The organism is Pseudomonas sp. RIT-562 (assembly GCF_026241895.1).
Taxonomy (GTDB): Bacteria; Pseudomonadota; Gammaproteobacteria; order Pseudomonadales; family Pseudomonadaceae; genus Aquipseudomonas; species Aquipseudomonas mandelii_F.
Map to the genome: position 1 here is coordinate 397869 of NZ_JAPJIV010000002.1, position 57671 is coordinate 455539.

The following is a 57671-nucleotide window of genomic DNA, read 5'->3' on the forward strand; positions in this document are numbered from 1 at the left end:
GCGGGATGATGAGCCGTTTTGTCATTGAAGAGCGCATCAAAGACCCGCAAGCGCTCAAGCAGTTTGACGTCCAGGGCTATCGGTTCAGTGCCGAGCAGTCCAAACCGGACAACCTGGTGTTCCTTCGCGATCACGCTCCCGAGTGATGCACCAGGGCGGCGCACAAGCTTGTGTGCGCCGCCGTTTGATCGTCTGACAATCCCCCTCCTATATCGCCGACAATCTGGCGCCAAAAATACAGCACCCATTCCCCTAACTTTTGTTTCACTCGACGTCGATGATTTTTTTCAGTAGTGGCACCAAAAATTTTTCTCTGTAGTGGCACAAAACTATCCCCGTCAATTATGCACCTATATATAAAGGGCGAAACGGCAAGTGCTATCAATATGAGAGCAGTGCCATCTTTGTCAATATTTCAAGAAATTTCAGATTTCGCGATGGGCGGACAGGAACTATGTCCAAATGCGTCGTTCATACCACCGGTAACGATTATCCGTGAGGTTGTACGAGATAACTTACGCAGATAAGCGATTCATGCAGCGAAGTTGTCACATTAACTAGCGCTAACTAATCACTCATTTGGGCAACACTGAAAGGACTGGAGATAAGCCAAACAGCTATCCCCTGAACGGCCAAGGCTGCGCCCCTATAAACGTGCTCACCTGAGCACCCAACCGCTTGATCTACGGGCCTTTTGCCCGGCATCAAGCGCGCAAGATCTTTGCACGACGGTCCTCTGAGCCGAGGATCCGCTGCATGACAGGGCAAGCCATAACAATAAAGCCTAGTTGCGCACATCTTGAGTGCACTTATTTAGTCACTCGGAACTTATATGCCTGTACGCGGCACTGCGGCGCTTGTATGCCGTACTTCCGAGTGCACTTTGACCGCTGAACACCATTAACTCCGGCCATGTAATGGCTTGATAAAACACAGAGGTAATTTGCGATGCGCATCAGCATATTTGGTTTGGGTTACGTGGGCGCTGTCTGTGCCGGTTGCCTGTCTGCACGGGGCCACGACGTGGTTGGCGTCGATGTTGCCAAAGACAAGATCGATATGATCAACGCCGGTAAATCGCCGATCGTTGAACCGGGTCTGGGCGAACTACTGCGCAAGGGCATCGATACCGGCAAACTGCGCGGCACGACCAACTTCGCCGAAGCTATTCGCGACACCGACCTGTCGATGATCTGCGTCGGTACGCCGAGCAAGAAAAACGGCGACCTGGAACTGAACTACATCGAGGCCGTGTGCCGCGAAATCGGTTTTGTCCTGCGTGACAAGACCACCCGCCACACCATCGTGGTTCGCAGCACCGTGCTGCCGGGTACTGTCGCAAACGTTGTCATCCCGATCCTCGAAGACTGCTCCGGCAAGAAAGCCGGTGTCGATTTCGGCGTTGCAGTGAACCCCGAGTTCCTGCGTGAAAGCACCGCGATCGCCGACTACGACCTGCCGCCAATGACCGTCATCGGCGAGTTCGACAAAGCCTCCGGCGATGTCCTGCAATCGCTGTACGAAGAACTCGACGCGCCGATCATCCGCAAGGACATCGCCGTTGCCGAGATGATCAAGTACACCTGCAACGTATGGCACGCCACCAAGGTGACCTTCGCCAACGAGATCGGCAACATCGCCAAGGCTGTCGGTGTCGATGGTCGTGAAGTGATGGAAGTGGTCTGCCAGGACAAGACGCTGAACCTGTCCCAGTACTACATGCGCCCAGGCTTCGCCTTCGGCGGTTCGTGCCTGCCGAAAGACGTGCGCGCCCTGACTTTCCGCGCCGGTTCCCTGGACGTCGAAGCGCCGCTGCTGAACTCGCTGATGCGCAGCAACGTATCGCAGGTGCAAAACGCGTTCGACATCGTCTCCAGCCACGACAAGCGCAAAGTCGCCCTGCTGGGCCTGAGCTTCAAGGCTGGTACCGACGACCTGCGCGAAAGTCCGCTGGTCGACCTGGCCGAAATGCTGATCGGCAAGGGTTACGACCTGAGCATCTACGACAGCAACGTCGAGTACGCCCGTGTCCACGGTGCGAACAAGGATTACATCGAGTCGAAGATCCCCCACGTCTCGTCCTTGCTCAACTCCGACTTCGACGACGTGATCAACAACTCCGACGTGATCATCCTCGGCAACCGTGACGAGAAATTCCGCGCCCTGGCGCAGAACGCCCCGCACGGCAAGCAAGTGGTCGACCTGGTGGGCTTCATGTCCCAGGCCACCAGCGTCGCCGATCGTACCGAAGGTATCTGCTGGTAATACGGAATCCCGCCTCCGGGAACACCCGCAGGCGCCCGGCTTGCCGGTGATGACGAACTTCAAATCGCCATCGCCGGCAAGCCGGGCGCCTACGGGGGCAAGGAGCTTGCAACTGACTTTAGGATTCCGATTATGCACAGGCTAAAGCACGGCCTACTTCAGGCCGCCGGTTGGCTGTTTTACCTCACTATTTTGATGGGCATCGCCATGGCGTTGCCTGTGTCCACATTCGACTCCCAGTCGAAGGACTTCATTTTCCTGATCGGTATCGTCGGTATCTGGCGCTACTCGATGGGGGCCACGCACTTCCTGCGCGGCATGCTGTTTCTGTACGTGGTCTACCCGCACCTGCGCCGCAAAGTACGCAAACTGGGCAAGGCGGCAGACCCGTCCCACGTGTTCCTGATGGTCACCAGCTTTCGCATCGACGCGCTGACCACCGCCCAGGTCTACAGCTCGGTCATTCGCGAAGCGATCGACTGCGGCCTGCCGACCACCGTGGTTTGCTCCATCGTGGAAATGTCCGATGAGCTGCTGGTGAAAAGCCTCTGGTCGCGGATGAACCCGCCAGAGCGGGTCAAGCTCGACTTCGTGCGCATTCCTGGCACCGGCAAGCGTGATGGCCTGGCCTACGGCTTCCGCGCTATCTCCCGGCACATGCCGGACGACCGTGCCGTGGTCGCTGTAGTCGATGGCGACACCGTGCTCGCCGAAGGTGTCGTACTCAAGACCGTGCCGTGGTTCCAGCTGTTCGGCAACGTCGGCGGCCTGACCACCAACGAGTTCTGCGAAGTGCGCGGCGGCTACATCATGAGCGAGTGGCACAAGCTGCGTTTCGCCCAGCGCCACATCAACATGTGCTCGATGGCCCTGTCCAAGCGCGTACTGACCATGACCGGACGGATGTCGGTCTTCCGCGCCACCGTGGTCACCGACCCGGACTTCATCGCCGACGTCGAAAGCGACTCGCTGCAACACTGGCGCCTGGGCCGCTTCAAGTTCCTCACCGGTGACGACAAGTCGAGCTGGTTCAGCCTGATGCGCCTGGGTTACGACACTTTCTACGTGCCGGACGCGGCGATCCACACCGTGGAACACCCGCCGGAAAAAAGCTTCATCAAGGCCAGCCGCAAACTGATGTTCCGCTGGTACGGCAACAACTTGCGCCAGAACGCTCGCGCACTCGGCCTGGGAGTCAAACGCCTCGGCCTGTTCACCTCGGTGGTGCTGTTCGATCAGCGCGTATCGATGTGGACCTCGCTGCTGGGCCTGACCGTGGCAATCATCGCCAGCTTCAAGTACGGCACCGCGTTCATCCTGGTGTACCTGCTGTGGATCGGCATCACCCGCCTGATCCTGACGCTGTTGCTGTCCTGCTCGGGGCACAAGATCGGCCCGGCCTACCCGGCGATCCTCTATTACAACCAGATCGTCGGCGCGCTGGTGAAGATCTACGTGTTCTTCCGCCTCGACCAACAATCCTGGACTCGCCAGGACACCAAACTGACCCGTGATCTCGCCAGCTTTCAACGTTGGTTCAACACCTGGTCGTCTCGGACCATGACCTTCTCCGCCGGCAGCATTTTTGTCGCCGTGCTGCTGATGATGGTCTGACCGCCCCCTTATTGAATTAACCAGGAATCGCCTATATGAATACCGCCGTCAACGCCAACGTAGTGCACGAATCAGAAGCCCAGCGCCAACACGCCCGCGTGAAAATCCCGGCCAAGCTGCGTTTCTTCGGTCCCGACCGGACCCCAGTCGAAGCCCGGGTCCTCGACCTCTCCGCCGGCGGCCTGGCCTTCAACGCCGGCCAGCTGCCGCTGAAGATCGGCGACGTGCACAAGGCTCGCCTGCAATTCGTGATCGATAACCTCGGCCTGGCCATGGACGTCGAGCTGCAAGTGCGTTCGTTCGATCGCCAGACCGGTCGCGCCGGTTGCCAGTTCCAGAACCTGGAACCGCAGGACATCTCGACCCTGCGCCACCTGATCACTTCGCACCTGGCCGGCGACATCGTCAGCATGGGTGAAGTGCTGGCGACCCTGCAGCGCGACAACTTCACCAAGGCGCGCAAGATGAAGGACGGCGGCCACGGCATGACCCCGTTCGGGCGTTTGCGTGCGGTGACTTTCAGCCTGGCGATTTTCCTCGTCGGCCTGACGGCGTTCGGTTTCATCTTCAAGTCGGTGTACGGCATGTACTTCGTCAGCCACGCCCAGGCTGGCCTGGTCAGCGTGCCGGGCATGAACATCACCATGCCTCGCGACGGCACCGTGCAGAGCCTGATCAAGGCCGACGGCATTGCCGCCAAAGGCGCCCCGCTGGCGACCTTCAGCACCAGCATGCTCGATGTGCTCAAGGGCCATCTGGAAGAAGACCAGCTGCAACCGGCCAAGGTTGAAGAGCTGTTCGGCAAGCAAATGACCGGCACCCTGACCTCGCCGTGCGATTGCACCGTGTCGCAGCAACTGGTTGCCGACGGTCAGTACGCCAGCAAGGGTGACGTGATCTTCCAGCTGGTGCCGCGTAACAGCGAAGCCAACGTCGAAGCGCGCTTCTCCTATCGCCAGTTCAGCGACGTGCGTCCAGGCACCCAGGTCAGCTTCCAGATCGCCGGCGAAGACAAGACCCGCACCGGCAAGATCGTCAGCAGCACCAGCCTGAAAAGCGCCGACCTCTCCTCCGACATCCGCGTGCTGATCCAGCCGGACGAGCCGCTGGACAGCAAGTTTGCCGGGCGCCCGGTTGAAGTGAACAGCGACCGTGGCCCGAACCTGAACTGGCTGATCGACAAAGCCATGGCTGCTGGTCTGTAACCGGAGGACATGCCCGTGACGATTCCAACTTTCCTCAGAACACCGCAGTCCCTGTGGGAGCGAGCCTGTGTGGGAGCGAGCCTGCTCGCGAACGGATCGGCTCGGTCTACCGGTGATACCGCGTCGGCTGTATCGCGAGCAAGCTTTGCTCCCACCAAAGCCCGCTCCCACATGGGTTTTGCATTCTGCTCGCTGGCCCTGGCGGTCAGCCTCAGCGGCTGTGCCGGCCTGCCTGACCAGCGCCTGGCCAACGAAGCCCTCAAGCGCGGCGACACCGCGCTGGCCCAGCAGAACTACAAGCAACTCGCCGACCTCGGCTACAGCGAAGCCCAGGTAGGCCTCGCCGACATCCAGGTCGACAGCCGTGACCCGGCGCAGATTCGCCAGGCCGAAGCGACCTACCGCGCGGCCGCCGATGTGTCGCCGCGGGCCCAGGCCCGCCTGGGTCGCCTGCTGGTGGCCAAGCCCGGCTCCACCGAAGCCGAACAGCACGAAGCCGAAGGCCTGTTGAAAAAGGCCTCGACCGCTGGCGAAGGCAACACCCTGATTCCGCTGGCCATGCTGTACCTGCAATACCCCCACAGTTTCCCCAACAGCAACGCGCAACAGCAGATCAGCAAATGGCGCGCCGAAGGCAAGCCGGAAGCCGGCCTGGCTCAGGTGCTGCTGTATCGCACCCAAGGCACTTACGACCAGCACCTGGACGAAGTCGAGACCATCTGCAAAGCCGCGTTGAATACCACCGACATCTGCTACGTCGAACTGGCCACGGTCTACCAGAAACAGGCCAAGCCCGAGCAACAGGCCGAGCTGATCAAGCAGATGCAAGCGGCCCATGCCCGCGGCACGGTTTCCGCACAGCGAGTGGACAGCGTCGCCCGCGTGCTCGGTGATGCAAGCCTTGGCACCACCGACGAGAAAACCGCCCAGTCGTTGCTCGAAGGCATCGCCCCCGGCTACCCGGCTTCCTGGGTCAGCCTGGCGCAATTGCTCTACGACTTCCCGGAACTGGGAGACGTCGACACGATGATGAAGTACCTGGACAACGGTCGCGCCGCTGATCAACCGCGCGCCGAACTGTTGCTGGGCAAGCTCTACTACGAAGGCAAGATGGTCCCGGCAGATGCCAAGGCAGCCGAGGAACACTTCCAGAAAGCCGTCGGCCGCGAAGTCGCCGCCGACTACTACCTCGGCCAGATCTATCGCCGTGGTTACTTGGGCAAGGTCTATTCGCAAAAAGCCCTGGATCACCTGCTGACCGCTGCGCGCAATGGCCAGAACAGCGCCGACTTCGCCATCGCCCAGCTGTTTTCCCAAGGCAAGGGCACTCGGCCCAATCCGCTCAATGCCTACGTCTTCAGCCAGTTGGCCAAGGCACAAAACACCCCGCAAGCCACCGAGCTTGCGCAAACACTCGAAGCCCAACTGCCGCCTGCGCAACTCGCCGAGGCCCAACGCCTGTTGAAACAGGAACAGGCCGTGCGTGGTGCGTTGAGCCAGAACACGCTGCAACTGCACGCCCTGCAAGAACAAGACGGCGAGGAATCCCTATGAATTTCAATACTGTAGCAGCTGCCGAAGGCTGCGTTCGATCGCGCAGCGGTCGCCCTACGCTGGTAAAGAACACGCAGGCTTCACCAGCTGCTACAAAGTTCTTCACGTTGTCGAAGCTGGGCATGGCACTGGGTTTCGCGCTGGTCTGGTCTTCTCCAACGTTTGCTGCGCTCACCGACACCAAGAACTACGGTCTGGACGTGAAAATCACCGGCCAGTCCGAAGACGACCGTGACCTGGGCACCGCCAGCGGCGGCGACGTCAACGGCGTCGGCCTGGACCTGCGTCCATGGGTCTATGGCGAAAGCGGCGCGTGGAGTGCCTACGCCATGGGTCAGGCGGTGACGTCCACCGACATCATCGAAACCGACACCCTGCAACAGTCCGACAGCGATGGCACCCAGACCACCGACAACAGCGACCGCAAGACCAAGAAGAATTACCTCGCCATGCGCGAGTTCTGGGTCGGCTACAGCGGCCTCACGCCCTACCCGGGCGAGCAGTTGAAGCTGGGTCGCCAGCGCCTGCGCAACGATGACGGGCAATGGCGCGACACCAATATCGAAGCCCTGAACTGGACCTTCGATACCACCCTGTTGCGCGCCAACGTCGGCGTGGCCGAACGCTTCAGCGAATACCGCACCGACCTCAAGGAGCTCGCGCCGAAGGACAAGGACCGGATGCACGCGTACGCCGATGCGGCTTATCAGTGGACACCGGGCAACTGGGTCGGCATTCGCGGTCACCACACCCACGACGACGGCAAGCTCGACTATCCGCAACCGGGCGTGGCGGGCGATTCGCTGGACAAGCAACAGAACGGCGACATCAGCTGGCTGGGCCTCACCGCCGACAGCGATGCCTACAACTATCGCAACACCAACACCCTCAATTACTGGGGCAGCATCACCGGCATGAGCGGCGACACCGACACGGTGAACCCACTGAACGCCGATGGCACCCGTCCCGCCGAAGCCAAGCGCGGCGAAGATCTCAACGGCTGGGCCACCGATATCGGCGTGCGCCTGCGCCTCGATCAGCAATGGCAGGTCGGTGCCGCCTATGCCCGCGCCAGCGCCGATTACGAACAGAACGGCCTGGAAAGCAACCGCTCGAACTACACCGGTACCCGCTCGCGCGTGCACCGTTTCGGCGAGGCATTCCGCGGTGAAATGAACAACATGCAGACCGCCACATTGTTCGGCTCGTGGATGCTCAATGACGAGTACGACGCCAGCCTGATCTACCACAAATTCTGGCGCGTCGACGGCAACAAGCCGGTCGGCAGCAACGGCATCAATGCCGTGCAGAACGATACCGACGACGTCACCGGCGCCGTGCTCTCCAGCACTTCCCTGCCGTTGGAAGATGGCAGCAAGGACCTGGGTCAGGAGATGGACCTGGTGGTCACCAAGTACTTCAAGCAAGGCTTGCTGCCAGCGTCCCTGAGCCAGTCCATCGATGAGCCTTCGGCGCTCGTGCGCTTTCGTGGCGGCGTGTTCAAGCCGGGCGATGCCTACGGCAAAGAAGTCGACTCGTACATGCACCGCGCGTTCATCGACGTGATCTGGCGCTTCTGATGCCAACTGCGAAGGGAGTGCCCGACATGAACAATCCGAAGCGCGGTTCAATCACCTTGCTGGCCGGCGCGATGCTGCTGGCAAGTGCGGCCGCCTTCGCCAACGTGGAGCCGGCGACCAAGCCGGTGACCATGGGCAAGGAACTGCAACAGGCCAAGACCTACACCGTCACCAGTGCACCCACCGCGCCGCTGGAGCTGGAAAAACCCAAGTTGCCGGACACCTCCGGCTACACCGCCGAAGCCATTGCCGCCAAGGTCGTGCGCACCAAGGCCGGTAAAACCAGCGTGCGCCGGATGATGCAGGAAAACGCCCTGAAGGACTTCATCGGCGGTGATAACAAGATGGCCGAATGGGTAGTACGCCAGCACGGCATCCCCCAGGCGATTTTCATCGACGACGGCTACATGAACCTCAAGGACCTGGCGAAGAAGCTGCCCAAGCAGTACTTCAGCGAAACCTCGCCTGGGGTTTACCTGGCGAAGTTGCCGATCGTGGTCGGTGAAAAAGGCATCCTCGAAATCGACCGGCAGACCCAGGAGCTGCGCCTGTCCCAGGAGGCCGGCTCGTTCCTGGTCAACGACGGCCAGCTGTTCGTGCGGGATACCAAAATCACTGGCTGGAGCGAGAAAGCCAACGGCCCGGCGGCCTTCAAGTCGCCCAAGGAGTTCCGTCCCTTCCTGCTGTCCTGGGGCGGTACCGAGACCTACATCGCCAACAGCAAGATCGCCAGTTTCGGCTACGCAAACAGTAAGTCCTACGGCGTGAGTATTTCCCAATACACGCCGAACATGGCCAAGGTGCTCAAGCGCCCGGAACCGAGCGGCTGGATCGTCGGTTCCGAGTTCTCGGACATGTGGTACGGCTTCTACTGCTACGAAACCCGCGACTTCGTGGTCAAGGGCAATACCTACAAGGACAACATCGTCTACGGCATTGACCCGCATGACCGCTCCCATGGCCTGATCATCGCCGACAACACCGTATACGGCACGAAGAAGAAGCACGGGATCATTATTTCCCGTGAGGTCAACGACAGCTTCATCTTCAACAACCGCAGCTACGACAACAAGCTGTCGGGCCTGGTGATCGACCGTAACAGCGTCAACAACATCATCGCCTACAACGAGATCTACAAGAACCACACCGACGGCATCACCCTCTACGAGAGTGCCGACAACCTGCTGTGGGCTAACAAAGTGATCAGCAACCGCCGCCATGGCATCCGCATTCGTAACAGCGTGAACATCCGCCTTTACGAAAACCTGGCCATGGCCAACGGCCTGACCGGCGTCTATGGGCACATCAAGGATCTCAGCGACACCGACCGTGACATCAAGCTCGACCCGTTCGACGCCCAGGTTTCGCTGATCATCGTCGGCGGCGAACTGGCCGGCAACGGCAGCGGCCCGCTGTCCATCGACTCGCCATTGAGCGTCGAGCTGTATCGCGTATCGATGCTTGCCCCGACCAAATCCAGCGGCATCAGCTTCAACGGGATTCTTGGCGAGCGCCAGGATGAAATTCTCGACCTGCTGGTGCGCCAGCAGAAAGCCGTGCTGATCGACCCTGTCGAACGCCAGACCGAACTGCAGGACTGAGGATAATTTTATGCACCCACACTTGATCAAATTACTCAGCCTGTCGGGCCTGACCCTGGGGATTCTCGCCGCCAGCCACGGCGTGCGCGCCGACGAGCTCAAGGCGCCGGCTTTCACTGCCGAACCCTGCTGCAACCTGTGCCCAGAAGCCCATGACGCGAAGAACTACACCACGCGTTACCAGCAGAACTTCACCACGCTGGTACAGGCCCAGGGCGACTGGCTGTTCCGTACCCAGGAAGACTTGCGCACCGAATTCGACACCACGCCAGCCGGCTACAAGCGCATGCAACAACTGCACGATGCGTTCAAGAGCAAAGGCGTCGAGCTGGTAGTTGTGTACCAGCCGACCCGTGGCCTGGTGAACCGCAACAAGCTCAACCCGCAGGAAAAAGCCCAGTTCGATTTCGACAAGGCGCTGAAGAACTACAAGACCATGCTCGGCCGATTTGCGCAGATGGGCTACGTGGTGCCGGACCTGTCGCCACTGACCAACGAGTCGCTGCCCGACACCCTGCCCGCCCACGATTTCTACTTCCGCGGCGACCAGCACTGGACGCCGTATGGCGCCCAACGCACGGCAAAAATCGTGGCCGAGAAGGTCAAGCAGATTCCGGCCTTTGCCGACATTCCCAAGCGTGAATTCGAGACCCATAAGTCGGGTCGCATGGGTAAGACCGGAACATTACACAATATGGCCGGTCAACTCTGCGGCACCAGCTACGCCATCCAGTACATGGATCAATTCACCACGGAGCCCAAAGGCGAAGCCGCCGATGGCGATCTGTTCAGCGACTCCGGCAACCCGGAGATCACCCTGGTCGGCACCAGTCACAGTGGCAAGAACTACAACTTCGCCGGTTTCCTCCAGGAGGCCATCGGCGCCGACATCCTTAACGTAGCGTTCCCGGGCGGTGGCCTGGAAGGTTCGATGCTGCAGTACCTGGGCAGCGAAGAGTTCCAGACCAAGCCACCGAAGATTCTGATCTGGGAATTCTCGCCGCTCTATCGCCTCGACCAGGAAACCATCTACCGCCAGATGATGGCGCTGCTGGACAACGGTTGTGAAGGCAAGGACGCACAGATGACCGGCAGCACCACGCTGAAACCGGGCAAGAACGAATTGATGGTCAACAGCAAGAACCTGAACCTGCAAAACGGCAGTCACCAGGTTGACATCCGGTTCGCCGATCCATCGGTGAAAACCCTGCAAGCCACCCTCTGGTACATGAACGGTCGCCACGAGGACATCAAGATCGACAAACCGGAAACATCCGACACCGACGGGCGTTTCGCCTTCGAGTTGCGCACGGACGAAGACTGGGCCACGCAGAATCTGCTGGCCGTCGAAGTCCAGGGCCCTGAAGCAGGTGCCGCGCCGCAGAAGGTCGAAGCGAAAATCTGCAAACGCAATGTGTTCCCTGGCGCTGGGCAGCGTACCGCTCAAGCCGGGCAATGAGGTTACCTCTTATGACATGCATGCAATCGCGAACGCTGAAGAAGTTGCTCGCCCCTTCTCTGCTGACGCTGGCGATGTTCGCCGGCGCCACCCAGGCCGCCGCACCACTGCGCCCGCCCCAGGGTTACTTCGCGCCGATCGAGAAAGTGAAGACCGGCGATTTCAAGGATGGCTGTGACGCCATGCCGACTCCCTACACCGGCTCGCTGCAATTTCGCAGCAAGTACGAAGGCTCCGACAAGGCCCGTTCGACACTGAACGAAGCATCGGAAAAAGCGTTCCGTGAGACCACTGCCGACATCACCAAGATCGAGCGCGGCACCAGCAAGCGCGTGATGCAGTTCATGCGCGACGGTCGCCCGGAACAGCTCGAATGCACGCTGAACTGGTTGACCGCGTGGGCCAAGGCCGATGCGTTGATGTCCAAGGACTTCAACCACACCGGCAAGTCCATGCGCAAATGGGCACTGGGCAGCATGGCGTCTTCGTACATTCGCCTGAAATTCTCCGACTCGCATCCACTGGCGAACCATCAACAGGAGTCGCAACTGATCGAAGCCTGGTTCAGCAAGATGGCCGATCAGGTGGTCAGCGACTGGGACAACCTGCCGCTGGAAAAAACCAATAACCACTCGTACTGGTCTGCCTGGTCGGTGATGGCAACTTCCATCGCCACCAACCGCCGCGACTTGTTCGACTGGGCAGTGAAGGAATACAAGGTCGGCGCCAATCAGGTCGATGCCGATGGCTTCCTGCCTAACGAGCTGAAGCGCCAGCAACGCGCCCTCGCCTATCACAACTACGCCCTGCCGCCGCTGTCGATGATCGCCAGTTTTGCGCTGGTCAACGGCGTGGACCTGCGTCAGGAAAACAACAGCGCACTCAAGCGCCTGGGCGAGCGAGTGCTGTCCGGGGTTGAAGACCCGGATGAGTTCGAGAACAAGAACGGCAAGGAACAGGACATGACCGACCTCAAGGTCGACTCGAAATTCGCCTGGCTGGAACCGTTCTGCACGCTCTACACCTGCTCGCCGGATGTGCTTGAGAAAAAGCACGAGATGCAGCCGTTCAAGACGTTCCGCCTGGGGGGTGACCTGACCAAGGTCTACGACCCGGCCAATGAAAAAGGTAAAGGCTCCTAGAGCCAGACCCAAACCCCCTGTGGGAGCGGGCTTGCTCGCGAATGCGGTTCGACATTCACCATTGATGTCGACTGACACAGCGCTTTCGCGAGCAAGCCCGCTCCCACAGGGGCAGTGCAAGTCTTGAGTTTTTTGAGTTAGCCCCCCGGTTTTTCGGTGGGGGGTTTGGGGGGGCCGTTGGCCCTTGAATGTTGGTTAAACACGGAGAGACCGGGATGGTATTTTCATCCAACGTGTTCCTGTTTTTGTTCCTGCCGATCTTTCTCGGCATGTACTACCTGAGCGGAATACGCTATCGCAACCTGCTGCTGCTGATCGCCAGCTATGTGTTCTATGCCTGGTGGCGAGTGGACTTTCTTGCACTGTTCGCGGCCGTCACGCTGTGGAACTACTGGATCGGCCTCAAAGTCGGTGCAGCCGGCGTGCGCACCAAACCGGCCCAGCGCTGGCTACTGCTCGGCGTGGCCGTCGACCTGTGCATCCTCGGCTACTTCAAGTACGCCAATTTCGGCGTCGACAGCATTAACGCGATGATGACCTCGGTCGGCCTGTCGCCCTTCATCCTGACCCACGTGCTGCTGCCGATCGGTATCTCGTTCTACATCTTCGAGTCCATCAGCTACATCATCGACGTCTACCGCGGTGATACCCCAGCCACCCGCAACCTCATCGACTTTGCCGCTTTCGTGGCGATCTTCCCGCACCTGATCGCCGGCCCGGTTTTGCGTTTTCGCGACCTCGCCGATCAGTTCAACAACCGCACCCACACCCTCGACAAGTTCTCCGAGGGCTGCACGCGGTTCATGCAGGGTTTCATCAAGAAAGTCTTCATCGCCGACACCCTGGCGGTGGTTGCCGACCATTGCTTCGCCTTGCAGAACCCAACCACGGGCGATGCCTGGCTCGGCGCCCTGGCCTATACCGCGCAGTTGTACTTCGACTTCTCCGGCTACAGCGACATGGCCATCGGCCTGGGCTTGATGATGGGTTTCCGCTTCATGGAAAACTTCAAGCAGCCGTACATCAGCCAGTCGATCACCGAGTTCTGGCGGCGCTGGCACATCAGCCTGTCCACCTGGCTGCGTGACTACCTGTACATCACCCTGGGCGGTAACCGCAAAGGCACGCTGATGACCTATCGCAACCTGTTCCTGACCATGCTGCTCGGTGGCCTGTGGCACGGTGCGAACATCACCTACATCATCTGGGGTGCATGGCACGGCATGTGGCTGGCGATCGAGAAGGCCCTGGGCCTGAACACTTCGCCACGCAGCATCAACCCGATCCGCTGGGCCCTGACGTTCCTGCTGGTGGTCATGGGCTGGGTCATCTTCCGCGCGGAAAACCTGCACGTCGCCGGCCGCATGTACGGTGCGATGTTCAGCTTCGGCGAATGGTCGCTGTCGGAACTCAACCAGGCCAGCCTCACCGGCCTGCAAGTGGCAACCCTGGTCGTGGCGTACGCCACCCTGGCGTTCTTCGGCATCCGTGATTTCTACAGCAACCAGCCACCGGTCAAGAGCAAGCCGGAGGTCAACGTCGAGGTCGATGGGCCTGCCGCTGCCACGCCTGGGATGATCAAGGCCGTACCGGGCGACAACCCGTCCAGCATCCATCAGCCTGGCTACACCGTCGGCGTCGAAGCCCAGGTGCAACCGGCCTACTGGACTGCCGACTGGTCGCGTTATGTGATGCGCGCCCTGGTCCTGCTGCTGTTCATCGCCTCGATCTTCAAACTCTCGGCGCAAAGCTTCTCGCCGTTCCTTTACTTCCAGTTCTGAGGGATCTGACCATGACCCGCTCATTACGTATGTTCTACATCGCCCTGTTCATGGTGATCCTGGTGGTCCTGGGGCTGTGGTCCACGCGCAGCTTCCTGGGCTTCAGCACCAACGCCGAAACCACAGTGCTCAACGGGCGCTGGGCCAAGGCGGTCGAGACGCACTACGACGACGAGTTCCCGATCAAGCGCCTGGGCACCAACCTCTGGGCCGCACTGGACTTCAAGCTGTTCAACGAGGGTCGTCCGGGCGTGGTGCTCGGTCGCGATCAGTGGCTGTACAGCGATGAAGAGTTCAACCCGATCGTCAACGAAGAGTTGAACCTGCAAGGCAACTACGCGCTGGTCGAAGGCGTGCGCCAGACCCTGAAAGAGAAAGGCGTGAAACTGGTAATGGCCATCGTGCCGGCCAAGGCGCGCCTGTATCCGGAGCACCTGGGTGAGGTCAAGCCTTCGAGCATTCACGGCAACCTGTACCAGGACTTCCACGCCCGCGTCGCGGCGAACAAGATCCTTGCCCCGGATCTGCTCGGCCCGTTCAACAAGGCCAAGCTCAAAGGTGAGCAAGTATTCCTGCGCACCGACACCCACTGGACGCCGGAAGGCGCGCAAGTGGCTGCCGAGACCCTGGCGAAAACTATCGCCGCCAAGTACCCGCTCAGCGGCGAACCGCAGCAATTTGTTACCAAGCCCGCAGAGAAAGTCACCCACAAGGGCGACCTGCGCCTGTTCCTGCCACTGGACCCGCTGTTTGAAAACCTGATGCCGGAGCAGGAGCCGCTGCAGAAGCGCAACACCGTCGCCGCTGCCGAACAGCCTGCCGGTGACGACGCGCTGTTCGCCAACACCGAAGTGCCAGTGGCCCTGATCGGTACCAGCTACAGCGCCAACCCCAACTGGAACTTTGTTGGTGCTCTCAAGCAAGCGCTCAACAGCGACGTGGTCAATTACGCCGAAGACGGCCATGGCCCGATCCTGCCAATGCTCAGCTACCTGAAAAGCGATGCTTTCAAGAACAGCCCGCCACAGGTGCTGATCTGGGAGTTTCCTGAACGTTATCTGCCTGTGAACAACGAAATCGGTGACGCCGACCCGCAGTGGGTCGCAGAGCTTAAACAAGCCGGCGCCCGCCAACAAAACGTAGCCGCAAACACTAAATCCGAGACGCCCGACCGGGCGCAAAACTGAAAGAGAGAGGTACTACCATGACTTTCACTACAACTCCTCGTCGTCTCGCCAAGACCTTTGCATTGGCCGCAACCTTCAGCGTCCTGTCGATGAACGCATTCGCCGGTGGCGACTCCGCGCTCTACGGCCCGACCGCACCAAAAGGCTCCAGCTTCGTGCGTGTCTACAACGCTGGTAATGCTGAAGTCAGCGCCACCGTCGGCAGCACCAACCTGGCCGAAGTCGCGCCGCTGTCCAGCACCGACTTCAGCTTCATGCCGGGCGGCGACTACAGCGCCAAGGTCGGCAGCCAGTCCCTGCCAGTGAAACTGGCGGGCGATCACTATTACACCCTGGTGAACAACGCCAGCGGCGCTCCACAACTGATCGAAGAACCGCCGTTCAAGAACAAGCAGAAGTCCCTGGTGCGCGTGCAGAACCTGAGCGACAAGGCCCTGACCCTGAAAACGGCTGACGGCAAGACCGAAGTCGTGCCATCCGTAGCGGCCAAAGGCCGTGGCGAGCGTGAAATCAACCCGGTCAAAGTCAGCCTGGCCCTGTACGACGGCGCCACCAAAGTCGGCGACGTGAAACCGGTTGCCCTGGAACGCGGCGAAGCCGCCGTGCTGTACGTCACCGGCAAAGGCAGCAGCCTGTCGCCAGTCTGGGTGAAACGCCCGGTTTCGACGCGCTAACAAATTTTCCTGATTGACCCGCATCCCTGTGGGAGCGGGCTTGCTCGCGAAAGCGGTCCGACATTCACCGATGATGTCGACTGATATACCGCCTTCGCGAGCAAGCCCGCTCCCACATTGGACCGAGGTGTCAGTCAGGACACGGAACAAAAACAAGAGTGAAACGACACAGCGTTCGTAGCTCTAACCAAACGATTTTCAAGGAGTAACAACATGATTCCGGTGATTTTGTCAGGCGGTAGCGGCTCACGTCTTTGGCCGCTTTCGCGCAAGCAATTCCCCAAGCAGTTCCTCGCCCTGACCGGCGAGCACACGCTGTTCCAGCAAACCCTGGAGCGCCTGGTGTTCGACGGCATGGACACGCCGATTGTGGTCTGCAACAAAGACCATCGGTTCATCGTCAACGAGCAGCTGAGTGCCCGCAAGCTGGAGACCCAGCGCATCCTGATGGAACCGTTCGGTCGCAACACTGCGCCAGCCGTAGCCCTGACGGCGATGATGCTGGTCAATGAAGGTCGCGACGAGTTGATGCTGGTACTGCCGGCCGACCACGTGCTCGATGACCAGAAGGCCCTGCAACGTGCGCTGGCCCTGGCCACAGTCGCTGCGGAAAACGGCGAAATGGTGCTGTTCGGCGTCCCGGCCACCAAGCCGGAAACCGGCTACGGCTACATCAAGTCGACCAACGATTCGCTGCTGCCGGAAGGCGTCAGCCGCGTCTCGCACTTCGTCGAGAAACCGGACGTGAAACGCGCCACCGAGTTCGTGCAGTCCGGCGGTTATTTCTGGAACAGCGGCATGTTCCTGTTCCGCGCCAGCCGCTTCCTCGAAGAGCTGAAAAAGCACGATCCGGACATCTACGACACCTGCCTGCTGACCCTCGAGCGCAGCGAACAGGACGCCGACACCATCACCTTTGACGAAGCCACCTTCGCCTGCTGCCCGGACAATTCCATCGACTACTCGGTGATGGAAAAAACCCAACGCGCCTGCGTCGTGCCGCTGACCGCCGGCTGGAGCGATGTCGGTTGCTGGGCTTCGCTTTGGGAAGTGAATGACAAAGACGTCAACGGCAACGTCACCAAAGGCGACGTGGTGATCCAGGACAGCAAGAACTGCATGATCCACGGCAACGGCAAACTGGTGTCGGTGATCGGCCTGGAAAACATTGTGGTGGTCGAAACCAAGGACGCCATGATGATCGCCCACAAGGACTCGGTCCAGGGCGTGAAACAGATGGTCAACACCCTCAACGAGCAGGGTCGCAGCGAAACCCAGAACCACTGCGAAGTCTATCGTCCGTGGGGCTCCTACGACTCGGTGGACATGGGCGGGCGCTTCCAGGTCAAGCACATCTCAGTCAAGCCGGGCGCGTGCCTGTCGCTGCAGATGCACCACCATCGCGCCGAACACTGGATCGTGGTCAGCGGCACGGCTGAAGTGACCTGCGACGAGAATGTGTTCCTGCTGTGCGAGAACCAGTCGACCTACATCCCGATCGCTTCGGTCCACCGTCTGCGCAACCCGGGCAAGATTCCACTGGAGATCATCGAGGTGCAATCGGGCAGCTACCTGGGTGAAGATGATATCGAGCGGTTTGAAGATATCTACGGTCGCTCGACCCCGATCGAGCGCGGCGTGTCGGTGAAAACCATCGCGCAGTAAGCGTTAAGCAAGACAGGAAGCCCCCGCCCAGGCCGCTGCGATTCCCCATCCGCAGCGGGTTGGGCGGGGGCTTTTTTTTGCGCATTGTGGGTGGTTCGACCGGCCTCATCGCGAGCAGGCTCACTCCTACAGGGCCGACGCAGATCCATTGTGGGAGTGAGCCTGCTCGCGATGAGGCACTGCAACTCGACACAAACATCAAGCCCATCGCCACCTCCCCTGCGCTTAGGTAGGATGACCTCCTCTCCCCCCGAGGTTTCGCGTCATGTTTATCGGCGTCCTGCTGGTCATTACCTGGCTGGTCCTGCTCCTGCGCTATCCCGCGAAAGCCTTGCCGGTGTCCATGGCCGCCGCCGTGGGGCTGGGCATCGTGGCCACCTGGGTCATCTGGATGGACCACCGTGAACTCAAGCAACTGGAACGGCTGGAGTTGCGCATCAGCTACGCGCCCCAGAGCTGTCCGGCGGACCGGCCCCTGCAGCTGACCATGAACAACGGCAACGACGTGCCGCTGACCGAGTTGCGCTGGCGCGTCGCCGCATATGCCCCTGGCGATACAGTCAACCTTGCGGACAACCAATACACTGCGCCGCGCTACCGTGGTCCTGGTGAACTGCAAGCCGGTGGCAACTGGCAAGACTGCTTGCCCCTGCCGCCATTGCGCCCGGGATATCGCCCGGAAACCCTGGAGTTTCGCGCCGAGCGTTTGCAGGGTAGTTTCTCCGACTGATTGCCCTTCTTTCTCCTGCACAAGGACTGCGCCATGCCGATTGCGTTGATTACCGGTTGTTCCAGCGGCATCGGCCGCGCCCTCGCCGATGCGTTCAAGGCTGCCGGGTACGAAGTCTGGGCCAGTGCCCGCAAGGCTGAAGACATCGCTGTGCTGAGCGCCGCCGGCTTTACTGCGGTGCAGCTGGACGTCAATGACGCTGCGGCGCTTGAGGCGTTGAGTGCGCGGATCGACCAGGAGCGCGGCGGCCTCGATGTGCTGATCAACAACGCCGGGTATGGCGCCATGGGGCCGCTGCTCGATGGCGGTGTGGCGGCGATGCAGCGCCAGTTCGAAACCAATGTGTTTGCGATTGTCGGCGTCACCCGGGCGCTGTTTCCGCTGCTGCGACGCACCAAGGGCCTGGTGGTGAATATCGGCAGCGTATCCGGAGTGCTGGTGACGCCATTTGCCGGCGCCTACTGTGCGTCGAAGGCTGCGGTGCATGCCTTGAGCGATACGCTGCGCATGGAGCTGGCACCCTTTGGTATCCGGGTCATGGAGGTGCAGCCGGGTGCCATCGAATCCAGCTTCGCGAAAAATGCCGGACAGCAGGCGGAGCAGTTGATCACCGAGCAATCGTCCTGGTGGCCATTGCGCGAGGGTATCCGGGCGCGGGCCAAGGCGTCGCAGGATAAGCCAACGCCGGCCGGTGAATTTGCTGCAGGTTTGTTGAAAGCGGTGCAGCAAGATCAGCCGCCCAGGTTGATTCGCCTGGGTAATGGCAGCCGAGCTTTGCCGTTGTTGGCGGCTTTGTTGCCCAAGGGATTGCTGGAGGCGGGGCTGATGAAGCGGTTTGGGTTGAAGGGGCAGCTCTGAAATCGAGTAGCCCCCATCGCGAGCAGGCTCACTCCTACAGGAGAATGCGTTTTATCGGATATCACAATCATCTGTAGGAGTGAGCCTGTTCGCGATGGGCCCCTGACATTCACCGCCAATCTTTCATGAAATCTATGAATGCCCGCACCTTCAGCGGCAAATGCCGAGTATCCGGATACAACGCATACACCCCCTGCTGACTGAACGAGTGATCCGCCAGCAAGCGCACCAACCGCCCCGCCTGCAGATCCTCCTCTACCAGCCACTGCGGCAAAATCGCCACCCCTTGCCCGCTCAAGGCAAACGCGCGCAGCGTGATCGAATTGTCGGCAACGATGGTCATCTTCCCGGGCGCCGGCTGGTACAAATGCTCGACGCCAGCCGGGTCCGTCACCGCCAGTTCCGCCACTCGCCCATGCCCCAGCGCCGGCCACTGCTCCAGTGCCGCCAGGCTCGACAGCGGCTCGAAGCAGTCGACCAACTCCGGTGCAGCCACCGCGAAAATCTCGAACGTCGACAACTGCACCGCGCGCAGATTGGAGTCGTGCATGCGCCCCAACCTGATCGCCAGGTCGAAGCGCTCGGAAATCAGATCGGCGTGGGTCGAAGAAGTCGACAGGTGCACGTTCAGTTGGGGGTGCTGCTCTCGAAAGACTTTCAGCGCCGGCACCACTTGCGCCAGCGCGAACTCCACCGTGGTGGTAATGCGCAAGGTGCCGCGCAGTTGCGTGTGCTCGGAGCGCGCATCCTCGACCGCCATTCGCGCCTCATCCAGGGTGCGCACACAGCGCTGATAAAAACGCTCGCCGGCGTCGGTGAGGGCTAGCTTGCGCGTGCTGCGGGTCAGCAGCGTGACCCCAAGCTCGGCTTCCAGGCGCTTCAAATTGAAGCTGACGACAGCACGCGTCTGCCCCAGCAGATTCGCCGCAGCGGTCAATGATCCGGCTTCGACCACGGCCTTGAAGGTATCAAATCGGTCCAGGCTGACCATGCTCACAGGCACTCGTTGTCAAAATAATTTTGACAAACTAGCAGTCAAAACCGCGTTTCCATAGCGCTTTCGCCGCCTTACCCTGCACGCCTCACTACAGGGAAGTCGTCATGGCTTATCGCTCGAAAGTTGCACTGGTGTATCTGTTGGGCTTCGCACTCGACCTGCTGAACATGTTCATCGCCAGCATCGCCTACCCCGACATTGCCCAGGAACTGCACGCTTCGGTCAGCCAGCTGGGATGGATCAGCAATGCCTACATGCTGGGCCTGACGGCGATCATCCCGTTGAGCGTGTGGCTGGTCGCGAAGGTCGGCGAGCGACGGTTGATCCTCGGTTCGCTGGCGCTGTTCGGCCTCGCCTCGGTGCTGGTCGCCGGCGCGAGCTGGATAGAAGCGCTGATCGGCTGGCGCCTGTTGCAGGGCCTGGGCGGCGGATTGTTGATTCCCGTCGGCCAGGCCATGGCCTTCCGGCACTGCCCATTGCCCCTGCGCAGTCGCCTGACTGCCTGGGTGCTGTCCGTGGCCTTGCTGGTGCCGGCGCTGTCACCGGCAGCGGGCGGCTGGGTTGTCGAGGTGTTGTCCTGGCGCTGGGTGTTTATCCTCAACCTGCCGCTGACACTCTTGGCCCTGTTGCTGGCCGCGCTGTGGTTACGGGCAGATGAGGTGCGCGACAGCGGCCAACCAATCGGCCCCCTGCTTGATCTGCAACTGCTTAAAAGCCCGTCGCTGCGGCTGGCCATGGCGGTGTACGTGTTCGTGCCTGGCGTGTTCATCGGCACTAGCCTGATTGCCGTGTTGTATCTGCACCAACTGGGCTTCGCCAGCCCCAGGATCGGCGCCTTGATGTTGCCCTGGGCCTTGGGCTCGGCGGTGGCGATAGGCCTGGGCAAACGTGGTTTTAATCGCTGGGGCCCCAGGCCGTTGCTGATCGCCGGCATGCTGATGCAAAGCCTGGGCATCGCCGCGTTGGTCCTGATTGATCACGCTCAAACCTGGCTGCCCATCTGCGCCTATGCCCTGATGGGACTGGGCGGCAGCTTTTGCAGCAGCAGTGCACAGACCCTGGCGTTTCTCGAAGTACCTCCAGCGCGCATGAACCACGCCAGCGCATTGTGGAACATCAATCGTCAGCTGAGTTTCTGCCTCGGCACGGCGGTATTGAGTGCGTTGCTGGGAGCCCTGGGTGCGGACTCGCTCCAGGCTTTTGAGCTGTGTTTTCTCGTCGCCGCAGCCCTGACTTTGCTACCCCTGATTGCCGTACTGCGTTTTGATGCAGCACGGGTGCAAGCGCTTGTTCGTCCCTCTCCCTCCAAGGAAACAACTGCATGAATGATTACCGCGAATACTTTGATGAAGTGATTGAAGCTCATCGGCTGATCGAACAGTGGTTCGCCAGCGTCCAGTCACCTGCCGTGCTGGAGAACTTGCTGGCGCGGTTTTCGCCGCAGTTCTCCATGATCTCACCGCTGGGCCGGGTGCTGGATTTCGAGGTGTTGAGCGAGTTGTTCCTGCTGGCGGGCGCAAAGAAGCTCGGGTTCAGGATTGAGCTCAGCGAGTTGCGCGGCATTGCACTGTATGACGGTGGCGCCGTCGTGAGTTATCGCGAACAACAGACTGATGCGACGGGGCTGCATTCGGATCGACGCTCGACGGTCGTCTTTGAGAAACAGGCAACCGGCCCAATTATTTGGCGGCATCTGCATGAGACTTTTTGCAAGGCATGAGTCCGGGTGGTCTCCCGGCGACCCTGCAGCTTTATTAAATCCTCTGTCCCTGTCTACTGTCAGAGTTGACAGTAGACGACCTCCCTCCTCTCAGCTCAAAGTCGAGGTGTTGAGACAGACTGCAGCTGAATGCATGCCCCCTCTCCTTCCCCCACCACTGCTTTAGACATCCCCACCGCCCGTCCGGATGTGCTTAAACCTGTTATTTCTGACAGTAGACACCCTACTGCCTCGGGTAGAGACTTTTGCTGATCGGGAGATGCCCAGCATTGGTTTACCGATGAGCGCATAGCCCTTTTTCGCTCGTCTGCACGGCCCCTTATCATTCAGAGGTGTTTATGAATCAAAATAATCCTGCAGATCGCCCAGGCAATCGCAACAAGGCATTTGGCGACGGTGGCAAGGTCACACTCGGCATCCTTTCCGATGTAATTCAGCGCACCCGCCTGATCAAAGGCGCTCTGGTGCTCCCCGACAAGCACATTCTCTTGAGCGTGACCCTGGAAACAAGGCGAGGCTTCGGGCAATACGGGCTGGTGCGACTGACCCCTGACGGAAGCCTGGACCCGCGCTTTATCAATGGAGGCATGTTCACCAGCCATTTCAAGGGAGAAGATGCCAGCTCGGGTGGCATGCTCTTGCGTCTTGCGGACGGACGTCTGTTGATGCTTGGCTCGAACATTACCTACCCAGGAGGGGTGGAACCTTTAAACCACTTGGCCATGGCCTGTTATCGCCACGATTACACACTGGACAAAACGTTCGGAGGGAATGGCACAGGCCACCTGGTTATCGAAAACCAGCCGGAAGAAGTGTGCATGACGGACGTGTCCGCAGTTGCCCAACAAGCAGACGGTAGACTACTGATCAGCACCACCTATCACAAATTTGGCAACATTACTGATACCACCGGCGTGCTCTTTCGGCTGAATGTCGATGGCACATTCGACGAATCCTTCGGCAAATCCGGTCGCCTGGACTTCAAATTGCCGGGTTCTATAGCCTCTACCGCGCTGACCGCCTGCCTGCCACAAGCGGACGGAAAAATCGTGGTGGCGGGCCATGCGTTTCTTCAACCGGAATACGAAACAGCCCTCATTGCGCGCTTCGATGACAAAGGGGTCCTCGACAGCGAATTCGGCAACCCAACTTCACCGGGGTACGTCAGCATGCCGATAGCCAAGCGCCCTACCCGGTTCAACGCCCTGCTGTCCACGAAGCGCGGTTTTGTCGGGGTTGGTGAAGCCGGTGGTTGGAAAGATCCCTCCACCGCAGGAATGCTTGTCGGTATCACCAAAAATGGCTTGCTGGATTCCGGCTTCAACGGGGGTAAAGCGCTGCTGACTAAATACCATCCGGAAAGGAACAACGCGTGGCTCAATGGTTACGTGCAATCCGATGGAAAGTTGGTGATCTCGGCGGGACGGCATTACCTCTACATTTCGCGATTTGAGGCGGACGGCCAATTCGACAAAGGGTTCGGCATTGACGGAGGAATTTCAGAAGACACCCAGTGTTCAGGGCCGGTCACTTTATTGGATCACCCCGAAAACAAATTCCTCTTGGCCTGCAATTCCACCGGAATCGACGGTGGAAGGGGCACGCTATTCGATTACCTTGGCTGAATCAGTCATGTGCGGTTTGTCGTAATGGCGCAGGGGATTGCGTGACCACCACCGTACACGTAATCCCCGCCGCCAACAGCACCCCCTCCGGCACCTCGTCAATGTGAATCCGCACCGGCACCCGCTGCGCCAGGCGCACCCAGTTGAATGTCGGGTTGACATCGGCGATCAGCTCGCGGCTTTCCGGGTTGTCCCGATCGTAGATGCCGCGGGAAATGCTCTCGACATGCCCCTTGAGCACTTCGCCGCTCATCAGCTGCATATCCGCCTGGTCGCCAACCCGCACGTGGGGCAGCTTGGTTTCTTCGAAGAAGCCGTAGACCCAGAACGAGTTCATATCGACCACGGCCATTTTCGCTTCGCCGATACGCGCATAGTCGCCACGGTGCACGTTGAGGTTAGTGACATAACCGTCGACCGCCGCCCGCACTTCGGTGCGTTTTAGGTTCAGTTGCGCCGCTTCCAGTTGCGCCTGGGCGTGCTGATAATCGGCGAGGGCCGAGTCGGCGATGTTGCTGGCGTCGTCGCGGTTTTCCTTGGATATCACCAGCGCGTCCATGTCCGCGCGACGATGGGCATTGACCTTGCGCATCTCCCAAGTCGACTTGCGCGACGCAACCAGCGCCTGCGCCTGTTTGACCGCGATGCGATAGTGCTCGGGGTCGATCTGCATCAGCAGATCCCCCTTGCGCACCAACTGGTTATCGCGCACCGGTACGTCCACCACTTCGCCTGTGACGTCGGCGGCGACGTTGATGATGTCCGCGCGCACGCGGCCATCGCGGGTCCAGGGGGTATCCATGTAATGCACCCAGAGGGTCCGGCCGATCCATATCGCAAGCGCCAGCACCAGCAAGGTGGCGAGCAGGCTGAAAAGCTTTTTCATCAAGGCATTCTCTGAGGGAGAGAGTCAGTGGTAAATCGTCAGCGCCAGGGCGCCAAACAGACAGGTAAACAGGCTCAGGCGCAACAACGCCGGGTGCCAGAAAAAACGGTACAGGTCGAGCCCGGACAGGAAGCGGTCCAGGGCCCATGCCAGCGCGACGGCGAGGAAAAACATCAACGTCATGGTCGGCATGTACACGCCGTGGAAGGCGATTTCACGAGGCATGCTCAAGTCCTTGCGGCGGGGTGGCGGCATAGGCAGCCAGTGGCGATTGCGGGTCCAGTAGCGAGGTGCGGATGAAGTGCAGGTAGCTCTTCACCCGGCGCAGCGCCGAAGTATCGAAGTGCGGCGCGAAGGGCTCATCGGTGGCCTGGACGCGGCTGATGGCGTGATCCACGGCGATCAGGCTGCGCTCCAGATTGCTCTGGCTCGGCTGCAGGAACAGGCGCACCAGCGAGCGGCCCATTACGCGGATTGCCTGGCGCCAAGGCTGGGATTCGGCATAGGCCGGATGCACCGGCAGGATCGCCTGTTCCTTGCGCAACTCGATAATCGCGTGGCCGACCTCCAGCACCACGAACATCCAGCGCAGCAGGTCCCGTTGCACTTGCGGCTGACCCGCCGCGAGCCCGTAGGCCTGGTGCAGCAGGTCGCGGGTGCGGCTTTCGAAACTGGACGCCAGGCCCTTGAGCTTGCCACTGATGGCGAACACCACCTGGCCGCGCAAGTCCTGCTCCAGGCGGCGCCATAACCAGCGGCTGTTGGGCGGCAGGATGATCGCCCCCGCAGCCGCACAGACCAGCATGCCCATGACCATGGCGATGTAGTCATTGATGAAGTTGTAGGGGTTGTAGACCGTGAGGTTGTCCGGGACCGAGCCGGTGCTGAAAAAGATCAACAGGCCGAGGCCGACCCCGGCGTACTGCGGCCGCGAAGACAGGAACGAGCCGAGCACGATCACCGGCGCGAGCATCACGCACAACAGGGGGAAACCGTCGATCCAGGGGAAGATGAAGAACATCTCGACGAAGCCGATCAGCGCGCCGAGAAATGTCCCGCAGGCCATTTGAAACGCCATGCATTTCGGGTTCGGCGTGGCCGCGGACAAACCGATAGTCGCGGCAGCAATCAGGGTCATGGTCGCACCGCTCGGCCAGGCCGTGGCCACCCAGTAGCTGCCCAGCACCACCAGCACAAACGCCGCGCGAATCCCCGATGCGGCCGCCGCGAGCCAGTTGGTCTGCGGGGTGAACGGCTCGTCCCACTGCTCCCGCGCGTGGCGGTGCTCGGCCAGCGAGGCGTGAGTCTGGGCGTATCCGTGCAGGTCATCGACGAAGCGATACAGCAGCTCGTAGGCGGTATGGAAGTCCAACTGCTCGGAATCGCTCGGGGCACTCTCCTGGAATGCGGCGCGCAGGCTACGCACCCGGGCAGGCAAAGCATCCTTGTAGGCTGCCAGTGCCAGGGCCAGGCGCGCAGCGTCGGGGCTGGTCAGGGCGCGGCCGCTGAAGTTGTCGAGCACTTCGGCCAGGTCCTGCAAACCCGGGGTGATTGCTGCCACCACGTGATCGGTGCCGCTGCTGCGCAAACGTTCCAGTAGTTGGTGCAGGGCATTGAAGCGCGTGGTGATGCCCATGAACTCGCTGTTCAGGCGGCTCAGGCGGCCGTTGCGCCGACGCATGTGCGGGTCTTCGAACACCGTGACGCTGCGCAGGCCTTCGAGGCCAACCGCCTCGGCGATAAAGCGTACGTTGCTGGCCTCGAACCCCGCCTGTTGGCTGCGACCGCGCAAGCCATCGGTGACGAACAGGGCGAATACCCCGAAGCGCTGATACAAGGCATTGCGCATCGCCGCGCTGGCGGTTTGCGGCAGGATTGCGGCACTGACCAGGGTGGCACAGAGAATCCCCAGGGAGATTTCCAGCACGCGCCAGACGGCCGCCATAAAGGCGCCGTCGGGATGGGCCAGCGCTGGCAGGCCGACCATCGCCGCGGTGTAGCCCGCCAGCACAAAGCCGTACGCGCGAAAGTTGCGGTAACGCGCCGCGCCCGCCGAACAGATACCGACCCAGATCGCCAGCGATCCGAGGAACAGTTCGGTGTTCTGCGCGAACAGCGCAATCAGCGCGACCATCACCGCCGAACCGGCCAGCGTGCCAAGGAAGCGGTAGAAGCTTTTAGCGAATACCTGGCCGCTTTGCGGCTGCATGACGATGAACACGGTAATCATCGCCGTGCGCGGCTGCGGCAGCTCCAGGCGCATCGCCAGCCACAGGGTCAGGAAGGCGGCGAACAGCACTTTGAAGATGTAGACCCAGGTCACGCCATCGCTGCGTGCCCAGTCAAAAAAACCTCGACGCCATTCGAGGGAATACAGCCAGCGCAGAGGTGCGGGCAAGGGGGTCATGGTGTCCTGCTCAATAATTGGCGCGGCATGAACTCGTTCCTTGTAGGAGTGAGCCTGCTCGCGATTGCGCTATGCCAGGCAATTTCAGCATGCACTGACACACCGCCATCGCGAGCAGGCTCACTCCTACAGGGGCTTCCAGGGGGCCTGTGTTCAATTCGACAGGCTCTTAAGCAGTGCCGGGGTTTTCGGTGCAGCGGTTTCGCTCGCGGTCGGCACATCATTGCCCGCCCCAACCTCGCCACCCAGCGCAGTCACCAGTTCCGCATGGGCACTGAGCCGCGCCGCCTGAACCTGTTGCTGCACCTGCTGCTGCTTGAACAGCAGCGTCTGGGCGTTGAGCACATTGAGGTAATCGGTGAGCCCGCGCTGGTAGGCGATCATCGCTATGTCGTAGGTCTTCTGCGCGGCCGCGACCGACTCGGCGGCGAAAGTTTGCTGCTTGTCCATGGACTCGCGGCGGATCAACTGGTCGGAGATGTTCTTCAGCGCGTTGACCAGGGTCTGGTTGTAGTGAGCCACGGCGATGTCGTAACCGGCCGCTGCTTCACCCAGCTGCGCGCGCAACCGACCGCCGTCGAAGATCGGCAGCGAGATCGCCGGGCCAACGCTGTAGTTGAGTTTTTTGCCAGTCAAAAACTCCAGGGCCCCGCCGCCCGTGGCCATGTAGCCGAGGCTACCGACCAGGTCGACGTTGGGATAAAAACCGGCATGGGCCACATCGATACCCCGCGCTTGTGCCGCCACCTGCCAGCGGCTGGCAACCACGTCGGGCCGCTGGCCGAGCAATTGCGCCGGCAGTACCGACGGCAGCTTCAGGGCGGTGCCTAATGACAAAGTCGGTCGCTGCAACTGCGCCCCCGCGCCGGGACCCAATCCTGCCAATGCCGCCAGCTGATTACGACTGAGGGCGATCTCCTCGTCCAGTGCATCGAGCTGGCGATGGGTTTCAGGCAGTGGGGTTTGCGCCTGGCTGACTTCGAAGTGCGTTCCGATGCCGGCGTCCAGGCGCTTTTGCGCCAGTTCGAGGATCTGCTGTTGCTGCTGCAGCGTCGCGGCAACGATGTCGCGCTGGGCGTAATGCAGCGACAGTTCGATATAGGCGCGCACGATGTTGTTCTGCAATTCGAGCTGGGCCTGCCGGGCCTCGGCGGCGCTCATGTGCGCCAGGTCGACGGCACGCTCGCTGGCATTGCGCTCGCGGCCCCAGAGGTCGAGGGCGTAACTGAAGCCCAGCGCGGCGTTGTTGTCCCAGGTCGTGGTATTGGCCAGTTCGCCCGGCCCGTAGAACTGATCGGTGGGCCAGTTGTGGCGCTTGAGGGTGGACTCGGCATTGATCTGCAGCGACTCGGCAGACTCGGCAATGCCGGCCATCGAACGCGCCTGGCGCACCCGTGCGGCGGCCATGGCGATGGTTGGGCTGCCCTGCAGGGCCAGGTCGATCCAGTGATTTAATTGAAGGTCGCCATAGGCCTGCCACCATTGCGCAACAGGCCAATTGGCGTCCTGCGCAGCCTGTTGGATGGCCTCGTCGGTGGCCAGGGAATTGGCCTCCAGTGCCTTGCCTTGTGGGGCAATGCCTGCGGTTCCGATGCAGCCGCTGATTGCCAGGGATAGGGCGAGAACACTGAGCGTCTGAAGCGCTCTGCTGATGCGACGCGGCACTGCGGATATTCCTGAGATAGGGGAGATCCCCGTAAGAGGTGGCGCAATTCTAGGGGCGGGTTTTGTTGGCGATAAGCTGGGATTCTTGTGAATCTTTGTTACCGTTAACGCGATAATCCCTTGGTCGGGGTCTCGGACTCTGAAACGTTGTGTCACAATTTGTCATTCGCCCAGAGAGCACCCCATGGACACTTTGCAAAACATGCGCGCATTCAGTTACGTGGCCGAGGCCGGCAGCTTCACTGCGGCCGCCGTGCAACTCGACACCACGACGGCCAACGTTTCGCGCGCGGTCTCTAACCTTGAGGCCCACCTGCAAACCCGACTGCTCAACCGCACCACCCGGCGCATCGCTCTGACCGAGGCCGGCAAGCGCTACCTGCTGCGCTGCGAACAGATCCTGGCGTACGTTGAAGAAGCCGAGGCTGAAGCCAGTGACGCCCACGCCCGTCCGGCCGGACAGCTCAAGGTGCACACTATGACCGGCATCGGTCAGCACTTCGTGATCGACGCCATCGCGCGCTATCGCAAGACCCACCCGGACGTGACGTTCGACCTGACCATGGCCAACCGCGTACCGGACCTGCTCGACGAGGGCTACGACGTGTCCATCGTGCTGGCCAGCGAACTGCCCGACTCCGGCTTCGTCTCGCAGCGTCTGGGCATCACTTACAGCATCGTCTGCGCTTCGCCGGCCTACGTGAAAGCCAACGGCTGTGCGCACAAACCCAGCGACTTGCTCAACCACGCCTGCCTGCGGCTGGTCAGCCCGGTGATACCGTTGGAGAAATGGACATTTGATGGCCCTGAGGGTCAGGAAATGGTCACCATCAACAGCTCGCCGTTCCTGGTGAATTCTGCCGACGCCATGAAAACCGCGATCACCAGCGGCATGGGCGTAGGCGTTCTGCCGGTGTATGCGGCGATCGAAGGGCTGCGCAACGGCACGCTGGTCAGAGTGATGCCGAACTATCGCTCGCAAGAATTGAACCTGTACGCGATCTACCCTTCGCGCCAATACCTGGACGCGAAGATCAAGACCTGGGTTGAGTATCTGCGAGGGTCGTTGCCGGAGATATTGGCAGCGCATCAAGCTGAATTGACCGCTTATGAATTGAGCGGCAGCCTGGCCGGGGTTCGGTTGGCTAATTGATTATCCAGGCTCGCCCAGCACTGGAAAAGAATGTTAGCGTGCTTGGCATTCTCACCGCCCGACGAGCCCTCCACCCATGAAAAAGACCGTACTCGCCTTCAGCCGTATCACGCCGGAGATGATCGAAGACCTGAAGCAGGATTTCGACGTCATCGTGCCCAACCCGAAGAACGGCGATATCAATGCCCAATTTAATGAGGCCCTGCCTCACGCCCATGGCTTGATCGGCGTCGGTCGCAAGCTTGGACGGGCGCAGTTGGAAAACGCGGCGAAACTGCAGGTGGTCTCCAGCGTTTCAGTGGGCTACGACAACTACGATGTGGCGTATTTCAACGAACGCGGGATCATGCTCACCAACACCCCCGATGTCCTGACCGAGAGCACTGCGGACCTGGCGTTTGCCCTGATCATGAGCAGCGCCCGCCGGGTGGCCGAGCTGGATGCCTGGACCAAGGCCGGACAATGGCAGGCCAGTGTCGGCGCTGCGCTGTTTGGCAGCGATGTACACGGCAAGACCTTGGGCATCGTCGGCATGGGTAACATTGGCGCGGCTATCGCCCGTCGCGGTCGTCTGGGTTTTAACATGCCGATCATCTACAGCGGCAATAGTCGCAAGCCTGCACTTGAACAGGAGCTCGGCGCGCAATTTCGCAGCCTCGACCAGTTGCTGGCCGAAGCCGATTTTGTCTGCCTGGTGGTGCCGCTCAGCGAGAAGACCAAACACCTGATCAGCCACCGCGAACTGGGGCTGATGAAGCCGGGCGCGATCCTGGTGAACATCTCCCGTGGCCCCGTGGTAGACGAACCGGCGCTGATTGAAGCCCTGCAGAACAACCGCATTCGTGGCGCGGGCCTGGACGTCTACGAGAAAGAGCCGCTGAGCGACTCGCCATTGTTCCAGTTGAAGAACGCCGTGACCCTGCCGCATATCGGCTCGGCCACTCATGAAACCCGTGAAGCAATGGCCAATCGCGCCATTACCAACCTGCGTAGCGCGCTGCAAGGTGAGCGCCCGCAAGACCTGGTCAATCCGCAGAGCTGGAACGGTTGATTGCTAGCATGGCACGCCCGACCGGCGTGCCATGCATATATATACGGCGATAATTACCCGCTGAATTAATTAACTCCGCCACTCATTTAAAAGTACATAACTTGCAACTCAGTGGCCCGCAGTGCTGCGCGAGATTCATTATAAACTTCGAAGCGGTCAACAGTCAGAAACGGACTTCGGAGAACATCTTCATGAGCAACTTCACTACTGCCACCACCATCAGACGCAGCAAAGTACTGATCGTCTTGATGGCCGCCATTTTCGGTCTTACCACGCTGGCCAACAATCTCACCGACTACGCTGTCTACGCTGAATACATTGGACGCATCCTCAGCATGAGCGATACGCACGACAACGAATCCAGGAAACATCGTGGTATCACTTCAACACTGTTCCACCACCGCTTCTACTGGGCGATTATCACCCTCGAGGTCATCTTCACGTTTAGTCTGCTATACGGCAGCTGGCAGCTCTATCGCAACTTGAAAGCACCACGCAACGAATTCAACGAGTCTAAAAAATTTGCCATCATTGGATTCGTGACTGCACTATTCGTCTACCATGTTTTCTACATTACCATTCTCAACGAATGGTTCGACATGGACTACTCACAACAATACGATGCCTTCCGCTGGGCTCAAAACAATATTGAATACATGTTCCTCGCCTTGATATACCTGACGGTCGCCAAGGACAGTTGAGTAACATGGGTTTCAAGCCAACTTGCCGGTCATTGGCTTGATACTGACGCGGGGTTTGCGAAAGACCAAGACGTTGCCCAGCATCACCAGCACCAGCCCGACGAGTGCTGGAGGGGTCCACTGGTAACCCTCGGCAAATGCCGACACATTCAGCGCCACCACCGGAAACAACACGGTGCAGTACGCGGCCCGCTCAGGCCCCATGCGCCCGACCAATGTCAGGTAGGCGGTGAAACCGATCACCGAGCCGGGAATCACCAGGTACAGCAACGAGCCTACGTAGCGCGTATTCCACTCGATGTCGAACGGGATGCCCCGGACCAGGCACCAGGCCGACAACATCGCCGCGCCGTAGGCCATGCCCCAGGCATTGGTCGTCAGCGGCTTGAGCCCGGCTTTCTGCTGCAGGCTCGATAACATGTTGCCGGCGGAAAAACACAGCGTGCCGCACAGTGCCAATCCCAGGCCAAGCAAGGTTTCAGGTGAGGCGGTGTGACCCGCAAGCTCGGGCCAGAACAGCAGACCAAGGCCGAGCAAGCCCAAGGCGCCGCCCATCAAGACGTTGCGAGCAATTTTCTGGCCGAAAAACACCCGGGCGTTCAAGGCGTTCCACAAGGTGGCCGTGGAGAACACTACAGCGACCAGACCGCTGGGGATCCACTGGCTGGCGGTGAGGAAGCACATGAAGTTGACGCAGAACAGACACAAACCCTGCGCGAGGCAGATCAGGTGTCCGCGGCGATTCATCACTTGCAGGCGGCGGCTGAGCAGCAACATCACGAACAGCACCAGCGCGGCGAGGCCGAAGCGATAGACGATTGACACCGGGATGGCTACCACGCCCAACTGCCATTTCAAGGCAATCCAGGTAGTACCCCAGATCAGCACGGTCAGCAAATACAGCGAAAGGTTCATGATCAAAGCTCCTGGACAGGGGCTCAGTGTCCTGCGGCTGGCCTCGGCGCACTTGCATAAACTTGCGCTTTTGTCCGGCCACGGGCTGGCAGGTCATGTGCTACGGAGTAGGATGCAAGGCGTTGGAGAATCGATCATGGCCGCACTGGAAACCCTGCAAGTCTTTCAAGCCCTTAACCGTTCGCCCCATGCTCGTCTTGAGCACAGCGCCGAACTCGGTGACGGCATGGCTGCAGCCCTGTGGAACAATCATCACGACGCTCAGGACTACGAGGCGCCCAGTCATCACACCCTGTCCTGCTACATCGGCGGCGGCACCGGCACCTTTCGCCGCGACCAACCCGGCATCATGGGCGGCCCGGACAAACTGTGCATCCTGCCAGCCGAGCATCCGTCGGCCTGGGTGATCAATGGCGATATCCGCCTGGCCCACGTGTACTTCAGTCCTGAGCAATTTGCCCTGGGCTGCGTCACCCTGCTCGACCGCGAACCTCGCGAACTGCTCCTGCGCGAGCACACCTTTCTCGACGACCCGATCCAGGCCCGGCGCTTTCGCCAGTTGATCGCACTGAACTGGGATGAGCCCGGCGAACGCCTGCTCACCAGCAGCCTGGCCCACGAGATGCTGAGCCATGTCCTCCTCGGCCAGGTGGGCAAGCGCGAAGGGTTGCGCCTCAAGGGCGGACTGGCTGCGCATCAGCGCCGGCAACTGGTCGAGTTCATCGACAGCCAGTTGGCCGAAGCCATCAGCCTGGGGCAACTGGCCGGGTTGTGTGCGTTGTCGGAGTATCACTTTGCGCGGATGTTTCGCGAGAGCTTTGGCCTGCCGCCACACCAGTATGTGCTGGCGCGGCGCTTGCGGCGGGCCCAGGATCTGCTGCGCACGACCGCGCAGCCATTGGGGGAGATTGCCCTGGCGTGCGGGTTCTCCAGTGCCAGTCATTTCACCAACAGGTTTCGCCAGGCGGTGGGTGGAACGCCTGGGGAGTATCGGCAGGCTTTCTTGCGCTAGATCTGAAATGTTCAGCGACTTTGCCGCCGTCATCGCGAGCAAGGCTCACTCCTACAGAGTTGACCCGCCTATCACTCAACCCTGTAGGAGCGAGCCTGCTCGCGATGAACGATGACGCGGTGTACCGTCAGAACTCCAACGTACTCGACAATGTCACCTGCCGCGAATCCCCCATCGACACGAAGAACCGGCTCGCTGCCGACGTGTAGTACGTGCGATCAAACAGGTTTTTCACGTTGAGCTGAAACTTGACCGTCTGGCCCTCGACCTTGGTGTCATAGGTGGCAAACGCATCAGCTACCGTGTAGCTCGGCAGGTCAAAATCATTCACGGCGTTACCCGCCCTCTCCCCCACGTAGCGAGCGCCAGCGCCCACCCGCAGCTGGTCACCACCGATAATGTTGCCAAAGTCATACACCGCCGACAGCGAGCCACTGTTCTTCGCCACATTTTGCAGCTTCTTGCCCTTGTAGGTCGGGTCTTCGGTGACCTCGGCGTCGGTATACGCATAGCTGCCGATCATGCTCCAGCGCTCGCTGAGCTGACCGCTCAAATCCATTTCCAGGCCCCGGGAACGTACTTCGCCTGCGGCACTGTAGATCGTCACCGGCCCCTCGGAATTGGCGACCAGCACATTGCGTTTCTTGATGTCGAACAAGGCGATGTTGCCGGTGACGCGTCCTGGCAGATCCAGCTTGGCCCCGACTTCCCACGACTTGGCCTCCTCTGGGGCGATGCTGCCATCGAGCACCGTGCTGCTGCCGCTCAGCGGCGCAATGGTCGAGTTGGGTTTGAACGACTCGGTGTAGCTGCCGTAGAACGACAGGGCGTCGGTATAGCGATACACCAGTCCGGCGCGCGGCACCCACTTCTGGCCATTGCTGTCGGTGTTGACCTGGAACGGTACGCCTTTGCCCGCGTACTGGTCGTACTCCTGGAATCGCGCGCCGCCGACCAGAATCCATTGATCGGTCAGGTGAATCGAGTCCTGCAGGAACAGCGAATCGCTGCGCAGGATGTCGGTCTGCGCGCTGTCTGCCGGGCTGACCGTGGTGCCTTCCACCTCGCGACCGTACACCGGATTGGTATAGCTGAAGCTGCTCAGGCTTTTCTGGCGGATCAGGTCGGCGCGGTAGATCTTGCGGTACTCGTCGTCGATACCGATCACCAGGTCATGCTGCATGCCCGCCACATCGACCTGGCCTTCCAGGCTGGCCGTGGTGAAGCGGTCGGTGCTGATTGCGTTGTGCGTGCCATCCATGCTGCGAGTCAGCCTGCCCGTGCTGGTATCGATGGCCGTGACGCGCACCTGGCTGGCATCGTAGGTCTCGCGGTTCCAGCTGTAGCCGAAATGAGCTTTCCAGTTGTCGTTGAGCTGGTGATCGGCCTCGACATGATAGAGGTCGGACCGCCCCTCCATGTCGTTGAACGGTTCGTCGAGACGCCGCTCGCGGGAGATATCCAGCGGGTGATTGTCCCGGGGATCGATCACGGTGCCGCGGTCGAAGGGGGTGAGGAATTCACGGTGCTCATAGGCCAACAACAATGTAGTGCCGTCGCCGAACCAGGCCAGGGACGGCGCAACCAGGGTTTCGCGACGCACGCCATAGTTGCGCCAGTAATCTTCGTCATCGTGGTCCAGCACCATGCGATAGGCCAACCCGGAATCACCCAGGGCGCCGGTGCTGTCGAGGCCGCCGCCACTGCCATTCTTGCCGTTGCCGTAGGTCGAGCCACGCAAGGTCAAGGCGTTGTACTGCTCAAGCTCGGGTTTCTTGCTGACCATATTGACCACACCGCCAGGGTCCTGAATGCCGTACAGCAACGAAGCCGGACCCTTGAGCACTTCGACCCGATCCACCGTGGCATTCAGCCCCCTGCCCTGGATCAGCGGCATGCCGTCGCGCATGATCGAGCCATTGCGGTTGTCGCCGAAGCCGCGGGTCATTACCGAGTCCTGGGTGCTGCCCAACGTGTTGCCTTGAGTAATGCCACTGACATTGGCCAGTGCGTCATCCAGATTGCGCGGCGCCTGGTCGCGAATGACCTGGGCCGGGATTACATTGACGGTCTGCGGGATTTCCTGGAGCAACGCCTGCGAGCGCATCACCGAGCTCGTGGGGGGCGGCTGGTAGCTGGTGGATTGCTCCATGACCGAGGTGATGGTGGTCGCGCCCAGGTTCAAGGCACCCTGGGTTGGCAAAGGCTGCAGTGCCAGGGTGTGAGCATCGGTGCGGTGGAAGGTCAATCCAGAACCGCCGAGCAAGCGCTGCAGCGCCTGCTCGGCACTCATCTGCCCGCTGACCGCCGGGGCGGTGATACCGTAGGGCGCTTCGTCGGTGTAGACCACACTGAGTCCGGTAACCCGGCTGAAGTCGCTCAAGGCCTGGGGCAGCGGTTTGGCGGCCAGGGCGAAATTGAACTGGGTGTGTTGCTGGGTCACGCCGGCCTCGGCAGCCAGGGCAATGCCCGACGGCAGCAAAGCCGACGCGGTAATGCCCAGTGCGGATGCACTCAACCACTGTTTGACCGAAACCAATTTTGCCCTGGACTTCATTGCTCATGACCTGTGTAGAACCGCAACGGATGCGAATGACTCGCAGTTTCAGTCACTACACGGATGGCGCGAGGTTTTACCTCACTTCAAATTTGAATTATTTTCAGAGGATCTAAAGATCGCAGCCTTCGGCAGCGCCTACAGAAGATCGCGTGTCCCTGTAGGAGCTGCCGAAGGCTGCGATCTTTTGATCTTGCGCTAGCGCAAAAAGATCAGATGCCCGAAGACTTGGGTCTGCTCAAACCCCAACACCCCCTGCAGCGAACTCAATACCGCCTGCGGATCCTTGCTCGGGAAGCTGCCACTGACCCGGCGCGTCGCCAGTTCATCGTTGAGCAATACGATGCGCCCTGGGTAATAACGCCCCAGATCCTTCACTACGTCCGCCAGTGGCGTCCTGTAGTAATTGAGCCAACCCTGGCGCCAGGCCAGCTGCGCTTCACTGTCCACCCCACGAACTTTCTGCGCCGAGCCAGCGCCATAACTGACCTGCTCGCCCGCACCGAGAATCTGCTGTGCAGCCTGCTGGCGCGCCGTGACACCGACCCGTCCGGACAGCACCGTCACCTGCGCGCCAGCCGGTTGCAGACGTACCTCGAACTGCGTGCCCAGGACCCGCGCCTGGCCTTGGTTCGCGTCGACGATAAAAGGCTCGCCGGTATGGACGACGCTGAAAAACCCGGCGCCGCGGCGCAATTGCACATGCCGTTCACCACCGCTGAAATTCACCGCAATGGCGCTGTCCGCATCCAGCGTTACCTGGGATTGATCAGCCAACGTCACCGTGCGAATTTCCCCTGGAGCCGAGACGTAGTCCGCTCCCAGGTCATCCACCCAGCGCATAGGCTGCCATCCAGCCCCCATGCCGATCATCAACAACAGGCAAGCCGCCATTGCCAATCCGCCAGCCCAGCGCCGCACACGGTACTGGCGGGAACGATCCATTGAGTTGAGGTAACCCTGCAAGGCAAGCGCATCTTCGCTTGCCAGCGTGCGTGCCGGTGCTTCGCTCAGTTCCCACACCACTTGAGCCTGGGCGTAGGCCTCGGCGTGGGCGGGATCGGCCTGCAGCCAGCGGCTGAAGGTCACTTGATCGCCGCTGCTGGGCTGGTCGTGCAGCAGGCTCAGCCAGGCGTAGGCGGCCTGTTCCTGGGCCGGCGTCGGAATGATTCGTTCAACGTGATTCACGGTGCTTTCCCTGGCGTGCGCGGTTTGGTTTCCAGGCTGGCCTTGCAGGCTTCGAGGGCGCGCATCATATGTTTTTCCACGGCACTCTGGGACAAGCCCATGGCCTTGGCGATCTGCGCGTATTTGCGCCCGTGGATGCGATTGAGCAGAAAAATCTGCCGAGTGCGCTCGGGCAACGCACGCAACGCCGCCTCGACATGTCGCAAATCATTGCCGGCCTGCAGCGCAGCCTCGGGTTCGCTGCCGTGGCTGTCCGGCTGGTCGGGCAGCCAACCCTCGTTGCCCCGCACCCGCGCTCCTTCGCTGCGCAAATGGTCAATGGCAATGTTGCCGGCACAGCGCAGCAGGTAGGTACTCAGTTCCTCGACCTGCACCAATGGTCGCCGCCAGAATCGCAGGAACAAATCCTGCACCAGATCGGCCGCCGTCGCCCGACAGCCAACCCGACGACTGACCAGCGCTTCCATCTGCGAGCGCTGGGACAGGAACACCTGCAGGAAATGCGCACGCCCCCCGCCTTGTTGTTCGTCTTCACTGGATTCAGGCGGGTGGCTGATCATCGAATCATTACTGCGCGAGTGCGGCGACGGGGCTGGCGAGCAGGCTCAGGCCGGCGAGCGCCAACACCAGGCGCGGGCGGTAAGGCAACACCAGCACCAACAACAAGGCACTGAGCATCAGCACCGCGCACCACTCGACCAGGCCCAGTCCCCACCCGATTCGGGCCACCAGTAACCAGGGCGAAACCGCCAGCAACGCCCAGCCAGCCAGTTTCAAGAATTTGCGCCGACCAGCCGTGGGCTTGTGGCCGAGCAGTTCGACGTGATGCCGATCCATCGACAGACAAAGCGCGGTAAAACCGCTGTAGCAGAGCAACAGGGCAAGCAGCATTCAGTTAGCCTCCCGCTCTGGAGTGACGGCACGTGCACGTTGACGCGGGGCCCTGGCAACCTCGCCGCCGCGGCGCATTCTCCACGCCGCCCACGCCAGGAACAGGCCGCTGCCCAGGCAGGCCAAGTCAAATCCGGCCATCGCCCAATCACCTTGGCTCAAGGTCGCCAGCAAGTGATGCGCAGTGGTCAGCGCATTGAGCAATGGAATGCCGCAGAACAGCAGTGCGGCCAGAATCAGCTGCTCAACCCAGGCGGTGCGCCCAGGTCGGATCACGGCGTGCACCACACTCAGGCCCCAGACGATGAAGAAGCAGTTGACCTCCCAGTCTGCCCGGGCAGCCATCTCCACCGGCAACAGGCGATTGGCCCAGAAGAACGCCGCCACGGCGCCCGTCAACCCGGCCATGCTGGCGATGTTAAGGACTTCCACCAGGCGTAATTCGAACGGCATGACGCCACTTTTCGCATGCTTGAGTTGGCGCTTGCCCAGCCAGATCACCAGCCCGGTGCCAATCACCGCCGTGCTCGCCAAGCCGCAGATAAAGTACAACCAACGCAACACCGGGCCGGCAAAACGGCCCATGTGCAGGCCATAAAAACTGCCAGCGACGGCCATCGCCACCGGTTGCCCAGGTGTGGCACTGAGCAGTTGCCCGCTGACGCCATTGAACGTCACGGCGCTGCTCACGTCGTGAACCACCCGATCGGCACCGTCGCGTACCAACACTACCGAAGCATTGGCGTCGCCCGGATTGTTCACCGTCAGGCGCGCCACGCGCCCACCCGACCACTGCTCCCGCGCCCGCTCCAGCAACGGCGCCATCGCAGCCAACTGACCGGGGCGGCCAGCGAGCTCGGGCGTGCTGGACGCAGGAAATACCTCATCGTAGAACGCCCGCACATCACCGTTATAGGAAGCGAGGATGCTCGCTGGCATGACCATCGCCATGAAAATCACCAGGCTGCTGTAGCTGATCATCAAGTGGAAAGGCAGTACCAGGACGCCCACTGCGTTGTGGCCATCCAGCCACGAACGCTGGCCCTTGCGCGGGCGAAAGGTGAAGAAGTCCTTGAAGATTTTCTTGTGCGTGATGATGCCGGTGATCAGGCCGATGAACATCACCATGGCCGCGATCGTCGACAACCAGCGGCCCCACGGATGGGGCATCTGCAGCTGGAAATGGAAGCGATAGAAGAAGTCGCCGCCCCTGGTTTGCCGTTCCTGCACTTCGCTGCCGGACTGCGGGTCGAGGGTTTTTTCAGTGAACTGACCACGCTCGCCGCGTTTGGCGGGCGACTGTTGCCAACGCACCGTCAGCGCTGGCTGCCGGGCGCTCGGCAGGTCGATCAGCCAGCGCGAAGCACCGGGTGCGTGTTGCTGCAGGTATTGCTGGGCGAGGTCGAGGCTGTGTTCGGATGAGACCGATCGCGCCGGAATCTCCGGCTGCATCCAGTGACTGATCTCGTCATTGAAGTAAGCAAGCGTGCCCGTCAGGAAAATAGCGAACAGCAGCCAGCCGAAGAGCAAACCGGTCCAGGTATGGACCCAAGCCATCGCCTGACGAAATCCCTCCTTCATGCGTGCCCCATCCAGTAAGCCACCCCAGCGACTGCCGCCAGCACCAGGGCCGGAACCATCAAGCCGAACCAGGCCTGCCACGCACTGCGGCAGGCGAAGCACCACAGCACGGCACACAGGTAGACCAGAAACGAGGTCATCATCCCGGTCACCACCGCTTCGGCGCGCGGCATCGGCAGCCAGAGCGTCAGGCTGACACTGGCCAAAGCGGCAACCACGTATCCGCCCACCACGGCGGCAAGCACCCGCGAAGTGACCGCCAGTCGATAGGAAACGGGGAGCGTGCTGGTTTTGACTTTCATGTTTCGGCCTTGAAACAAGTGGAGCTGCGCGATAGTCACGCGGCTGAGCAGGCGGCAATAATAATGATAAATATTCTCATATGCAAAAAAGTTCGAGGATGCTGCTGGACTTGCGAGATCAATGGCATCAGGGAGGCTGGAGGCCAATAAGACTTGATCGCTTCCCATCGTTCGCCGATACACCTGAATGGCGCGCCAGACTGCACAACGTGAACAAGGGGGGGAACTGCCTATTGGCGGGCTGAAGACAAGTATCAGGTGTTATTGGGGGTCAATCGGTTCCAGGACGATAAGCGCCCGACAGAAGAGCGCTACCTCATCACGTTGCAATTGGCTACTCCATGGGGGGAGCCATGATGCCGTGTAGGTGATGGCACACCACAAATAAAAACGGGCCTGCATCAGCAGGCCCGTTGTCGTTGGCAAGAAAAGATCACATCAGGCTTCAGCCGTTTTGCGCGGCCTGTTCATTTTCAAGAAACTCGTCTTCGAGCAGCGCATCAGCCGCGACTCTTTCGAACGGCACGATCGCGGCACGTGGTTTGCCCCGCAGTTTGCCGAACAGGTGCTCCAGCGCATGTTCGAGTTTTTCCGCCGCACCGTCGATCGCTTGCTCCAGGGTGTCGGCTTTATGGGTCACGGAAATCGGTTGATGGCCTTTTGGCCGCGCTTCCAGCTGGCAGCGCATATCGTGGGGACCAGGCTTGTCGCCGTTCTCGTCCCGCAGATGAACCTCGACGCGTGTCAGGTCCTCTTCATAACGTTCGAGCGTGCTCTCAATGGTAGTACGTACCCACTCCTCCAGTCGGATGCTGCTTTGAATATGGTTATCACTGTTGACTTGGATTTGCATAGTTCATCCCTTATTTCAGCTAGCTCGCGAGAGGCCCTTCGGCTGGCCCTTGGGCGTCATCACCGTGACCTCTTACTTACACAATCGGTCTGCTCGCAGAACATTTCAACCCCTAAAAAAAGATAAATATGTATTCGCAAAAAAAGCCGGACAACCGCGAAAAGCACTGTTAAGGTCGGGAGTTGGGTAGACACTGTTCAACTACCCAGGCCGCTCACATCTGCCGCTCGCCCAGCGGGTGCAGGCTCCGAAAGATCCCCGCCTCCTCCACCAGCCAGTCATGCACCGCCCTGACGCCCGGATGACTTAGCGCCCCCGGCGCATAGAGCAGCACGTAGCGTTTGTGATTGGGCACGGCCAGGCCGAATGGCACGATCAGGGTCCCGCGCTCCAGTTCGTCATTGAGCAAGGTGCGCCGCGCAATCGCCACGCCCATGCCGGCTATTGCCGCTTCGATGGTCAGGTGATTGCGATTGAAGGTATGCCCGCGCCGCACGTCCGCGCCTTCAAAGCCGATGGCATTCAGGTAAAACTCCCACTCAGCATACTCATAGCTGCCGCGCCAGGCGGTGATGTCGTGCAGCAGTGGAAAGTGCAGCAGGTCTGCCGGCCCGTGCAGCGGTGGACGACCGCGCAACAGGCTCGGCGAACAGACCGGGAAAATCTGTTCGTCCAGCAGGGTTGTGGATAACAGCCCTGGATAACTGCCGTCGTTAAGGTCGATCGCCAGGTCGAAGTCACCTTCGTGCAAGGGCACGCTGCTGTCCTCGGCCACCAGCCGCAGCTGGATGTCCGGAAAGCGTTGCTGCAGGCGCGGCAGACGCGGAGTCAGCCATTTGCTGAGGAACGATGGAATCGAACGTACCCGCAGGATTCCACTGATCATTCCCGCGTCCAGTCGTCGCAATTCCGCATCGATGCTGCCGTAGGCTTCATTAACGGTAATGGCCAATCGCTGGCCTTCAGCACTCAATTCCACTCCACGGGCACGCCGGTGAAACAGACGGAAACCTAGGCGCTCTTCCAGTTGGCGAATCTGCTGGCTGACTGCACCCGGCGTGATGTGTAGCTCTTCGGCACATCGGGTAAACGACAGGTGCCGCGCGGCACAGGAAAACACGTGCAGCCAGACATAAGTCTGGGCATGCAATTGACGGCTCATCGTTTAGTCCTGCTAAAGGCTTGAGTAGGAAATTTCGTTGGTCACGTAGGACCGAGGTGGGCAGTATCGCCGACATTGCGCTTGTCCTACAAAAATGGCAGCGATTTCTCTCCCATTGCTTGTATAGGCTTTAGCATGGCTATCAGTGTTTTCGATCTTTTCAAAGTCGGCATCGGCCCGTCCAGCTCCCACACCGTCGGCCCCATGCGCGCCGCAGCGACTTTCGCCCAGGCGCTTAAGGAGCAGAATCTGCTCGACGCCGTTCGTCGAGTGGAAATCCGCCTGTACGGCTCCCTGTCGGCCACCGGCGTTGGTCACGCCACCGACCGCGCCTGTGTGATGGGGCTAATGGGCGAGTGGCCAGACAGCATCGACCCGACCTGCATCGAAGAGCGGATCAACACGCTGTTGAAAACCCGCGAACTGAAACTGGCCGGGGAAAACACGATCGCCTTCAACTGGCAAACCGACCTGTTGCTACTCGACGAGAGCCTGCCCTACCACCCCAATGCGATGTCTCTGACGGCCTTTGGTGAAACCGGAGAGCTGGCCGAGCAGACGTATTACTCGATCGGCGGCGGATTCATCATCGAGGCAGCCGAGGCCGAGTCTGGCATTGCTCCGTCCAGTGACGTCGTGCTGCCGTATGATTTTTCCAGCGCCGCCGAATTGCTCAAGTTGTGTAACCAGAACGGCCTGCGGGTTTCCGAGCTGATGATGGCCAATGAACTGGCCTGGCGCAGCGAAACCGAGATTCGCCAGGGCCTGTTGCACATCTGGTCGGTGATGCGCGAGTGCGTAGAGCAAGGCCTGCGTCATGAGGGGATTCTGCCCGGCGGTTTGAATGTGCCGCGTCGAGCGGCGAAGCTGCACCGCGCCTTGCTGGAAATCGGTAAGCCTAACGTCATCACCTCCACCCTGTCGGCCATGGAATGGGTCAACCTGTTCGCCCTCGCCGTCAACGAAGAAAACGCCGCCGGCGGGCGCATGGTCACGGCACCCACCAACGGCGCGGCCGGGATTATTCCAGCGGTGCTGCACTACTACATGAAATTCAATCCGGATGCTTCGGATGACGACGTGGTCGCCTTCTTCCTCGGCGCCGCAGCGGTGGGCATTCTGTGCAAAAAGAATGCGTCGATATCCGGTGCCGAAGTCGGCTGCCAGGGCGAGGTCGGATCCGCCTGCGCGATGGCCGCTGCGGGCTTGGCGGACGTGCTTGGCGCCACGCCAGAGCAATTGGAAAACGCTGCGGAAATCGGCCTGGAACACAACCTCGGGCTGACCTGCGACCCGGTCGGCGGGCTGGTGCAGGTGCCCTGCATCGAACGCAACGCAATCGCTGCCGTGAAAGCGATCAACGCCACGCAAATGGCCTTGCGCGGTGACGGCAAACACTTCATTTCCCTCGACCGGGTCATCCGCACCATGCGCGATACCGGCGCCGACATGCACGACAAATATAAAGAGACTTCACGGGGCGGCCTGGCCGTGAGCTGGGTGGAGTGCTGAGGAGCATTCCCTGACCGCCCGTACCACGTGAGCCCGAGCAAGAACAATAACGAGGCCAATACGATGACCGATGTACGTACACCTGCTGCCGAAAATCCTGCTGTAGAAGCACCACGCGACACCGCCACAGTCAGCAAAGGCTGGAGTAAACACGACACCACCTGGATGCTCGGCCTCTACGGCACGGCAATCGGCGCCGGAACGCTGTTCCTGCCGATCAACGCCGGGGTCGGCGGTTTTTGGCCCCTGCTGATCCTCGCAGTGCTGGCCTTCCCGATGACCTTCTTTGCCCACCGCGGCCTGACACGCTTCGTGCTGTCCGGTCGCTCTGGCGATATCACCGAGGTAGTGGAAGAACACTTCGGCATCGGCGCCGGCAAGCTGATCACCTTGCTGTACTTCTTCGCGATTTTCCCAATTCTGCTGGTGTACAGCGTCGCGCTGACCAACACCCTGAGCAGCTTCATGGAACACCAGCTGCACATCGCTCCGCCGCCTCGGGCCATTTTGTCGCTGGGGTTGATCCTCGGCCTGATGGCCATTGTCCGCTGCGGCCAGGGCGTGATCGTCAAATGCATGAGCGTGCTGGTCTACCCGTTCGTCGCCGCATTGCTGCTGCTCGGCATCAGCCTGATCCCGAACTGGAACGGCGCCTTCTTCGCCACCGCCAGTGAAGGCATGCCGCTGCCACTGTTCTTCAAGACCTTGTGGCTGGCGATCCCGGTGATGGTGTTCTCGTTCAACCATTCGCCGATCATCTCGGCCTTTGCGGTCGATCAGAAACAGCGCTACGGCGAACAGGCCGAAGCCAAGAGCAGCGGCATTCTAGCCATCGCCCACGCAATGATGGTGGTGACGGTGATGTTCTTCTGCTTCAGCTGCGTGCTGGCGTTGTCCCCTGCGGACCTGGCCGCGGCGAAAGCGCAGAACATCTCGATCCTGTCCTACCTGGCCAACCATTTCCAGACCCCGGTCATCGCCTACGCTGCACCGCTGATTGCATTGGTGGCGATCACCAAATCCTTCCTCGGTCATTACATCGGCGCCAGCGAAGGCTTCCAGGGCCTGATCGTGAAAAGCCTGCGCGGCCGCGGCAAGGTGATGTCCAGCAGTTGGCTGAACCGTGCGACGGCGCTGTTCATGATCCTCAGCTGCTGGGCGGTGGCGACGTTTAATCCGAGCATTCTCGGGATGATCGAAACCCTCGGCGGGCCGGTCATCGCCTGTCTGTTGTTCCTGATGCCGATGTACGCCATCCGCCGCGTACCGGCCTTGCGCCAGTATTCGGGTCAGGCTTCGAATGTGTTCGTGGTGTTGATCGGCTTGATTGCACTGTCTGCGATCATTTATTCATTCCTGCCCTGAATCGGGCAGGTTAAGCACACCTGACACACTACTTGTAGCAGCTGGCGAAGCCTGCGTTCGGCGGCGAAGCCGTCGTGAAATCGGACAACGCGGTTTTCAGTTAAACCGCGAGTTCAGGATTTACGACGGCTTCGCCGCCGAACGCAGGCTGCTACAGGTGTTTTGCGGTGCAATTGAGGGGATGTGATTATTGTTCGACAATCGTTCCGGCATGTCCCTTGCTATATCCCTATTGACACGGCGAGCGGCCTGCCAATGGTCCGGTAATGCGAACCAACCCGATCATGGCCGGTCAACAATTGCACGTTCAATCAGGCGGTGACGCATCATGGACAATCCTTTTCAGCTCATTACCGATGCCTTTGCGCCGGATTACCAGATCAACCTGAGTATTCAGGGACTCGACGGCAGCATCATGCTCACCCTGTCCAACAGCGGACGAGTAGTGGCCAAGCGGATGATCAGTGCCGAACAGCGCAATGACCCCAAGCGCCTCAAGCGCCTGGTGCAAAGTATTCAGTTCGGTATTGCCATCGAACAGGGCCACAGCGCGGTCGCCATTCTCGAAGCCATGACCGATGGCGACAACCGGACGCTGCCACCACCGCCGGCCACGGGCTTGCCGCGCCCGGCGATGGGGCTTTAGAGCTCGCCCTTCTCTACTTCGGGATGCTCGCTCGAACCCGCGCCAACCTTGCGCTGCGGGTGCTCGATTTTCACCGAAGGGAATTGTGACGAGGCGTACCGCACCACCAGAATCGCGAACGCCAGCAACAGGATGCCGCCGCACAGGTAGATGATGCCGACGTCCGGCGGGTTGTGGTGCGAGACGTTGGAGATCAGCAGCCGGGTCAGTGCGGTGATGGCCACGTAGATCAGGAAGCGCACTGGCATGTGGTTGGTCTTGAAGTAAATCCCGACCATTGCGCCCAGTTCCAGGTAGATGAACAGCAGCAGGATGTCATCGATCTTGATGTGTCCCTTATCCAGCATCCCCAGGAACTCCATCACCGCTGCCCAGGCAGTCACCGCTCCGATGGCGAACAAAGCCAGGTAGTGGAAGCTTTCGACGAACAGGTTGCCCAGGGATTCGGCGAGTTGATGCACGTTCTGCCGCAATTTCTCGGCCCAGTTGATTTTCACGGTGATTCTTCCTTAGGTCGACTTGACCGGATGATGCGGGTTTGACGTGACGGTTGTTTGGCATGCAGAAAAAAGGCCAGGGGTTGGGAGGTGAGATGGTGGCTGGGTGATGTGAGGCACTTTGGGGTTTTGAAGGCCGGGTGCGGGAGCCGATTTCGGAGCTGGTTGTGAAAGTCCATTTGGGAGCCGGTTGTGGGAGCAAAGCTTGCTCGCGATGGCGGTTTCGCGGTGTACATATCCGTTTCTGCGGTCACGGCTTCAATTGGTTCCGCCCTTACGGCGGGTTACTTTGAAAAGCGCAAAGTAACCAAACGCTTCTTGCCCTACCACTCGGCACCTCGCCTAGGCTCGGTGTGCCCTCACTCCGGCATTGCTCCGCGGGTCGCCGCGATGGGCCATCCCTGGCCCAGCGCGGCTAAACCGGCATCCTTGCCGGTTTACCCGCTACGCAATGCCTGCGTTCGGCCAGCGTGGTTAATGGGCGTCCGTGATCACAAACCGGGCCGTGGCGGCCTTCGGGCCGACCAAGGCGTCAAGCCGGCGCGCTGCGCTGGTTTGATCGTGCCTGTCCTCTCGCATTGCCGCCCCCCCTCTGTAGGAGCGAGCCTGCTCGCGATGGACGTGAACGATTACGCGTACTTATTAAATAAAACACGACTTACTGTAGGAGCCCGGCTTGCCGGCGATGGCTTCCGCGAGATCGCCATCGCCGGCAAGCCGGGCTCCTACAGGGGATTTTGGTTGTGCCAAATATGTGCGTATACGTAACTCCGCCGATGCAAAGCCGAACTAGCCGTCAGGTCGGCTTTCAGGCCGCCTCGGCCCGGTTGTTGATCGCGGACGCCCGTTAACCACGATGGCCGAACGCAGGTATTGCGTAGCGGGTAAACCGGCAAGGATGCCGGTTTAGCTGCGCTGGGCCAGGGATGGCCCATCGCAGCGACCCGCGGAGCAATGCCTGCGTTCGGGCACACCGAGCCTAGGCGAGGTGCCAAGTGGTGGGGCAAAGACCTTTTGGTTACTTTTGGGGCGTTTGCCAAAAGTGACCCGCCGTAAGGGCGGAACCAATAGCCGCCATGACCACAGAAACGGATATGTACACGGTCACAAATCACTACCGTCAGCCCGCGACCCCCAATTTTCGGTCTACATTGAAAAGCCACTACCCAAAGCGCAAGGATTCGCTTATCCTTTTCGCTGTATATAAATACAGTGGTCGAATACGACAACTTAATGTGAAGGCATGTGAGGTGGTGAATGGCCGTCGAAGTGGTATACCGCAGCAGCCGAGATCTGGAGCGCTTGTTCATGGATAAAGCCGAAGCTGACCGTCATGACAAAATGCTCGAACTCGCCGAATTGCTGGCGGAAGTGTTGCAAAAAGCCGTTCCGTCCCTGACAGAACAGCAAGTGGAAGAAGCCGGGATCTACATGGCGAAGAACCGCGACGTGTTCGCCAAGGCGTTCAAGAGCCAACCGGACGCCCTGTCCGAATTGTTGAGTGCACCTGCCGAAGTAGTTGCCCCTGTTGTTGCGCCTGTTGAAGCGCCGCAAGCACCTGACGCAGCTGAACCCGTGGCACCCGCCAAACCTGCCAAGGCGGCAAAGGCACCGAAGTAATCAACACCCGAATTGAACAAGCCCTGAATCCAGCGACTCAGGGTCTTTTTCAGGCTCGGCATCAGCGATACAACACCCGCTCCGCCAACTCATCCGCTACCCGCGCCGGCGAACGTTTTTCCGCTTGGGCATGGGCGAATACCTCGGTCAACCGGGAGCTGATTTTCGACAGGTGTGCGGTAATGGTGCTCAGCTCTTCGCCACGATGCTTTAGCGAAACATAAATCAACCCGCCCGCGTTGATCACATAATCCGGCGCATACAAAATCCCCCGGCGCTCGAGCAAATCGGCGACTTCCACATGAGTCAGCTGATTGTTCGCCGACCCCGCCACTGCCGAACAGCGCAATTGAGACACACTGTTGCTGTTAAGAACTCCACCCAGCCCGCACGGCGCGAGTATGTCGCAAGGTGTGCTGAGCAATGCATCGTTGGCGATGGGATGAGCACCCAGCTGCTCCATCGCCAGTTGCACCTTGCCATGATCGATGTCGCTCACCAGCAATTCCGCGCCCGCTGCATGCAGTTGTTCCGCCAACGCGTAGCCGACGTTTCCCAAGCCTTGGATGGCCACGCGCAGACCTTCAAGATTGTCGCTGCCCAGGCGTGCCATTGCCGTACTGCGAATGCCGGCAAACACGCCCATGGCTGCGTGCGGCGCGGGGTCGCCCGCCGAGGTGGTGCTGGTGACATGCTGGGTCTGTTGGGCGATGCAATCCATGTCCGCTACTGAAGTACCGCTGTCGATCGCGGTGATGTAGCGCCCGTCGAGTTGATCGATGCAACGACCGAACGCTTCGAACAGCGCGGCACGGTTTTCCACGTGCATCGGCCGGATGATCACGGCGACTCCACCGCCTTGAGCCAGCCCGGCCAACGCCGCTTTGTAGCTCATGCCCTGGGCCAGGCGCACAGCATCTTCGACGGCGGATTCGTCGTCTGGATAGGCAAGGTATCGACACCCGCCCAGTGCTGGGCCCAGGCGGCTGTTATGAATGGCAATCACGGCCTTCAACCCGGTGACCGGGTCGACGCTCAGATGCAGCGATTCAAGGCGATTGCTTTGCATGAGAGCGAACATCGTAAGGCTCCCGAAAATCACTTCTTGTAGTCGCCAGTATAGGCTCGCGCCTGAAATTTGCTGAAGCGCACCGGAATAAAGATCGACCGCGTACAGGCATTCGGACATAACCTTTCGAGGCACTGGACGAATGGAGGAGACGGGGCTAAAACGAGGCATGTCCCGGGAGATTAAGATGACGCCCCGCCAACGCTTCTTTGAATGCCTGCAACGCTCACCGCCCGCGCTGTTCGAGGCGGCGTTGTGGATTTGTGTCGAGCATGACAAGGAGCTGGACGCCGAATCTGTGCTGGCGCACTTCAGGGATCTGCAGCAGCGCGTCAGCTGTGGTTTGCCAATGTTGCCTGTGAGTGAATTGGCCCAGCCGTTATTGCGCCGCATGAATGACCTGGGATTTGCCCAGGACGACTTCACGCCCCTGCGACCGCAAGCGGCGTTGCTCGACAAGGTGCTGACACGTCGGCGCGGCCAACCGCTGGCATTGGGACTGCTGGCCATGGAGCTTGCCCGACGCCTGGAGATTCCCATGGTCGGCGTCAACTTCCCGGGGCATTTTCTGCTGCGTGTGCCGGGCGCCGATCACCTGCTCGATCCTTGCGGCGGGCGGCGTTTGTACCCAAATGATTGCAGGGAGTTGCTGCATCGCCAGTACGGTCCGAACATGAAGCTGAGCGCCGAGCACCTGGTGACCGCCGAACCGCTGCAGATGCTGCAACGCCTGTCGCGCAACCTGCGTCAGCTGCATTTGGCTCACGATGATTATATCGGTGCGCTGATCGACGCCGAGCGGGTGCTGGAACTGGGTAACGCCAGCGCCGCTGATTACCTGGCGCGGGCGAGCCTGTATCAAAGACTGGACTGTCCCAACGCCGAACGCTTCGACCTGGAGCATGCGCTGATGCTCAGCGAGGATCCGATCCAGCGGATTCGCCTGACTGAACGACTGGGGCATTTGCCGCCGAACACCATCGTCCACTGACGCCCGAACCTGTGGAGCCAAACGTGCTTCCACAGGTTCGTGATTGTTTATTGTGGCGTGCAGTCAGGGAGTATCGGGCTGATTGGCCGGATGTGCCTTGATGAACGCCGGATGAGCCGCCGCCAGCGCCGCCACTCGACGAATCCGCGGCCAGGACTCCAGGGAGACATTGAAGCGTTCAGCCGCATACAGCTGCGGTATCAGATAAACATCCGCCACCCCAGGCTCCGGCCCGAAACAGAACCCCTCGTCGCCAATCAATTGTTCCACCGCCCCCAGCCCCTGGCTGATCCAGTGCCCTATCCACTCCACCACCTGCGGCTCCTCGTGTCCCAACTGCCGAAGCTTGTTGAGCACGCTGACGTTGTGCAGCGGATGCACATCACAACCGAGCAGCGCCGCGACCCCGCGCTCATGGGCGCGAGCGACGAGGTCCGTCGCCAGCAGCGGCACCTGTGGATAACGTTCCTCCAGGTATTCAATGATGGCCGGTGACTGGATTAACAAGGCGCCATCGTCGGTGCGCAAGGCCGGCACCCGGCCTTGCGGATTAATGCCCAGGTACGGCGCCTGACGGTGTTCGCCGCCCACCGGCGCGATCAGGTTGACCGGCAGCGCCTGATAATCCAGGCCCTTTAGTGCAAGGGCAATCCGCACCCGATAAGACGAGGTCGAGCGGTAGTAAGTAAACAGTTCCATGAGGCGCTCCTCTTATCGAGCCGGCAGCACTTTGCCGCGGCACTCGCCGAAACCGATGGAGGCAAAACCCTCACGGTTGCAACGGGCGCGCAGGATGATTTCGTCGCCGTCCTCGAGGAATTTACGCACCTCACCGCTCGCCAGCTCGATCGGCTTTTTACCGCCTTCGGTGATCTCCAGCAGGCTGCCGAACTGACCGCTCTCGGGCCCGGACAAAGTTCCCGAACCGAACAGGTCGCCCGCCTGCAACTGGCAGCCGTTAACGCTGTGGTGCGCGACCATCTGCGCCACGGTCCAGTACATATGCCGGGTGTTGCTCAGGGTCAGGCGATGGGCGGGCAGATTCTGCTCGCGCATCGCCTCGGTCAGCAGCAGCACTTCCAGCTCGATGTTAAAAGCGCCAGCGGCCTGATCACGCGGGTCCAACAGGTAGGGCAGCGGTTGCGGATCGCCTTGTGGACGCGCGGGCTGGGCACGGCGGAACGGCTCCAGCGCTTCGGCCGTCACCACCCAGGGTGAAATGCTGGTGATAAAGCTCTTCGACAGGAATGGCCCCAACGGCTGGTATTCCCACGCCTGGATATCCCGTGCCGACCAATCGTTTAACAGGCAGAAACCGGCGATGTGATTGGCGGCATCACCAATGGCGATCGAGTCGCCCATCTCGTTGCCCTGGCCGATCCAGATGCCCAGCTCCAGCTCGTAATCCAGGCGTGCGCACGGGCCGAACACCGGCTCGGTCTGCCCGGCAGGCAGGGTCTGGCCTTTAGGGCGCCGAACGTCGGTACCTGAAGGGCGAATGGTCGAGGCGCGGCCGTGGTAGCCGATTGGCACGTACTTGTAGTTCGGCAGCAGCGGGTTGTCGGGGCGGAACAGTTTGCCGACGTTCTGCGCATGTTCGATGCCTACGTAGAAGTCGGTGTAGTCGCTGATTTTCGCCGGCAGGTGCATCACGCAGTTGGCGGCCAGTGGCAGCAGTTTAGCGCCCTGGGCTTCGATTTTGCCGTGCAGGGTGCTGCCTTCGGACAGCAACTGCAGCAGACGCTCACGTAATGCCACTCGCGCCTCGGGGCCCGCCTGGAAAAACGCATTCAGTTGCCCGCCACGGGTGGCTTCTGCAGCGACCTTGGCGGTGCCTTCAAACAGACCGGCATCCAGCGCCGCTTCCAGGTCGAAGATGTGATCGCCGATGGCCACGCCGCTGCGTGGCGCCCCGCCGTCGATGCTGAACACGCCGAGCGGCAAGTTCTGCAGCGGGAAATCGATATGCCCGTTGGCCGAAGCAACCCAGCTGCGAGTAATGGAAGTCTGAGTCATGGGTTATCTCCGGGTCGGGTCAAAAGTGGCGGGCAGCGTAGCCCAGCAAGTGTCGTAGTTCTTTTGCAACTGTGGGCATTCCAGGGCGAAACGGCTCGGGCGCAGGACCTGGCTGGTTTCAAACATGAAGGCCATGGTGTTGTCGATTTTCGCCGGCGCCAGTTCCGCATTGATCGCCCTGGTGCAGGTTTCGCCGTCGGGTCCGTGAGCACTCATGCAGCTGTGCAGGGACGCACCGCCGGGCACAAAACCCTCGGCCTTGGCGTCGTACTCGCCCTTGATCAGCCCCATGAATTCATTCATCAGGTTGCGGTGGAACCAGGGCGGACGGAAGGTATTTTCAGCGACCATCCAGCGTGGCGGAAAGATCACGAAGTCGAGATTGGCCAAACCGTGAGTGCTGGTGGGCGAGGTCAGGACCGTAAAGATGGATGGATCCGGATGATCGAAGCTGACGGTGCCGATGGTGTTGAAGCGGCGCAGATCATATTTGTACGGCACATTATTGCCGTGCCAGGCGACCACGTTCAGCGGCGAATGATCCAGCTCGCAGCCCCACAGCTGACCGAGGAATTTCTGCACCAGGGTGGTCGGTTGCTGGAGGTTTTCGTAATGCGCCACCGGCGCCAGGAAGTCCCGCGGGTTGGCCAGGCCGTTGCTGCCAATGGGGCCGAGGTCCGGAAGGCGCAGCGGCGCACCGTGGTTTTCGGCGATGTAGCCACGGGCCTGCGGATCAAGCAATTCGACTCGAAATTTCATGCCGCGGGGCAACACGGCGATTTCCAGCGGCTCCAGCTCCAGCACGCCCAGCTCGGTGACGATGCGCAGGCGACCCATCTCGGGCACCAGCAGCAGCTCGCCATCGGCATTGAAGAACACCCGCTCCATGGAGCGGTTGGCGCGGTAGTTGTAGATGCTGATGCCGGACGGTTTGTCTGCGGCCGAATTGGCCACCATGCTCACCAGCCCGTCGATGAAATCGGTCGGTTCAGCCGGCATGTCCAGCGGGTTCCAGCGCAGCCGATTGGGGGTCACTTCCCCCAGCGGACCGCCCGCCAATTGCCGCTCAAGCTTGACGAACGCAGGGTGATTGGCCGACGGCTGGATGCGGTACATCCAGGTGCGTCGTGACTCGGCGCGGACCATGGTGAATGCGGTGCCGGACAGTAATTCGGTGTACAGGCCGTAGGGCGCTTTCTGCGGAGAGTTCTGGCCAATGGGCAAGGCGCCAGGCAGGGCCTCGCTGCTGAATTGGTTACCGAAACCGGACTGGTAAGCCAGTGCGGGCACCGTTGGATCGAGGTTCATGGAGCCTCCTGAACAGGGAGCAGGCCGTGGCCAGTCCTGCTTTGCAGAAATCTCGGCACGCCCGGGTTATTTTTATCGTAATTCGATTACGCATAACGTAATTTGATTGGTATCGACCGTCAAGCTATAAAGACGCCCATTCGCTACAGGATCAGATCGCCTTCATGGAAACGCCGCGCAGCAACGATAAGCAGAAAGTCCGCTCGGCCGAGGTCGGCACTGACATCCTCAAGGCGCTGGCCGAGTTGTCGCCCTCGACCTCGCTGTCACGCCTGGCCGAACACGTGCAAATGCCCGCGAGTAAGGTGCATCGCTACTTGCAGGCATTGATCGCCAGCGGTTTTGCCGAACAGAACGCCGCCACCAATCACTACGGCCTGGGCCGCGAAGCCCTGCGTGTTGGCCTGGCAGCCTTGAACAGTATGGACGTGCTCAAAGTCGGCGCCCTGCCCCTGGCCGAGTTGCGCGACGAGCTGAACGAAACCTGTTTCCTGGCGGTGTGGGGCAATCAAGGTGCGACGGTAGTGCACATCGAACCCGCTGTACGTGCGGTGACGGTGGTAACGCAACTGGGGTCGGTATTGCCATTGCTCAGTTCATCCACCGGCCTGGTATTCGGTGCGTACTTGCCCAAGCGTGAAACCGTGGACCTGCGTGAGGTGGAGTTGCAGGCCGCAAAACCGCATCCACTGGCAGACGATCAGGCCTACGCGACACTGTGTGAGCAGATCCGCGACCGGGGCTTGCATCATGTACATGGCTTGCTCATGCCTGGAGTGGATGCGTTGTCGGCACCGGTCTTCAACGCTGTGGGCCAAGTGGTAGCAGTGATGACCATTGTCGGCCCGGCGTCGTTGTTCCACGCTGATGAAGACGGCCCGGCCGCGCAGCGATTGCTGGCAGCGACTCGGGCCGTGAGTTGGCGGATGGGGTATCAGCCATCGGCAACGGTCTGTTAGCGCCTGCGCGCTATAGCAGAATCGTTTGCTCGCTGGAGTCCAGTTCCGCGTGGGCCTGCTTCAGCAGTTCGGTAACCACGGCAAGATCTACCGTTTTCCCAGTGCATGCAGTGATGACGCCCATGCAGGTGTTGACGTTCTCCAACTGTCTGGCAATGGCCTTCTGCGCCATCGAGAAGCCCAACTTGCCAATGCGCATCGTGGCCAGTTCGAGCATGCAATCGAGATAACTGGAGAACAGCTTCCGGTAATCACCCTGGAGCAAGGCCTCGACGCCTTCAAACAGCGCTTTTGTCATGACGATGGCGCTCAATCCTAGGCCGATGGGCGCGAAAGGGATGGCGACAATGGCGACAGCCGCTACTGCGGTTTCATACACCAACTTACCGACAATCTCGGCAAGACTTGTGGTTTTGGCGTCAACGCAGTCAATGATCTGCATGATTCCATCCCGATAACACTGGTAAAAATTACGCACGCGACTGTCGAAACGTAACATTGGAACAGCTTCGATACTTTGCAGGCGCACCTTCTCGATGTATTCACTGACTATCTTTTGCTCGGTGTACTTGGCTCGCTTGCTGTAATAACACCCCAACCCACCCACTTTCACCGAACTGGCAAACTCACTCAGGAACCTGAACGATCGGCCATCCGGGCTGGCTGGTGTGTAGAGGAAATCAGTCGCACCCCCATCCACCATGATGCGGAAAACATACACTCCATCGATCCGGCGATCCTGCAGGTAAAACGTGTAGACCCCATTGCGCTGGGGAGAATCTGGCTGTTCTTGAGAGAACGGCCCCCTGACTTCTGACTGGTGCAGCTGTTCGATCAGTTTCTCGATCAGTTCATACTGGTTACTTGAAAGTTGACCACTGAAAAGCTCGGCCAAGGCGCAACGATGCATTTCTTGACGCTGCAGGTTCACGTAGACGTCGCGCTTCAATGCATATCCCGGCGCCCCTTCAGCCAGATAGTCGGACTTCAGCATAGCGATGTATTTTTCACCCGGCCGCAAGGTTTTCGACCAGCCACGCACGTAATGGATCAGCCCATCGAACATTACCGGATGGTCAGGCAGCACATAAAGGGAAGGGTAAATATCAGGATATCGAACAGAACCACTGTCTTCGGTAATGTGATGCTCACTGATGATCAGCTGTGACAGGGTCATCTCTCGCGAGGCATCGAGCCTGATCATGATGCGGTCAGGATCTACAGTAACTGACGGACCGTGTTGGGCAGATACCTGTTCAACTCGCTGCTTGACCAGTTGGTAGGTAAATTGCTCATAACTGATCAACGCTGCCTCGCGGCTGGCCAGTCGGGTCAGCCCTTTGAGCTCGGTATTGAGCCGAGTAAACAGCTGTCGTTGCTCTTCGGTGGCCGAGCGATATCCTGCCGGTATGACCGCTTCCAGATTACTGCGCAGCCAACCGACCTGCAGCAATACGGCTTGGCGTAACACGCCGTCCCCTTCGTCTGACCATAAACTGCGCCGCACATCACGCCACGAACTAGGCAGTTCCTGAATGTGCCTCATGAAGGCGTCGATCTGCTCACGTTCACTGGAATACGTCTGGCGGCTCAGGTAACCGCGGCCTTGCGCTTGAGTCGTCCAGTCGAACAGGTGGAAGTTCATCTGCCTGATGCTCGCGAACTCGTACCAGTCCCTATCGCCGGGAGCATGCGGGGCATACAGAATACAAGTACCTTGCTCCCCCTCCGGCCCGCAAAAGACCATCATCTGCGCAAGCGCGTTCCTGGCATCAGCGAACACCAGCGCTCCCATGGAGCTGTCATGTGCGCCCTGACCGGCAATAGACACGATCCTGAAATTCTCTTCGCTGAGATGCCCCTGCAATTTCGCGCCGAAAGAACTCAGCGCCAGGCGACAGCCCAATAAGGCATGCAGCGCTTCGAGCACTGCGTCTTGCGCGTACTTTTTTTCAAATCGCTGCGCATACAGCACGCGCAGGCTTGCATTGCTCATCACGTGCACCAGATCTTCGCCCGTAATGCCAGTCGGCAGGTCGTCGCCTTCCAGGGTGATTTCCCATGGGACGGACGAGGCATCCTGCAGACCGTTGAGCATGAATTCGGGAAGCGTCAGTCGATTACTCTGCGCGACCTTCTGCTTGCCGACGAAGAAGGTGTGACGAGTCCGGACGAAAATCTGCTCCGGGTTGACGACTTCGCCGGTGAGGATTCTTACCAGCTCCCGCGCATGAAATTGGGCGAAGGCTCTCAGGGACTTTATTTCCCCGAGCAACTTGTCCAGTGCCTGTTCTTTTTCTGTCAGGGCCTGTTCAGCATCGAAGTAATATTGGCGATCGTCTGCACTTGCACGTTGCAACCACTGCGGCAGTGAGTGGTCTTGCAGGGACGTTGTGCGCCTTGACGGGCGCGGCAAGTCATCCTGATAACTGTGATCATTCATGTGTATTAATCCATTAATATTGATGCATCGTCCGTGGTGAAAGTTATGGCCGCGATCAAACAATCGTCGAGCCATTCAGAGCTTATAAACTTCCTTGAGTCAGAGCACACTTCAAAACGTGTGTGTATTCATGAGCGCGACTTCGGATCAAGTACACTTCAAACTAGAATGCCTAACACTTTTGCCTTGGCTACCGCCTGAGTCCTGCGCTCCACTCCCAACTTACCGTTGATACGCCGTGCATGGGTTTTCACCGTGTGCAAAGAGATAAACAACAGATCGGCAATTTGTTGATTCGAGTTGCCTTGAGCTACTAACTCAAGCACTTGGGTTTCACGCTGACTTAACCGGTTTTCTCCCATCGGTATGGTATCCGAGTCATTGACCGGCCCTACCTGGTCTATGGCCTCCGGCAGACGTGACTGGCGCAATTGCAACTCCCGGTAGGCCTGGTGGAGATGGCAGCGCTCGACCAGCGCCAATCCTTCGCGCAGCGACTGGCGGGCAACAACCGGGTTGCCGGTCAGCCAGGCGGCTTCGGCCATCACCAGGTGCAATTGCGCCTGCAAGCCCGACATCCCGCTGTTCCTGGCCGACTGCAACTGAGCCTCGAGGCGAACCAAAGGTGCTCGAGCCTGCCCCAGGTAGACTTCAGCTAACACCAGCAGGTAGTCCAGGCCACTGATCAGCTCCAGCGTCGCCGGTGGTGCCTGACGCGCCTGGGGGCCATGGTAGTGCCGCAGCACTCGCGTCAAGGCTTCCAGAGCCAGCTCCGGGCGACCTTGCTGCAACCAGAAGTGACTGCTGACCTGCAACAACACCCCACGGTAGACGGTGTCGGGGATCTGCCGTTGCTGCATCAAGCGCTCGGCATCGCGCAGCAGCACGAACGCCTGGGCGTAATCGGCCTGATTGGCCGCCAATTGCGCCAGCCCGAGGAAACCATAGAGCGCACGTTTGTCGTGGTTACGCAGACAAATCTGCAGCCCCTGCTCGAAAAACCCGACCGCTTGCGAATCCAGCCCCTGGCACAGACTCAGGCGCCCGCGCCGCAAGGCAATCCGCCCCATCAAGGGCTCGGCGATTTTTTGTCCGGCAAGCAAATCGTGCATGGCTGCCAGCAGTTGCTCGGCCCTGGCTGGGGCGCCACGTTGCTCGAGCAATTGCGCATGGTCGAGCTCCAGCAGGCTTTCGAAAACCAACGAGCCCTTGGCGCGAGCCAGGCATAACGCTTCACGGTTGGTCGCCTGTGCCACATCGAGTT

48 protein-coding genes and 2 pseudogenes (2 of these 50 cut by a window edge) are annotated in these 57671 nt (G+C 60.2%); 29 read left to right on the top strand and 21 right to left on the bottom strand.

Annotated elements, in window-relative coordinates:
- The 15 genes from yaaA to ORL50_RS04725 all read left to right on the top strand — a co-directional run.
- Window positions 1-146, top strand: the final stretch of a protein-coding gene (gene yaaA, locus ORL50_RS04655) for a peroxide stress protein YaaA (RefSeq protein WP_266010486.1). It extends 634 nt beyond the left edge of the window; 146 of the gene's 780 nt are visible here — the last part of the coding sequence; its start codon lies off the left edge, out of view; its stop codon occupies window positions 144-146.
- 802 nt (window positions 147-948) lie between these two features.
- Window positions 949-2265 carry a nucleotide sugar dehydrogenase gene (locus ORL50_RS04660; RefSeq protein ID WP_266010488.1) on the top strand — a complete coding sequence of 439 codons (1317 nt, stop codon included), beginning with the start codon at window positions 949-951 and terminating at the stop codon, window positions 2263-2265.
- A 132-nt stretch (window positions 2266-2397) separates the two neighbouring features.
- A complete protein-coding gene (alg8, locus tag ORL50_RS04665) occupies window positions 2398-3879 on the top strand; it encodes a mannuronan synthase (protein WP_416236004.1) in 1482 nt (493 codons plus the stop codon).
- Between the two features lie 35 nt (window positions 3880-3914).
- On the top strand, window positions 3915-5084 hold the full coding sequence (locus ORL50_RS04670; RefSeq protein WP_266010490.1) for an alginate biosynthesis protein Alg44: 1170 nt from the start codon (window positions 3915-3917) through the stop codon (window positions 5082-5084).
- Between the two features lie 171 nt (window positions 5085-5255).
- Window positions 5256-6638 (top strand): alginate biosynthesis TPR repeat lipoprotein AlgK, encoded by a 1383-nt coding sequence (gene algK, locus ORL50_RS04675; protein WP_266010492.1) that lies wholly within the window; start codon window positions 5256-5258, stop codon window positions 6636-6638.
- A gap of 122 nt (window positions 6639-6760) precedes the next feature.
- Complete coding sequence (locus ORL50_RS04680) at window positions 6761-8218, top strand: alginate export family protein (protein WP_266010611.1); 1458 nt, start codon at window positions 6761-6763, stop codon at window positions 8216-8218.
- Between the two features lie 26 nt (window positions 8219-8244).
- Window positions 8245-9819, top strand: coding sequence for a mannuronan 5-epimerase AlgG (gene algG, locus ORL50_RS04685; protein ID WP_266010494.1), 1575 nt, complete (start codon window positions 8245-8247; stop codon window positions 9817-9819).
- Between the two features lie 10 nt (window positions 9820-9829).
- A complete protein-coding gene (locus ORL50_RS04690; protein WP_266010496.1) occupies window positions 9830-11278 on the top strand; it encodes an alginate O-acetyltransferase in 1449 nt (482 codons plus the stop codon).
- A gap of 11 nt (window positions 11279-11289) precedes the next feature.
- Window positions 11290-12420, top strand: a complete 1131-nt coding sequence (locus ORL50_RS04695; RefSeq protein ID WP_266010498.1) for a mannuronate-specific alginate lyase — start codon at window positions 11290-11292, stop codon at window positions 12418-12420.
- Between the two features lie 215 nt (window positions 12421-12635).
- Window positions 12636-14201, top strand: a complete 1566-nt coding sequence (locus ORL50_RS04700) for an MBOAT family O-acyltransferase (RefSeq protein WP_266010500.1) — start codon at window positions 12636-12638, stop codon at window positions 14199-14201.
- Between the two features lie 11 nt (window positions 14202-14212).
- Complete coding sequence (locus ORL50_RS04705; protein WP_266010502.1) at window positions 14213-15388, top strand: alginate O-acetyltransferase; 1176 nt, start codon at window positions 14213-14215, stop codon at window positions 15386-15388.
- A gap of 17 nt (window positions 15389-15405) precedes the next feature.
- Window positions 15406-16062, top strand: coding sequence for an alginate O-acetyltransferase AlgF (locus ORL50_RS04710; RefSeq protein WP_045061381.1), 657 nt, complete (start codon window positions 15406-15408; stop codon window positions 16060-16062).
- A 213-nt stretch (window positions 16063-16275) separates the two neighbouring features.
- Window positions 16276-17727: a mannose-1-phosphate guanylyltransferase/mannose-6-phosphate isomerase gene (locus ORL50_RS04715; protein ID WP_266010507.1), complete on the top strand. Its 1452-nt coding sequence runs from the start codon at window positions 16276-16278 to the stop codon at window positions 17725-17727.
- A 265-nt stretch (window positions 17728-17992) separates the two neighbouring features.
- Complete coding sequence (locus tag ORL50_RS04720) at window positions 17993-18457, top strand: multidrug transporter (RefSeq protein WP_266010509.1); 465 nt, start codon at window positions 17993-17995, stop codon at window positions 18455-18457.
- 33 nt (window positions 18458-18490) lie between these two features.
- A complete protein-coding gene (locus ORL50_RS04725) occupies window positions 18491-19315 on the top strand; it encodes an SDR family oxidoreductase (protein WP_266010511.1) in 825 nt (274 codons plus the stop codon).
- A gap of 109 nt (window positions 19316-19424) precedes the next feature.
- On the opposite strand, the gene ORL50_RS04730 is transcribed toward ORL50_RS04725, so the two are convergent.
- Entirely contained in the window at window positions 19425-20306 is an 882-nt protein-coding gene (locus tag ORL50_RS04730) for a LysR family transcriptional regulator (RefSeq protein ID WP_266010613.1), read from the bottom strand.
- A 110-nt stretch (window positions 20307-20416) separates the two neighbouring features.
- Here ORL50_RS04730 and ORL50_RS04735 point away from each other — a divergent pair, with 110 nt between their 5' ends.
- The 3 genes from ORL50_RS04735 to ORL50_RS04745 all read left to right on the top strand — a co-directional run bounded on the left by ORL50_RS04735 (window position 20417) and on the right by ORL50_RS04745 (window position 23657).
- Window positions 20417-21637 carry an MFS transporter gene (locus tag ORL50_RS04735; protein ID WP_266010513.1) on the top strand — a complete coding sequence of 407 codons (1221 nt, stop codon included), beginning with the start codon at window positions 20417-20419 and terminating at the stop codon, window positions 21635-21637.
- On the top strand, window positions 21634-22032 hold the full coding sequence (locus ORL50_RS04740) for a DUF4440 domain-containing protein (protein WP_266010516.1): 399 nt from the start codon (window positions 21634-21636) through the stop codon (window positions 22030-22032). The genes ORL50_RS04735 and ORL50_RS04740 overlap by 4 nt, the downstream gene beginning before the upstream one ends.
- A gap of 338 nt (window positions 22033-22370) precedes the next feature.
- Window positions 22371-23657 carry a hypothetical protein gene (locus ORL50_RS04745; RefSeq protein WP_266010518.1) on the top strand — a complete coding sequence of 429 codons (1287 nt, stop codon included), beginning with the start codon at window positions 22371-22373 and terminating at the stop codon, window positions 23655-23657.
- Window position 23658: 1 nt separating this feature from the next.
- On the opposite strand, the gene ORL50_RS04750 is transcribed toward ORL50_RS04745, so the two are convergent.
- The 4 genes from ORL50_RS04750 to ORL50_RS04765 all read right to left on the bottom strand — a co-directional run bounded on the left by ORL50_RS04750 (window position 23659) and on the right by ORL50_RS04765 (window position 28615).
- A complete protein-coding gene (locus ORL50_RS04750; RefSeq protein WP_266010520.1) occupies window positions 23659-24543 on the bottom strand; it encodes an efflux RND transporter periplasmic adaptor subunit in 885 nt (294 codons plus the stop codon).
- 24 nt (window positions 24544-24567) lie between these two features.
- Window positions 24568-24768 (bottom strand): DUF1656 domain-containing protein, encoded by a 201-nt coding sequence (locus ORL50_RS04755; protein ID WP_266010522.1) that lies wholly within the window; start codon window positions 24766-24768, stop codon window positions 24568-24570.
- On the bottom strand, window positions 24758-26950 hold the full coding sequence (locus ORL50_RS04760) for an FUSC family protein (RefSeq protein ID WP_266010524.1): 2193 nt from the start codon (window positions 26948-26950) through the stop codon (window positions 24758-24760). Before ORL50_RS04760 ends, ORL50_RS04755 begins: the two co-directional genes overlap by 11 nt.
- 153 nt (window positions 26951-27103) lie before the next feature.
- Window positions 27104-28615 carry an efflux transporter outer membrane subunit gene (locus tag ORL50_RS04765; RefSeq protein ID WP_266010527.1) on the bottom strand — a complete coding sequence of 504 codons (1512 nt, stop codon included), beginning with the start codon at window positions 28613-28615 and terminating at the stop codon, window positions 27104-27106.
- A gap of 184 nt (window positions 28616-28799) precedes the next feature.
- On the opposite strand from ORL50_RS04765, the gene ORL50_RS04770 reads away from it, so the two are divergent.
- The 3 genes from ORL50_RS04770 (at window position 28800) to ORL50_RS04780 (ending at window position 31520) form a co-directional block, all read left to right on the top strand.
- Complete coding sequence (locus ORL50_RS04770) at window positions 28800-29768, top strand: LysR family transcriptional regulator (protein ID WP_266010529.1); 969 nt, start codon at window positions 28800-28802, stop codon at window positions 29766-29768.
- Window positions 29769-29844: 76 nt separating this feature from the next.
- Window positions 29845-30819, top strand: a complete 975-nt coding sequence (locus tag ORL50_RS04775; protein WP_266010531.1) for a 2-hydroxyacid dehydrogenase — start codon at window positions 29845-29847, stop codon at window positions 30817-30819.
- A gap of 191 nt (window positions 30820-31010) precedes the next feature.
- Window positions 31011-31520, top strand: coding sequence for a DUF2165 family protein (locus tag ORL50_RS04780; protein ID WP_266010533.1), 510 nt, complete (start codon window positions 31011-31013; stop codon window positions 31518-31520).
- A gap of 12 nt (window positions 31521-31532) precedes the next feature.
- On the opposite strand, the gene ORL50_RS04785 is transcribed toward ORL50_RS04780, so the two are convergent.
- On the bottom strand, window positions 31533-32435 hold the full coding sequence (locus ORL50_RS04785; RefSeq protein ID WP_266010536.1) for a DMT family transporter: 903 nt from the start codon (window positions 32433-32435) through the stop codon (window positions 31533-31535).
- Window positions 32436-32571: 136 nt separating this feature from the next.
- Here ORL50_RS04785 and ORL50_RS04790 point away from each other — a divergent pair, with 136 nt between their 5' ends.
- Entirely contained in the window at window positions 32572-33447 is an 876-nt protein-coding gene (locus ORL50_RS04790) for an AraC family transcriptional regulator (RefSeq protein ID WP_266010538.1), read from the top strand.
- 127 nt (window positions 33448-33574) lie between these two features.
- On the opposite strand, the gene ORL50_RS04795 is transcribed toward ORL50_RS04790, so the two are convergent.
- The 6 genes from ORL50_RS04795 to ORL50_RS04820 all read right to left on the bottom strand — a co-directional run bounded on the left by ORL50_RS04795 (window position 33575) and on the right by ORL50_RS04820 (window position 39966).
- Window positions 33575-36004, bottom strand: coding sequence for a TonB-dependent siderophore receptor (locus tag ORL50_RS04795; RefSeq protein WP_266010540.1), 2430 nt, complete (start codon window positions 36002-36004; stop codon window positions 33575-33577).
- Window positions 36005-36202: 198 nt separating this feature from the next.
- On the bottom strand, window positions 36203-37192 hold the full coding sequence (locus ORL50_RS04800; RefSeq protein ID WP_266010542.1) for a FecR family protein: 990 nt from the start codon (window positions 37190-37192) through the stop codon (window positions 36203-36205).
- Entirely contained in the window at window positions 37189-37752 is a 564-nt protein-coding gene (locus ORL50_RS04805; protein ID WP_266010544.1) for an RNA polymerase sigma factor, read from the bottom strand. The genes ORL50_RS04800 and ORL50_RS04805 overlap by 4 nt, the downstream gene beginning before the upstream one ends.
- Window positions 37753-37759: 7 nt before the next feature.
- The gene (locus ORL50_RS04810) at window positions 37760-38083 is read right to left on the bottom strand and encodes a DUF3325 domain-containing protein (protein ID WP_266010546.1); all 324 of its coding nucleotides are present in this window, start codon (window positions 38081-38083) and stop codon (window positions 37760-37762) included.
- Entirely contained in the window at window positions 38084-39664 is a 1581-nt protein-coding gene (locus ORL50_RS04815) for a PepSY-associated TM helix domain-containing protein (RefSeq protein ID WP_266010548.1), read from the bottom strand.
- Complete coding sequence (locus ORL50_RS04820) at window positions 39661-39966, bottom strand: DUF3649 domain-containing protein (protein WP_266010550.1); 306 nt, start codon at window positions 39964-39966, stop codon at window positions 39661-39663. The genes ORL50_RS04815 and ORL50_RS04820 overlap by 4 nt, the downstream gene beginning before the upstream one ends.
- Before the next feature lie 95 nt (window positions 39967-40061).
- On the opposite strand from ORL50_RS04820, the pseudogene ORL50_RS04825 reads away from it, so the two are divergent.
- Window positions 40062-40323, top strand: a pseudogene (locus ORL50_RS04825) (hypothetical protein); the annotation flags it as partial.
- Window positions 40324-40411: 88 nt separating this feature from the next.
- On the opposite strand, the gene ORL50_RS04830 reads toward ORL50_RS04825, so the two are convergent.
- Window positions 40412-40819, bottom strand: a complete 408-nt coding sequence (locus ORL50_RS04830) for an HPF/RaiA family ribosome-associated protein (RefSeq protein ID WP_149657528.1) — start codon at window positions 40817-40819, stop codon at window positions 40412-40414.
- Between the two features lie 214 nt (window positions 40820-41033).
- Window positions 41034-41981, bottom strand: coding sequence for a LysR substrate-binding domain-containing protein (locus ORL50_RS04835; protein WP_266010555.1), 948 nt, complete (start codon window positions 41979-41981; stop codon window positions 41034-41036).
- Window positions 41982-42116: 135 nt separating this feature from the next.
- On the opposite strand from ORL50_RS04835, the gene ORL50_RS04840 reads away from it, so the two are divergent.
- The 3 genes from ORL50_RS04840 to ORL50_RS04850 all read left to right on the top strand — a co-directional run bounded on the left by ORL50_RS04840 (window position 42117) and on the right by ORL50_RS04850 (window position 45504).
- Entirely contained in the window at window positions 42117-43493 is a 1377-nt protein-coding gene (locus ORL50_RS04840; protein ID WP_266010557.1) for an L-serine ammonia-lyase, read from the top strand.
- 63 nt (window positions 43494-43556) lie between these two features.
- A complete protein-coding gene (locus ORL50_RS04845; RefSeq protein ID WP_266010559.1) occupies window positions 43557-44858 on the top strand; it encodes a serine/threonine transporter in 1302 nt (433 codons plus the stop codon).
- A gap of 328 nt (window positions 44859-45186) precedes the next feature.
- A complete protein-coding gene (locus ORL50_RS04850; RefSeq protein ID WP_266010561.1) occupies window positions 45187-45504 on the top strand; it encodes a DUF3509 domain-containing protein in 318 nt (105 codons plus the stop codon).
- On the opposite strand, the gene ORL50_RS04855 is transcribed toward ORL50_RS04850, so the two are convergent.
- On the bottom strand, window positions 45501-46001 hold the full coding sequence (locus ORL50_RS04855; RefSeq protein WP_266010563.1) for a phosphate-starvation-inducible protein PsiE: 501 nt from the start codon (window positions 45999-46001) through the stop codon (window positions 45501-45503). The genes ORL50_RS04850 and ORL50_RS04855 overlap by 4 nt on opposite strands.
- 1257 nt (window positions 46002-47258) lie before the next feature.
- Between ORL50_RS04855 and ORL50_RS04860 the strand changes: the two are divergent.
- Window positions 47259-47513 (top strand): annotated as a pseudogene (locus ORL50_RS04860) (YebG family protein); the annotation flags it as partial.
- A 169-nt stretch (window positions 47514-47682) separates the two neighbouring features.
- Here the strand turns inward: ORL50_RS04860 and ORL50_RS04865 are convergent.
- The gene (locus tag ORL50_RS04865) at window positions 47683-48702 is read right to left on the bottom strand and encodes a Glu/Leu/Phe/Val dehydrogenase family protein (protein WP_266010565.1); all 1020 of its coding nucleotides are present in this window, start codon (window positions 48700-48702) and stop codon (window positions 47683-47685) included.
- Between the two features lie 175 nt (window positions 48703-48877).
- Here ORL50_RS04865 and ORL50_RS04870 point away from each other — a divergent pair, with 175 nt between their 5' ends.
- Window positions 48878-49681, top strand: a complete 804-nt coding sequence (locus tag ORL50_RS04870) for a SirB1 family protein (protein WP_266010567.1) — start codon at window positions 48878-48880, stop codon at window positions 49679-49681.
- Window positions 49682-49744: 63 nt separating this feature from the next.
- On the opposite strand, the gene maiA is transcribed toward ORL50_RS04870, so the two are convergent.
- From maiA to hmgA, 3 genes are read right to left on the bottom strand one after another with little or no spacing between them, the layout of a single operon-like run.
- Window positions 49745-50380, bottom strand: coding sequence for a maleylacetoacetate isomerase (maiA, locus tag ORL50_RS04875; protein ID WP_266010569.1), 636 nt, complete (start codon window positions 50378-50380; stop codon window positions 49745-49747).
- A 12-nt stretch (window positions 50381-50392) separates the two neighbouring features.
- Window positions 50393-51697: a fumarylacetoacetase gene (gene fahA / locus ORL50_RS04880; protein ID WP_266010571.1), complete on the bottom strand. Its 1305-nt coding sequence runs from the start codon at window positions 51695-51697 to the stop codon at window positions 50393-50395.
- A 3-nt stretch (window positions 51698-51700) separates the two neighbouring features.
- Window positions 51701-53005 carry a homogentisate 1,2-dioxygenase gene (gene hmgA, locus ORL50_RS04885; RefSeq protein ID WP_266010573.1) on the bottom strand — a complete coding sequence of 435 codons (1305 nt, stop codon included), beginning with the start codon at window positions 53003-53005 and terminating at the stop codon, window positions 51701-51703.
- A 164-nt stretch (window positions 53006-53169) separates the two neighbouring features.
- On the opposite strand from hmgA, the gene ORL50_RS04890 reads away from it, so the two are divergent.
- On the top strand, window positions 53170-53964 hold the full coding sequence (locus ORL50_RS04890; RefSeq protein WP_266010575.1) for an IclR family transcriptional regulator: 795 nt from the start codon (window positions 53170-53172) through the stop codon (window positions 53962-53964).
- 10 nt (window positions 53965-53974) lie between these two features.
- Here the strand turns inward: ORL50_RS04890 and ORL50_RS04895 are convergent, their stop codons facing one another.
- Both ORL50_RS04895 and ORL50_RS04900 read right to left on the bottom strand, forming a co-directional pair.
- The gene (locus ORL50_RS04895) at window positions 53975-56407 is read right to left on the bottom strand and encodes a dermonecrotic toxin domain-containing protein (protein WP_266010577.1); all 2433 of its coding nucleotides are present in this window, start codon (window positions 56405-56407) and stop codon (window positions 53975-53977) included.
- 158 nt (window positions 56408-56565) lie between these two features.
- Window positions 56566-57671: the 3' end of a LuxR C-terminal-related transcriptional regulator gene (locus ORL50_RS04900; protein WP_266010579.1), read on the bottom strand. Its footprint extends 1444 nt past the window's final position; the window shows 1106 of its 2550 coding nt (coding positions 1445-2550); the start codon falls outside the window, past its right edge; the stop codon is at window positions 56566-56568.

Coding starts and splice junctions, on each gene's coding strand:
- ORL50_RS04660 (WP_266010488.1), top strand. CDS start 949: ATGCGCATCAGCATATTTGGTTTGGGTTACGTGGGCGCTGTCTGTGCC.
- alg8 (WP_416236004.1), top strand. CDS start 2,398: ATGCACAGGCTAAAGCACGGCCTACTTCAGGCCGCCGGTTGGCTGTTT.
- ORL50_RS04670 (WP_266010490.1), top strand. CDS start 3,915: ATGAATACCGCCGTCAACGCCAACGTAGTGCACGAATCAGAAGCCCAG.
- algK (WP_266010492.1), top strand. CDS start 5,256: ATGGGTTTTGCATTCTGCTCGCTGGCCCTGGCGGTCAGCCTCAGCGGC.
- ORL50_RS04680 (WP_266010611.1), top strand. CDS start 6,761: ATGGCACTGGGTTTCGCGCTGGTCTGGTCTTCTCCAACGTTTGCTGCG.
- algG (WP_266010494.1), top strand. CDS start 8,245: ATGAACAATCCGAAGCGCGGTTCAATCACCTTGCTGGCCGGCGCGATG.
- ORL50_RS04690 (WP_266010496.1), top strand. CDS start 9,830: ATGCACCCACACTTGATCAAATTACTCAGCCTGTCGGGCCTGACCCTG.
- ORL50_RS04695 (WP_266010498.1), top strand. CDS start 11,290: ATGACATGCATGCAATCGCGAACGCTGAAGAAGTTGCTCGCCCCTTCT.
- ORL50_RS04700 (WP_266010500.1), top strand. CDS start 12,636: ATGGTATTTTCATCCAACGTGTTCCTGTTTTTGTTCCTGCCGATCTTT.
- ORL50_RS04705 (WP_266010502.1), top strand. CDS start 14,213: ATGACCCGCTCATTACGTATGTTCTACATCGCCCTGTTCATGGTGATC.
- ORL50_RS04710 (WP_045061381.1), top strand. CDS start 15,406: ATGACTTTCACTACAACTCCTCGTCGTCTCGCCAAGACCTTTGCATTG.
- ORL50_RS04715 (WP_266010507.1), top strand. CDS start 16,276: ATGATTCCGGTGATTTTGTCAGGCGGTAGCGGCTCACGTCTTTGGCCG.
- ORL50_RS04720 (WP_266010509.1), top strand. CDS start 17,993: ATGTTTATCGGCGTCCTGCTGGTCATTACCTGGCTGGTCCTGCTCCTG.
- ORL50_RS04725 (WP_266010511.1), top strand. CDS start 18,491: ATGCCGATTGCGTTGATTACCGGTTGTTCCAGCGGCATCGGCCGCGCC.
- ORL50_RS04730 (WP_266010613.1), bottom strand. CDS start 20,306: ATGGTCAGCCTGGACCGATTTGATACCTTCAAGGCCGTGGTCGAAGCC.
- ORL50_RS04735 (WP_266010513.1), top strand. CDS start 20,417: ATGGCTTATCGCTCGAAAGTTGCACTGGTGTATCTGTTGGGCTTCGCA.
- ORL50_RS04740 (WP_266010516.1), top strand. CDS start 21,634: ATGAATGATTACCGCGAATACTTTGATGAAGTGATTGAAGCTCATCGG.
- ORL50_RS04745 (WP_266010518.1), top strand. CDS start 22,371: ATGAATCAAAATAATCCTGCAGATCGCCCAGGCAATCGCAACAAGGCA.
- ORL50_RS04750 (WP_266010520.1), bottom strand. CDS start 24,543: ATGAAAAAGCTTTTCAGCCTGCTCGCCACCTTGCTGGTGCTGGCGCTT.
- ORL50_RS04755 (WP_266010522.1), bottom strand. CDS start 24,768: ATGCCTCGTGAAATCGCCTTCCACGGCGTGTACATGCCGACCATGACG.
- ORL50_RS04760 (WP_266010524.1), bottom strand. CDS start 26,950: ATGACCCCCTTGCCCGCACCTCTGCGCTGGCTGTATTCCCTCGAATGG.
- ORL50_RS04770 (WP_266010529.1), top strand. CDS start 28,800: ATGGACACTTTGCAAAACATGCGCGCATTCAGTTACGTGGCCGAGGCC.
- ORL50_RS04775 (WP_266010531.1), top strand. CDS start 29,845: ATGAAAAAGACCGTACTCGCCTTCAGCCGTATCACGCCGGAGATGATC.
- ORL50_RS04780 (WP_266010533.1), top strand. CDS start 31,011: ATGAGCAACTTCACTACTGCCACCACCATCAGACGCAGCAAAGTACTG.
- ORL50_RS04785 (WP_266010536.1), bottom strand. CDS start 32,435: ATGAACCTTTCGCTGTATTTGCTGACCGTGCTGATCTGGGGTACTACC.
- ORL50_RS04790 (WP_266010538.1), top strand. CDS start 32,572: ATGGCCGCACTGGAAACCCTGCAAGTCTTTCAAGCCCTTAACCGTTCG.
- ORL50_RS04795 (WP_266010540.1), bottom strand. CDS start 36,004: ATGAAGTCCAGGGCAAAATTGGTTTCGGTCAAACAGTGGTTGAGTGCA.
- ORL50_RS04805 (WP_266010544.1), bottom strand. CDS start 37,752: ATGATCAGCCACCCGCCTGAATCCAGTGAAGACGAACAACAAGGCGGG.
- ORL50_RS04810 (WP_266010546.1), bottom strand. CDS start 38,083: ATGCTGCTTGCCCTGTTGCTCTGCTACAGCGGTTTTACCGCGCTTTGT.
- ORL50_RS04815 (WP_266010548.1), bottom strand. CDS start 39,664: ATGAAGGAGGGATTTCGTCAGGCGATGGCTTGGGTCCATACCTGGACC.
- ORL50_RS04820 (WP_266010550.1), bottom strand. CDS start 39,966: ATGAAAGTCAAAACCAGCACGCTCCCCGTTTCCTATCGACTGGCGGTC.
- ORL50_RS04830 (WP_149657528.1), bottom strand. CDS start 40,819: ATGCAAATCCAAGTCAACAGTGATAACCATATTCAAAGCAGCATCCGA.
- ORL50_RS04835 (WP_266010555.1), bottom strand. CDS start 41,981: ATGAGCCGTCAATTGCATGCCCAGACTTATGTCTGGCTGCACGTGTTT.
- ORL50_RS04840 (WP_266010557.1), top strand. CDS start 42,117: ATGGCTATCAGTGTTTTCGATCTTTTCAAAGTCGGCATCGGCCCGTCC.
- ORL50_RS04845 (WP_266010559.1), top strand. CDS start 43,557: ATGACCGATGTACGTACACCTGCTGCCGAAAATCCTGCTGTAGAAGCA.
- ORL50_RS04850 (WP_266010561.1), top strand. CDS start 45,187: ATGGACAATCCTTTTCAGCTCATTACCGATGCCTTTGCGCCGGATTAC.
- ORL50_RS04865 (WP_266010565.1), bottom strand. CDS start 48,702: ATGTTCGCTCTCATGCAAAGCAATCGCCTTGAATCGCTGCATCTGAGC.
- ORL50_RS04870 (WP_266010567.1), top strand. CDS start 48,878: ATGACGCCCCGCCAACGCTTCTTTGAATGCCTGCAACGCTCACCGCCC.
- maiA (WP_266010569.1), bottom strand. CDS start 50,380: ATGGAACTGTTTACTTACTACCGCTCGACCTCGTCTTATCGGGTGCGG.
- fahA (WP_266010571.1), bottom strand. CDS start 51,697: ATGACTCAGACTTCCATTACTCGCAGCTGGGTTGCTTCGGCCAACGGG.
- hmgA (WP_266010573.1), bottom strand. CDS start 53,005: ATGAACCTCGATCCAACGGTGCCCGCACTGGCTTACCAGTCCGGTTTC.
- ORL50_RS04890 (WP_266010575.1), top strand. CDS start 53,170: ATGGAAACGCCGCGCAGCAACGATAAGCAGAAAGTCCGCTCGGCCGAG.
- ORL50_RS04895 (WP_266010577.1), bottom strand. CDS start 56,407: ATGAATGATCACAGTTATCAGGATGACTTGCCGCGCCCGTCAAGGCGC.